Annotated in this window: 44 protein-coding genes (2 of these 44 cut by a window edge); 27 read left to right on the forward strand and 17 right to left on the reverse strand. The window is 56.5% G+C overall.

What is annotated here, in order from left to right; all coding sequences use genetic code 11:
• The 7 genes from hscA to AACV31_RS21795 all read left to right on the forward strand — a co-directional run.
• On the forward strand, positions 1 to 1,074 hold the 3' portion of the coding sequence (gene hscA / locus AACV31_RS21765) for a Fe-S protein assembly chaperone HscA (RefSeq protein ID WP_165156019.1). The gene continues 777 nt to the left of window position 1, outside the view; 1,074 of the gene's 1,851 nt are visible here — the last part of the coding sequence; its start codon lies off the left edge, out of view; the stop codon is at positions 1,072 to 1,074.
• A gap of 2 nt (positions 1,075 to 1,076) precedes the next feature.
• Entirely contained in the window at positions 1,077 to 1,412 is a 336-nt protein-coding gene (fdx, locus tag AACV31_RS21770; RefSeq protein ID WP_004385928.1) for an ISC system 2Fe-2S type ferredoxin, read from the forward strand.
• A 1-nt stretch (position 1,413) separates the two neighbouring features.
• On the forward strand, positions 1,414 to 1,614 hold the full coding sequence (gene iscX / locus AACV31_RS21775; RefSeq protein ID WP_075199707.1) for a Fe-S cluster assembly protein IscX: 201 nt from the start codon (positions 1,414 to 1,416) through the stop codon (positions 1,612 to 1,614).
• A 63-nt stretch (positions 1,615 to 1,677) separates the two neighbouring features.
• Entirely contained in the window at positions 1,678 to 2,964 is a 1,287-nt protein-coding gene (gene pepB / locus AACV31_RS21780) for an aminopeptidase PepB (RefSeq protein WP_165156021.1), read from the forward strand.
• Between the two features lie 235 nt (positions 2,965 to 3,199).
• Positions 3,200 to 3,997, forward strand: coding sequence for an enhanced serine sensitivity protein SseB (sseB, locus tag AACV31_RS21785; RefSeq protein WP_165156023.1), 798 nt, complete (start codon positions 3,200 to 3,202; stop codon positions 3,995 to 3,997).
• A gap of 213 nt (positions 3,998 to 4,210) precedes the next feature.
• Positions 4,211 to 6,313, forward strand: coding sequence for a M48 family metallopeptidase (locus AACV31_RS21790; protein WP_165156025.1), 2,103 nt, complete (start codon positions 4,211 to 4,213; stop codon positions 6,311 to 6,313).
• Between the two features lie 111 nt (positions 6,314 to 6,424).
• On the forward strand, positions 6,425 to 8,551 hold the full coding sequence (locus tag AACV31_RS21795; RefSeq protein ID WP_165156027.1) for a M48 family metallopeptidase: 2,127 nt from the start codon (positions 6,425 to 6,427) through the stop codon (positions 8,549 to 8,551).
• A 30-nt stretch (positions 8,552 to 8,581) separates the two neighbouring features.
• Here the strand turns inward: AACV31_RS21795 and AACV31_RS21800 are convergent, their stop codons facing one another.
• The 4 genes from AACV31_RS21800 to AACV31_RS21815 form a co-directional block, all read right to left on the reverse strand.
• Positions 8,582 to 9,355 carry a MurR/RpiR family transcriptional regulator gene (locus AACV31_RS21800; RefSeq protein ID WP_165156029.1) on the reverse strand — a complete coding sequence of 258 codons (774 nt, stop codon included), beginning with the start codon at positions 9,353 to 9,355 and terminating at the stop codon, positions 8,582 to 8,584.
• Complete coding sequence (sseA, locus tag AACV31_RS21805) at positions 9,355 to 10,203, reverse strand: 3-mercaptopyruvate sulfurtransferase (protein WP_165156031.1); 849 nt, start codon at positions 10,201 to 10,203, stop codon at positions 9,355 to 9,357. Before sseA ends, AACV31_RS21800 begins: the two co-directional genes overlap by 1 nt.
• A 92-nt stretch (positions 10,204 to 10,295) precedes the next feature.
• Positions 10,296 to 11,660, reverse strand: coding sequence for a 6-phospho-alpha-glucosidase (locus AACV31_RS21810; RefSeq protein ID WP_165156118.1), 1,365 nt, complete (start codon positions 11,658 to 11,660; stop codon positions 10,296 to 10,298).
• A gap of 12 nt (positions 11,661 to 11,672) precedes the next feature.
• Positions 11,673 to 13,217 carry a PTS transporter subunit EIIC gene (locus AACV31_RS21815; RefSeq protein ID WP_165156033.1) on the reverse strand — a complete coding sequence of 515 codons (1,545 nt, stop codon included), beginning with the start codon at positions 13,215 to 13,217 and terminating at the stop codon, positions 11,673 to 11,675.
• Between the two features lie 323 nt (positions 13,218 to 13,540).
• Here AACV31_RS21815 and AACV31_RS21820 point away from each other — a divergent pair, with 323 nt between their 5' ends.
• The 11 genes from AACV31_RS21820 (at position 13,541) to AACV31_RS21870 (ending at position 30,468) form a co-directional block, all read left to right on the forward strand.
• Positions 13,541 to 18,490, forward strand: a complete 4,950-nt coding sequence (locus AACV31_RS21820) for an alpha-2-macroglobulin family protein (protein ID WP_165156035.1) — start codon at positions 13,541 to 13,543, stop codon at positions 18,488 to 18,490.
• A 13-nt stretch (positions 18,491 to 18,503) separates the two neighbouring features.
• A complete protein-coding gene (pbpC, locus tag AACV31_RS21825) occupies positions 18,504 to 20,834 on the forward strand; it encodes a peptidoglycan glycosyltransferase PbpC (RefSeq protein ID WP_165156120.1) in 2,331 nt (776 codons plus the stop codon).
• A gap of 166 nt (positions 20,835 to 21,000) precedes the next feature.
• Entirely contained in the window at positions 21,001 to 21,432 is a 432-nt protein-coding gene (gene ndk / locus AACV31_RS21830; RefSeq protein WP_007712751.1) for a nucleoside-diphosphate kinase, read from the forward strand.
• A 181-nt stretch (positions 21,433 to 21,613) separates the two neighbouring features.
• Positions 21,614 to 22,780 (forward strand): bifunctional tRNA (adenosine(37)-C2)-methyltransferase TrmG/ribosomal RNA large subunit methyltransferase RlmN, encoded by a 1,167-nt coding sequence (locus AACV31_RS21835; RefSeq protein ID WP_007763195.1) that lies wholly within the window; start codon positions 21,614 to 21,616, stop codon positions 22,778 to 22,780.
• A 418-nt stretch (positions 22,781 to 23,198) separates the two neighbouring features.
• Positions 23,199 to 24,215 (forward strand): cytoskeleton protein RodZ, encoded by a 1,017-nt coding sequence (rodZ, locus tag AACV31_RS21840; protein ID WP_075198235.1) that lies wholly within the window; start codon positions 23,199 to 23,201, stop codon positions 24,213 to 24,215.
• Positions 24,216 to 24,241: 26 nt separating this feature from the next.
• Positions 24,242 to 25,360 (forward strand): flavodoxin-dependent (E)-4-hydroxy-3-methylbut-2-enyl-diphosphate synthase, encoded by a 1,119-nt coding sequence (gene ispG, locus AACV31_RS21845; RefSeq protein ID WP_015742101.1) that lies wholly within the window; start codon positions 24,242 to 24,244, stop codon positions 25,358 to 25,360.
• Positions 25,361 to 25,474: 114 nt separating this feature from the next.
• On the forward strand, positions 25,475 to 26,749 hold the full coding sequence (gene hisS / locus AACV31_RS21850) for a histidine--tRNA ligase (RefSeq protein ID WP_015742100.1): 1,275 nt from the start codon (positions 25,475 to 25,477) through the stop codon (positions 26,747 to 26,749).
• Between the two features lie 35 nt (positions 26,750 to 26,784).
• Positions 26,785 to 27,405, forward strand: a complete 621-nt coding sequence (locus AACV31_RS21855; RefSeq protein WP_105537958.1) for a YfgM family protein — start codon at positions 26,785 to 26,787, stop codon at positions 27,403 to 27,405.
• A gap of 10 nt (positions 27,406 to 27,415) precedes the next feature.
• Positions 27,416 to 28,597 (forward strand): outer membrane protein assembly factor BamB, encoded by a 1,182-nt coding sequence (bamB, locus tag AACV31_RS21860; RefSeq protein ID WP_165156037.1) that lies wholly within the window; start codon positions 27,416 to 27,418, stop codon positions 28,595 to 28,597.
• 120 nt (positions 28,598 to 28,717) lie between these two features.
• Positions 28,718 to 30,196 (forward strand): ribosome biogenesis GTPase Der, encoded by a 1,479-nt coding sequence (der, locus tag AACV31_RS21865; RefSeq protein WP_007763176.1) that lies wholly within the window; start codon positions 28,718 to 28,720, stop codon positions 30,194 to 30,196.
• A gap of 50 nt (positions 30,197 to 30,246) precedes the next feature.
• A complete protein-coding gene (locus AACV31_RS21870; RefSeq protein WP_165156039.1) occupies positions 30,247 to 30,468 on the forward strand; it encodes a zinc ribbon domain-containing protein in 222 nt (73 codons plus the stop codon).
• Here the strand turns inward: AACV31_RS21870 and AACV31_RS21875 are convergent.
• From AACV31_RS21875 to xseA, 3 genes are all read right to left on the reverse strand, one after another.
• Positions 30,465 to 30,815 (reverse strand): protealysin inhibitor emfourin, encoded by a 351-nt coding sequence (locus AACV31_RS21875; RefSeq protein WP_038856527.1) that lies wholly within the window; start codon positions 30,813 to 30,815, stop codon positions 30,465 to 30,467. The genes AACV31_RS21870 and AACV31_RS21875 overlap by 4 nt on opposite strands.
• A complete protein-coding gene (locus AACV31_RS21880) occupies positions 30,815 to 31,840 on the reverse strand; it encodes a M4 family metallopeptidase (RefSeq protein WP_165156041.1) in 1,026 nt (341 codons plus the stop codon). The genes AACV31_RS21875 and AACV31_RS21880 overlap by 1 nt, the downstream gene beginning before the upstream one ends.
• An 81-nt stretch (positions 31,841 to 31,921) precedes the next feature.
• Positions 31,922 to 33,295 carry an exodeoxyribonuclease VII large subunit gene (xseA, locus tag AACV31_RS21885; RefSeq protein ID WP_105537956.1) on the reverse strand — a complete coding sequence of 458 codons (1,374 nt, stop codon included), beginning with the start codon at positions 33,293 to 33,295 and terminating at the stop codon, positions 31,922 to 31,924.
• 170 nt (positions 33,296 to 33,465) lie between these two features.
• Here xseA and guaB point away from each other — a divergent pair, with 170 nt between their 5' ends.
• The 3 genes from guaB to AACV31_RS21900 all read left to right on the forward strand — a co-directional run bounded on the left by guaB (position 33,466) and on the right by AACV31_RS21900 (position 39,495).
• On the forward strand, positions 33,466 to 34,932 hold the full coding sequence (gene guaB / locus AACV31_RS21890) for an IMP dehydrogenase (protein ID WP_007763164.1): 1,467 nt from the start codon (positions 33,466 to 33,468) through the stop codon (positions 34,930 to 34,932).
• A 66-nt stretch (positions 34,933 to 34,998) separates the two neighbouring features.
• A complete protein-coding gene (gene guaA, locus AACV31_RS21895; protein WP_075198239.1) occupies positions 34,999 to 36,576 on the forward strand; it encodes a glutamine-hydrolyzing GMP synthase in 1,578 nt (525 codons plus the stop codon).
• 612 nt (positions 36,577 to 37,188) lie between these two features.
• Entirely contained in the window at positions 37,189 to 39,495 is a 2,307-nt protein-coding gene (locus AACV31_RS21900) for a polysaccharide lyase 8 family protein (protein WP_165156043.1), read from the forward strand.
• Between the two features lie 154 nt (positions 39,496 to 39,649).
• On the opposite strand, the gene AACV31_RS21905 is transcribed toward AACV31_RS21900, so the two are convergent.
• The 5 genes from AACV31_RS21905 to AACV31_RS21925 all read right to left on the reverse strand — a co-directional run bounded on the left by AACV31_RS21905 (position 39,650) and on the right by AACV31_RS21925 (position 45,122).
• Entirely contained in the window at positions 39,650 to 41,185 is a 1,536-nt protein-coding gene (locus AACV31_RS21905; protein ID WP_165156045.1) for a right-handed parallel beta-helix repeat-containing protein, read from the reverse strand.
• 25 nt (positions 41,186 to 41,210) lie between these two features.
• A complete protein-coding gene (locus AACV31_RS21910; protein WP_165156047.1) occupies positions 41,211 to 41,996 on the reverse strand; it encodes an oligogalacturonate-specific porin KdgM family protein in 786 nt (261 codons plus the stop codon).
• Between the two features lie 91 nt (positions 41,997 to 42,087).
• Entirely contained in the window at positions 42,088 to 43,278 is a 1,191-nt protein-coding gene (locus tag AACV31_RS21915; RefSeq protein ID WP_165156049.1) for a glycoside hydrolase family 88 protein, read from the reverse strand.
• 19 nt (positions 43,279 to 43,297) lie between these two features.
• Positions 43,298 to 44,560, reverse strand: a complete 1,263-nt coding sequence (locus tag AACV31_RS21920) for an oligosaccharide MFS transporter (RefSeq protein ID WP_165156051.1) — start codon at positions 44,558 to 44,560, stop codon at positions 43,298 to 43,300.
• Positions 44,561 to 44,789: 229 nt separating this feature from the next.
• On the reverse strand, positions 44,790 to 45,122 hold the full coding sequence (locus AACV31_RS21925) for a hypothetical protein (RefSeq protein WP_165156052.1): 333 nt from the start codon (positions 45,120 to 45,122) through the stop codon (positions 44,790 to 44,792).
• 174 nt (positions 45,123 to 45,296) lie between these two features.
• On the opposite strand from AACV31_RS21925, the gene AACV31_RS21930 reads away from it, so the two are divergent.
• The 3 genes from AACV31_RS21930 to AACV31_RS21940 all read left to right on the forward strand — a co-directional run bounded on the left by AACV31_RS21930 (position 45,297) and on the right by AACV31_RS21940 (position 46,943).
• Complete coding sequence (locus AACV31_RS21930) at positions 45,297 to 46,154, forward strand: AraC family transcriptional regulator (protein WP_165156054.1); 858 nt, start codon at positions 45,297 to 45,299, stop codon at positions 46,152 to 46,154.
• Between the two features lie 192 nt (positions 46,155 to 46,346).
• Entirely contained in the window at positions 46,347 to 46,601 is a 255-nt protein-coding gene (locus tag AACV31_RS21935; protein WP_165156056.1) for a type II toxin-antitoxin system Phd/YefM family antitoxin, read from the forward strand.
• Between the two features lie 9 nt (positions 46,602 to 46,610).
• Positions 46,611 to 46,943: a type II toxin-antitoxin system RelE/ParE family toxin gene (locus AACV31_RS21940; protein WP_165156058.1), complete on the forward strand. Its 333-nt coding sequence runs from the start codon at positions 46,611 to 46,613 to the stop codon at positions 46,941 to 46,943.
• A 340-nt stretch (positions 46,944 to 47,283) separates the two neighbouring features.
• Here AACV31_RS21940 and AACV31_RS21945 read toward each other — a convergent pair whose 3' ends face one another.
• The gene (locus tag AACV31_RS21945; RefSeq protein ID WP_071989752.1) at positions 47,284 to 47,487 is read right to left on the reverse strand and encodes a YfgG family protein; all 204 of its coding nucleotides are present in this window, start codon (positions 47,485 to 47,487) and stop codon (positions 47,284 to 47,286) included.
• Positions 47,488 to 47,842: 355 nt separating this feature from the next.
• Between AACV31_RS21945 and AACV31_RS21950 the strand changes: the two genes are divergently transcribed.
• Positions 47,843 to 50,083 (forward strand): sensor domain-containing phosphodiesterase, encoded by a 2,241-nt coding sequence (locus AACV31_RS21950; protein ID WP_165156060.1) that lies wholly within the window; start codon positions 47,843 to 47,845, stop codon positions 50,081 to 50,083.
• 37 nt (positions 50,084 to 50,120) lie between these two features.
• Here AACV31_RS21950 and ppx read toward each other — a convergent pair whose 3' ends face one another.
• From ppx to purM, 4 genes are all read right to left on the reverse strand, one after another.
• The gene (gene ppx / locus AACV31_RS21955; protein ID WP_075198241.1) at positions 50,121 to 51,662 is read right to left on the reverse strand and encodes an exopolyphosphatase; all 1,542 of its coding nucleotides are present in this window, start codon (positions 51,660 to 51,662) and stop codon (positions 50,121 to 50,123) included.
• A gap of 3 nt (positions 51,663 to 51,665) precedes the next feature.
• Positions 51,666 to 53,726 (reverse strand): polyphosphate kinase 1, encoded by a 2,061-nt coding sequence (ppk1, locus tag AACV31_RS21960; protein ID WP_165156062.1) that lies wholly within the window; start codon positions 53,724 to 53,726, stop codon positions 51,666 to 51,668.
• 238 nt (positions 53,727 to 53,964) lie between these two features.
• Complete coding sequence (purN, locus tag AACV31_RS21965) at positions 53,965 to 54,606, reverse strand: phosphoribosylglycinamide formyltransferase (RefSeq protein ID WP_075198243.1); 642 nt, start codon at positions 54,604 to 54,606, stop codon at positions 53,965 to 53,967.
• Positions 54,606 to 55,643 carry a phosphoribosylformylglycinamidine cyclo-ligase gene (gene purM, locus AACV31_RS21970; RefSeq protein ID WP_165156064.1) on the reverse strand — a complete coding sequence of 346 codons (1,038 nt, stop codon included), beginning with the start codon at positions 55,641 to 55,643 and terminating at the stop codon, positions 54,606 to 54,608. Before purM ends, purN begins: the two co-directional genes overlap by 1 nt.
• A 232-nt stretch (positions 55,644 to 55,875) precedes the next feature.
• Between purM and upp the strand changes: the two genes are divergently transcribed.
• A complete protein-coding gene (gene upp / locus AACV31_RS21975) occupies positions 55,876 to 56,502 on the forward strand; it encodes a uracil phosphoribosyltransferase (RefSeq protein WP_015742074.1) in 627 nt (208 codons plus the stop codon).
• A gap of 80 nt (positions 56,503 to 56,582) precedes the next feature.
• On the forward strand, positions 56,583 to 57,671 hold the 5' portion of the coding sequence (uraA, locus tag AACV31_RS21980; RefSeq protein WP_165156066.1) for a uracil permease. It continues 201 nt past the right edge of the window; only the first 1,089 of its 1,290 coding nucleotides appear in the window; it begins with the start codon at positions 56,583 to 56,585; the stop codon falls past the right edge of the window.

The following is a 57,671-nucleotide window of genomic DNA, read 5'->3' on the forward strand; positions in this document are numbered from 1 at the left end:
GACAACCGCCTTCAGCGCCAGCTGCTCGATGCCGCCACCCAGGCGAAAATCGAACTCAGCGACGCCGATGTCGCGCACGTCAACGTGGCGGGCTGGCAGGGCGCTGTCACCCGCGAGCAGTTCAATGAACTCATCGCGCCGCTGGTTAAGCGCACGCTGCTCTCATGCCGTCGCGCGCTGAAAGATGCGGGCGTGGAAGCGGGCGACGTGCTGGAAGTAGTTATGGTCGGCGGTTCGACCCGCGTGCCGCTGGTGCGCGAGCGCGTCGGCGAATTTTTTGGCCGCACGCCGCTGACGTCTATAGACCCGGATCGCGTGGTCGCCATCGGCGCCGCTATCCAGGCTGATATTCTGGTGGGCAACAAGCCGGACAGCGAAATGCTGCTGCTGGACGTTATCCCGCTGTCGCTCGGTCTTGAAACCATGGGCGGCCTGGTGGAGAAAGTGATCCCGCGCAATACCACGATCCCCGTGGCGCGCGCGCAGGAATTCACCACCTTCAAAGATGGCCAGACCGCGATGGCGATTCACGTCATGCAGGGCGAGCGTGAACTGGTGCAGGATTGCCGATCGCTTGCGCGCTTTACGCTGCGCGGCATTCCGGCGATGCCAGCGGGCGGCGCCCATATCCGCGTCACCTTCCAGGTGGACGCCGACGGCCTGCTGAGCGTGACCGCGATGGAGAAATCCACCGGCGTGGAGGCGTCCATTCAGGTGAAACCGTCTTACGGACTGACCGACGGCGAAATCGCCAACATGATTCAGGAGTCCATGAGCTTTGCCGAGCAGGACGTGAAAGCGCGAATGCTCGCCGAGCAGAAAGTGGAAGCCGCGCGAGTGCTGGAAAGCCTCGACGGCGCGCTGAAAAGCGACGGCGCGCTGCTTAGCGCGACCGAACGCGCCGCCATTGATGACGCGATGGCGCAACTGCGCGCCGCCGCCGACGGCGACGACGCCAGCGCCATTGAAGACGCGATAAAAAATACAGATAAACAGACCCAGGAGTTTGCCGCTCGCCGCATGGATGAATCCATCCGTCAGGCGCTGAAAGGCCACTCCGTCGACGAGGTTTAATAATGCCTAAGATTGTTTTTTTGCCTCATCAGGACCTTTGCCCTGATGGCGCAGTACTGGAAGCGCAAAGCGGTGAAACCATTCTTGACGTTGCGCTGCGCAACGGCATTGAAATCGAACACGCCTGTGAAAAATCGTGCGCCTGCACCACCTGCCACTGCATCGTGCGTGAAGGTTTCGATTCGCTGCCGGAAAGCACCGAAGATGAAGACGACATGCTGGATAAAGCGTGGGGGCTGGAGCCGGAAAGCCGTCTGAGCTGCCAGGCGCGCGTCACTGACGAAGATCTGGTGGTGGAGATGCCGCGTTACACCATCAACCACGCCAGGGAGCATTAATATGGGACTGAAATGGACCGACAGCCGTGAAATCGGCGAGGCGCTGTATGACAGCCGCCCGGACGTGGACCCGAAAACCGTGCGCTTTACCGATATGCACGAGTGGATCTGCTCTCTCGAAGAGTTCGATGACGATCCACAGGCCTCTAACGAAAAGGTTTTAGAGGCTATACTGCTGGTCTGGTTAGACGAAGCAGAATAACGCAACGGGCTGCCATAAGGCGGCCCGTTTTCGTTGCGCATCAGGCGATATAAGGAAAATAAAATGACCGAAGCCATGAAGATTACCCTTTCCCACGAGCCTGCCGATGCTCGCTGGGGTGAAAAAGCACTGTACAGTTTTACGCAAGACGGTATCGCTCTGCACCTGACGGGCAAAGACGATCTCGGCATTGTCCAGCGCGCCGGGCGCAAAATCGACGGCCAGGGGCTCAAACACGTTGAGCTTGCCGGCGATGGCTGGGATGTGGAAAAAAGCTGGGCGTTCTGGATGGGCTATCGCGGTCCGAAAGGCAAGCGCGCCGTTACCTGGGCGCCGCTTGACGACGCGCAGCAGAAAGAGCTCAACAGCCGCCTGAAAGTCATCGACTGGGTGCGCGATGTTATTAACGCCCCGGCGGAAGAGATGGGCCCGGAGCATCTGGCGCAGCGCGCGGTGGATCTGCTGGCGGATGTCGGCGGCGAGCGCGTGAGCTATCGCATTACCAAAGGCGAAGATCTGCGCGAGCAGAACTACATGGGGCTGCATACCGTAGGCCGCGGCTCTGAACGCCCGCCGGTCTTGCTGGCGCTCGATTTCAACCCGACGGGCGATGCGAACGCGCCGGTGTATGCCTGCCTCGTCGGCAAAGGCATTACGTTTGACTCCGGCGGCTACAGCATTAAACAGACCGCGTTTATGGATTCGATGAAATCTGACATGGGCGGCGCGGCGCTGGTTACCGGCTCGCTGGCGTTCGCGATTACGCGCGGCCTGAACAAGCGCGTGAAGCTGATCCTCTGCTGCGCGGATAATATGATCAGCGGCAACGCCTTCCGTCTGGGCGATATCATTCGCTATCGCAACGGCAAAACCGTGGAAGTGATGAACACCGACGCCGAAGGGCGCCTGGTGCTGGCGGACGGGCTGATTGACGCCAGCGCCCAGAAGCCGGAGCTGATTATTGACGCCGCGACGCTGACCGGCGCCGCCAAGACGGCGCTCGGCAACGATTACCACGCGCTGTTTAGCTTTGACGACGCGCTGGCGAACCGTCTGCTGCAAAGCGCGCAGGCGGAAAACGAAGCCTTCTGGCGTCTGCCGCTGGCGGAGTTTCACCGCAACCAGCTGCCGTCTAACTTTGCCGAGCTGAACAACACGGCGGGCGGCGCCTATCCGGCGGGCGCCAGCACCGCGGCGGGTTTCCTGTCGCACTTTGTGGAGAACTACCAGCAGGGCTGGCTGCATATCGACTGCTCCGCGACTTACCGCAAAGCGGCGGTAGAGCAGTGGGCGGCTGGCGCGACCGGTATCGGCGTGCGTACCCTTGCGAATCTGTTGACCGACGAGTAACGGCGGGCAGGGCGGGTGCGCTTCGCTTACCCGCCCTGGAAACAAAGTCTTATTCCTGTAGGGTGGGTAAGCGAAGCGCACCCATCAACGCGATAATAATGTGACGCGATGATTGCGCTGCCTTTATCCGCCTTACATCACCATTAACGCGATGCCGCGGGTTTCCCCCTCTCCGACAGGGGAGGGCCGGGGTGAGAGGCTTTTCTCTTACTCATCACTGAAAAATACAAACGCTATGTCCGAAACGAAAAACGAAAACAACGCAGAAAACAACGAACTCGAAACCCTGCTGGAGAAAGCGGCCGCGGAGCCTGCGTTCCGTCCGGCGTTTTTCCGCACGCTGCTGGAATCCACCGTGTGGGTGCCAGGCGAGGCGGCGGATGGCGAAGCGGTGGTCGCTGAAAGCGCCGTGGATCTGCAGCACTGGGAAAAAGACGACGGTACCTCGGTGATCCCTTTCTTCAGCTCTCCGGCGGCCCTTGAAAAAGCGGTGGAAGGCGAACAGGCGTTCGTGGCGATGCCGGTGCGCACGCTGTTTGAGATGACCCTTGGCGAAACGCTGTTCCTCAACGCCAAACTGCCGACCGGCAAAGAGTTTACGCCCAATGAAATTCGCCATCTGATAAGCCCGGAAGTCTCGGCGCTCAGCCAGCAGGAAGTGCTGGAAGGCGGCGCCTCGCTGCTGCTCTCTGAGGTGGCCGAACCGCCCGCGCAGATGATCGAATCGCTGACCGTGCTGTTTAAAGAGATGAAAACCGTGAAGCGCGCCTGGCTGTGCCTGTTGAAAGAGCATGCCGACGAGCCCGCGAACTATCTTATCGGCATCGAGGCGGACGGCGACATCGACGCGGTGATTAACGCCGCTGGCAGTGTGGCGACCGACACCCTGCCGGGCGATGAGCCGGTGGATATCTGCCAGGTGGTGGAAGGCGAGAAGGGCATCAGCCACTTTATGATGGCGCACCTGACGCCGTTCTACGAACGTCGCTGGGGCAGCTTCCTGCGCGATTTCAAACAAAACCGCATTATTTAACCCTGCATCTTCCCGCGCGGCGCCCGACGCCGCGTTTTTCTGCCCTGTTAACACATTGTTTTCAGTAGCAAGCCAAATTCTGGTAGGCCCACCTGCGGGCTCGCTTTGTTAAGCTTCCGGCCTTCTGCGCCCCCGTTACGTTTATCCACGCTTTCGCTGCCTGAATCCATGGGCGGGCGCCGTTCCTGTTTCACATCGCACAAGGGCCATACCATGCATAAAAAGAGCGTCACCTACCTCTTTTTAATTCCGCTGATCCTGTTTTTCTATGCCGCCTGGCAGAACTGGCGCGTCAGTCACGTGCTGGAACGCGCGCAGTATGAAACGCAAATCGTCGCGGCCGCGAGCGAGTCGCCGCGCGCAACGCTGACTTACCGTCACGATGGGCAGGAGACAGAAATGCCCGCCATCGACGCGCAGGAGCGGGCGCAGCAGTATCTCGCAGAAAACCGGGAGTGGATTGGCGCGGCGGATGTTGAGCTGTTTCTGGCGCGCAGCGGTATGTTCTTCACGTTTATCAGTCTGCTGATTAACGCGGGCGCCGTGGCGCTGTGCCGCTTTTGCGTGGCGCAGGGGCAGCGTTCGCAGGGCGCGTTACTGAGGGCGTTCTGGCTGTGCCGTCTGCTGCTGCCTTTTATTATGGCCGCGCAACTATTGGTGGGGCCGTTTTACCAGCTCAGTATCGCGTTTTATGAAGTCGTCTGGGCGGCCATCGCGTTTAATCTCCACCTGGTGCCTGGCAAAGTCGTTCTCTTTCTCCTGATCGTCGCGGGCGTCGTGCTCTGGATGTTCTGGAAAATCCTGGTGACGGTCGTGAGATGCTTTGCGCTGTTTCGCCCGGTGCCGAAGCCGGTGATGGGGCATCGTCTCAGCCGTGGCGAGGCGCCTGCGCTCTGGCAGGCGGTAGACGCGCTGGCAGGCAAGGCGGTTGCCCCGGATAATATTGTGGTAGGGCTTACCGACAACTTCTACGTCACCGCAAACCCGTTGCTGCTGAATAATGGCGAAACGGTCGTCGGCAAGACGCTCTACTTTCCGCTGACCTGGGCGGCGCTGCTGAGCCCGGAGGAGATGACGGCGGTGATCGGCCATGAACTGGGGCACTTCTCCGGTAAAGATACCGAATTCAGCCAGCGCTTTCTGCCGCTCTATGATGGTTTCAGCCGCAGCCTTGACGCGCTGGAGCCGAAGGAAGGTCAAAAGACGTATTTCAGCGTGCTCGAATTACGCACTGCGTTGTATAGCGCGCATTACTTTCTCGAACAGTTCCACGGCATGGTAATGCTGTGGCGCAAGCGTCGTGAGCACGCTGCCGATGAGGCGGGCGCGCAGGCCAGCTCACCGCAGGCGCTCGCGTCAGCGCTGCTGCGTATCGTGGCGCTGAGCGGTCCGGTGAATGAATACCTGGAGGCCGTTTACGAGGCACGTGTTCAGACCGACAACGTGGTGGCCTCGCTGCTGGCGCACCTGAGCGGCCACCCCTTGCCGGACCCGCGCGAACATCTGGAGAACGAAACGTCGCACCCTTACGACTCCCACCCGCCATGCCGTTCACGCATCGAGGCCCTCGGCTGCTCGGTCGAGCTTTCGGCGATTCAGGCCTCGCGGCCGGTAAGCCCACAGAGCTACGCGCATCTGCAAACGCTGTTCGCGGATGTCGACGGGCTGGCCCGCGCGCTCACGGCAGCGCTTACCGGGCAGGTCGCTGAACATCGCAGCGCCTGGCGCAACGAATTGCAAACCGTGGTGGAAGCGGCCTCGGGCGAACAGGCGATCTACTCCCGTAGCCGTATTTCGCGCGGCGGCGTACTGACCATCGTGACGTTTGTGTCGATGATTGTGGCGTTTCATGCCGATCGCGAGTGGCAATTCCCGCCTGGTAAGCCTGAGCTGGTGGGCCTCATCATTACGCTGATATTCGCGTATTTCTGCTGGCTTGGGATCCGGAGCGTGCTGCGTTACTGGCGCATAAGCCAGCAGCCGCTGATGGTCTTAACGCCGCAAAGTCTGATTTTCCGCGAGCTGACGGAGCCGGTGCCGATTTCCGCGCTGACCGGCTATCTGTTCTTGCCGTCGAAAAGCGGGATGCTGATAGGGCTTGATTACAAAGAAGGCTACCAGCCTCCGCCGTTGGCTGGCGCGCGCTTTCGGGCATATCGCCACGTGGATAAAAAAGAGCGTCAGATGCTGCTGGATGTGAGCGGCAAACTGCGTGACGCCGACAACAAACCGGTTTCACAGGAAGGACTGATGGAGCTGGTGGAAGTGTACCTCCATGCGGCCGCCGCCCAGGCGGAGCTCCACAAGATGCAGTAAACCATCGGCCCCGTCAGAGGGCTGTGGGATGCGGCGCCTGTCCGTCGACAGGCGCTTTTAACCGCGGGGCGCGCCCCGCAGTCTATGGATAAACAAGGAAACGACGTAACGATGAACAGGAAGCATCTCGCTTATCTTTTTCTGGTGCCGCTGCTGGTGGCCTGCTATGCCGTCTGGCAGCACTGGCGTGTTAGCGACATTCTTGAGAGCGTCGACAGCTCCAACAGCCTGATTCAGACGGCGAGCGACGCGCTGCAACACGATCCGAAAGCGATCATTGAATTTACCAGCGACGGGAAAAACTACCGCGTTCCGGCGACAGAAGTGATTGAGAGCGAACGGAGTGTTCAGAACGAATACGCCGGCCAGATCATGCTGGCGCGCACCCAGAGCGGGCTGGCGTCCTTCGCCGTTGGGCTGGCGCTGCTGTGCATTGTGCTGAACGCCGGGGCGATCGCGCTGTGTCGGCGCAGCGTGACCCTCGCGAAGCAGTCGCAGGACGCGCTGGTGCAGGCGTTTGATAAGTGCCGCAAGCTGCTGCCGTGGCTCATGGTCGCGCAGATCGTCTGCTGCGGGCTGGCGCTGTTCGCGGTCGTCGGGTATGAGACGCTCTGGTTCGCCACGCATTACAAAATGAACGCTGGCGGCCTCAAAGTGATGCTGTTCGCGCTGGTGATCCTGTTCGGTATTCTGTGGGTGCTTTATAAAAGCCTCGGCAGCATTCGTCGCTGCTTCGCGCTGTTCCAGCCGGAACCGAATCATGTGGTGGGCCATAATCTGACCCGCGAACAGGCGCCCGCGCTCTGGAGCATGGTGGAAGCGCTGTCCCGGAAAACCGGGGCGATGATGCCGGATAACATTGTGGTCGGGATGCTGGAAGGCTTTTATGTCACCGCCAACAGCGTGCAGCTTGAAGACGGGCCGCTGCTGACCGGCCAGACGCTCTATTTCCCGCTCACGTGGGCGGCGCTGCTGGATAACGACGAAACCTGCGCGGTCATCGGCCACGAGCTAGGCCACTTCGCAGGCCAGGATACGCAGTACAGCCTGCGCTTCGCGCCGCTGTATGCGGGTATTACCAACAGCATCAACACGATGGCGCAAAACCAGCAGAGCGCGCCGTTTATCGATCACGTGGTGCTCTATCCGTCGCTCTATATGGGCGTCTACTTTATCGAACAGCTGCATGAGACGGTGAGCCACTGGAGCCGCATCCGCGAGCACGCCGCCGATGAGATGGGCGCGCGCGCCAGCTCACCGCAGGCGCTGGCGTCGTCGCTGCTGCGTATTTCCGCCGTCAGCGAGCCGCTGAACAACACGCTCGACGATTTCTTTAACGGTAAACCGGGCTTTGAGGATCTGGTGGCCGCGCTGGTGACCCGCTTGCGCGAAGAAGGTTTTGGCGATATCCAGCGTTATCTGGAGCACAAAGCCGCGCACCCGACCGACAGTCACCCGCCGTCACGCGCGCGTATTGAGGCGCTCGGCTGCGCTATCGATGACTCGCTGATTCACCACGCCACCCGCGCGGTGCCGCAGGATCCGTGGGAAAACCTGCGTCTGTGGTTCGCGCAGCCTGAGGCGCTGTCCGGCACGATGACCGGCGAGCTCGCCGGGAAAGCCGCCGAGCATCGCGAAGAGTTCCGCCGCGAGCTGGAAGAGGTTGTGCAGCAGTCCGGCGAGGCCGTCACGCTCTACTCCGGCAAAAAAGTCTTTTTCGTCGGCGGGATTCTGGCGGCGGTGCTGTTTGTCGCGACGGTCGCTATGCTGAAAATTGTTAATCCTTTTACTATTCAGGGCGTTGACGACGGTAAAATCGTCGCCATCGCGATTGGCACGGGGTTGCTGGGCTTACTGACCTGTTACGTGCTCTGGCAGCAGTGGCAGAAGCGTGAAATCCCGTTCCTGACGATGACGCCCGATTCGCTGCACTGCCGTCAGTTCACGGCGGGCATTCCGTTGAGCGCGATCGAAGATTTTTCGGTGCAAACCGCCAACGACACCACCACCGTGACGCTGATTTATCGCGAAGGGTTTGAGCCGCCGCGCGCCGTTGGCGGCCGCTGGAAAAACTACACCCGCGTGAAGCGCGGCAAGCGTAAGCTGGCGTTTGTGTTTATTGGCGGGCTTCGCGAAGGGGACAGCCGTAAGGCGTACTCCGCCGACATGCTGGTAGAGTTGCTGGTGCGTAACCTTAACGCCATCCACGCGCGCGACGCGCTGTCGCGTTTCTCGTAAGGGAAGCGGCGCGGCCTGCGGGCCGCGCTGTTAGGCCTGCGCCTGCAACAGCAGCAGGTCGATAAGCATCACCAGATTGGATTCAAACGAGGTGATCCCCGCCGCTTCGGCGGCGAAATGGATAGCCTCGTCATACAGTGGAAAATGCAGCCCGGAGAGCTCCGCCAGTGGATTTGGCGACGCGCGGGTAAACGCCACGACCTCCATGCCGACATTGCGGGCGATGCGCGCTTTATCGAGCACCTGTTCCGTTTCGCCGCTGCGCGAGACCGCAATAAACACCTCATAGCGCGCCGCGTTGCTGAGAAAAATATTACGGCTGTCGCCGGGGCCGGAGATAAAGGCCGTCTTGCCGAGCACCTGTAATTTCTTAGTGAGGTATTCCGCAAACAGATACGAAAACCCCGCCCCGTAGAGAAAAAACTGCTCCTTTTCGCGCAGCAACTGGCTGAAAGCGGTGATTTTCTCCGGCGTCACCCAGCGAAAGGTCTGCTGATAATTGTCGACAAAGCGGTTAAACAGAGCGGGCAGGGCGTCGGGCGCGGCATCGGGTTCAATGGCGAGATGGGGTGTGTCAGTAAGCAGTTGCTTACAGTGCCAGATCAGTTCGCTGTAACCGCTGAAGCCAAGCTTATGACACAACCGCATGATGGTGGCGGTGGAAACAAACGTCTCCTGCGCCAGCTCGCGCACCGTGATATTTCCCACCCGCAGCGGGTGCGCCGTCAGGTGGGAAAGTACGCGATACTCGGCGCGGGTCAGCGACTCGCCGCGCATCAGCAACGGCGTCAGGCGGTTATCCATTATGGCGCCGGTTCGATGGGCAGATCGTCGCGCGCGCCCCATTCACTCCAGGAGCCGTCATAGAGCTTCACGTCATGTGCCTCAAGGGTGGCGAGAGCGAGCATTACCACCGCCGCCGTCACGCCAGAACCACAGCTGGCGATAATCGGGCGCTGCAGATCCACGCCCTGGGCTGCGAATATTTCGCGCAGTTCGTCGGTGGTTTTGAGCTGGCCTTTGACCACCAGATCGGTCCACGGCACGTTCAGCGCGCCGGGAATATGGCCGCGCCTCAGGCCCGGCCGCGGCTCATCGGCTTCGGCGTTAAAGCGCGCCGCCGGACGGGCGTCGACGATCTGTGCGGTTTTCTCGTGGCTTGCCAGTAAGACATCGGTCAGGCGTTTGACCAGCCCGTCGTCAAATTTGGCTTCAAACTCGCCTTCCGGCGCGTCGACCACGCCCTCTTCCAGCGGCAAACCGTCGCGCTGCCATTCGGCAAGGCCGCCCGCCAGAATCGACACGTTTTGTACGCCGAAGGCGCGCAGCATCCACCAGGCGCGCGGCGCCGAGAAGAGGTTGCCTTCGTCATAAACAATCAGGTGTTTGTCGTGGCTGACGCCCAGCTCGCGCATCGCGACCGCGAACGCCTCCGGGCGCGGCATCATATGGGGCAGGGGGGTTGAATGATCGGACAGCGCTTCGATATCGAAAAAGCGCGCGCCGGGAAGATGGCCCGCGCGATATTCTTCCGCCATATTGCGCAGGTGTTCCTGGCCCGCAGGGGCCATACGGGCGTCGAGGATCTGAATTTCCGGGTCGTCGATATGCTCTGCAAGCCAGTGGCTCGCGACAAAATAGGATGTGGACATGGCGTTCTCCGTGTCATCGCTGAGGAACGGATTGTCAGCGCTTTTTCATCTCACCACAAGCCACCATTGCTGATGTCGCGAGCGGGCTCCGGTTATGACGCTGCTTCGCCGTTCACCCAGGCTTTTTGCAGCGCCGGCCAGTAGTCGCGGTTCGCCTCAATCATGTCATCGAGGATCGCTTTGGCGTGCTGCATCGTGGGGACAGTACGGTTAAGTGTAAACGCCTGCAGCGCTTTTTCGTAGCTGCCTTCAAGCGTCGCCTCGACCAGCAACTGCTCGGAGGCGAGCTGCTGCATCAGCAGCGTCTGGTGGAACAGCGGCACCGCGCCCATGCGCACCGGCTCCGGCCCGGCGGCGGTGATATACGCCGGCACTTCTACCATCGCGTCGTAAGGCAGGTTGGCGATAGCGCCTTTGTTTTCGACAATCACCAGATGCCGCTGGCGTAAATCAAACGCCAGCGAGCAGGCGACATCGACAATAAACGCGCCGTGGACGCCCACATGGAACGCATCCGGCAGAATGCCGGTACGCTTATACTCTTCCGCCGCCGCGAACAGTTTTTTCTCACGCCCGTCCATCACTTCATTGGCGCGGGTGTAATCCGGGTTCTGGTGCTCCACTATCTCGTTTGGCATCAGGTAATACTGTAAGTACGGGTTCGGCAGATAATCCGGGAAGTTATCCATAATCGGCTTAATGTTGCGCCAGGTTTTCACCCATGACGGATCGGAGTGCTGCGGATCCGTCTGCGCCGCGTCTTCGGTCAGCAGGCCGAATTTCGCGATATGGCGGCGCAGCGCGGGCAGTTGATCTTCGCCATCCACCAGCACGCGGGTAAACCAGCCGAAGTGGTTCAGGCCGAAATAATCCACTTCAAGCTTGTGGCGGTCGACGCCGAGGATAGCGCCCATATTGCGCATCGCCGCCACCGGCATGTCGCAGATATTTAGCACGCGGGCGGTCGGGCGCAGGCGACGCACGCCTTCCGCCACAATCGCCGCCGGGTTGGAGTAGTTCACAATCCAGGCCTTGCTGTCGGCGTACCGCTCCACCATGTCGATAAGCTCCACCATCGGCAGAATGGTGCGCAGGCCATAGGCGAGACCGCCAGGGCCGCAGGTTTCCTGGCCCACCACGCCGTGGCGCAGCGGAATTTTTTCATCCTGCTCGCGCATTTTGTACTGGCCGACGCGCATCTGGGCGAACACAACATGCGCGCCGCTGAACGCCACTTCCGGGTCGCTGGTGGTGGTAAATTTGATGGACTGGCTGTGGTCGCGGATCACTTTCTCCACCACCGGCGCGATCGTCTCCTGACGCGCGCTGTCGATGTCATAGAGACGAATTTCGGCGAGCGGGAAATCGTTTAAGCGCACCATCAGGCTTTTCACAATACCCGGCGTATAGGTGCTGCCGCCGCCGGCGATAGCAAGAATAAAGGGAGGTTTCAACATCATCAGCTCCTGTCAGAGAAACATTTCGACTGCTTCACGCATTTTTTTCACATGCAGTCCGTAGACCACCTGAACGTTATTGCCTTGTTTAATCACCGCTTTCGCACCCGTCGCTTTCAGACGCGGTTCATCGATAACGGCCACGTCGCGCACCGTAACGCGCAGACGGGTGTAACAGTTATCCACCACTTCGATATTGGCCCGGCCGCCCAGCCCTTCGATAATCGCTTCGCCGAGACCGTCGTTCGTGCCCTTCGCCTGGTATTCCTGTTTGCTGTAGAGGCGCGTCTCCTGGTCGTCATCCTCGCGCCCGGGCGTTTTCATGTTGAAGCGCAGGATCAGGAAGCGGAACACGGTGAAATAGAGCGTCGCCATAATCAGCCCGACCAGCAGATACATCGGCCAGTTCGATTTCGTCGTGCCAAGCGGCAGGTTGTAGAGAATAAAATCGATAATGCCGTTGGCGCCGATGGCGTGAACGTCCAGCAGATAGAACAGCATCATGCCGATGCCGGTCAGCGCCGCGTGCACCACGAACAGCAGCGGGGCGATAAACAGAAATGAAAATTCGATAGGCTCGGTGACGCCCACCAAAAGGGACGTCAGCGCCGCCGGGATCAGAATCGCTTTGGCGGCGGCTCTGCGCTCTGGTTTGGCCGTCATATACATCGCCAGCGCCGCTGCGGGCAGGCCAAACATCTTGCTAATGCCGCGGGCGTCCCACACCACGGTCGGACTTAACTGCGTGACGGAAGGGCAGGCCATTTCCGCGAAATAGATGTTGCGCGCGCCCTGGTAGACCGTGCCGCAGACGTCCTGGGTGCCGCCAAGTTCGGTATAGAGAAACGGCGTATAGACCAGATGATGCAGGCCGGTCGGCACCAGAATGCGTTCCAGAAAGCCATATATCGCCACGCCGAACGCGCCTGCGCCTTTGATCGCCAGCGCCATCGCGCTGATGCCGTGCTGGGCGAAGGGCCACAGTTCGCTCATCACCACGCCTAATACCATCGAAACCGGCAGCATAATGATGGCGACAAAACAGTGGCCGGAGTAAATCGCCATCGCGCCCGAGAACTGCACGCCGGAGTAGCGGTTATAGAGCCAGCCGGAGAGCGCGCCCGTCAGAATGCCCGCGAACACGCCCATCTCCAGCACCTGCACACCAAGCACCATGCTTTGCCCGGCCGCGCGCATTTGAGCGGCGGGCGCCAGCGCGCCCTGCAACTGTAACGTCACGTTCATGGCGTTAATAAACACGATAAACGTCACCAGCCCTGTCAGCGCCGCGTAGCCTTTATCGCGCGCCGCAAGACCAATAGGGATGCCGACGGCGAAGACCAGCGCCAGGTTCGCCAGCACCGAGACCGCCGATTTGGCGATAAGCTGCCCGGTGTGTTGAAGGGCCGGGTGGCCGAGAAACGGCAGATAACCCGCAAGGCTGCCATTCCCCAGTACGTTGCCGAAGGCGATAAACAGGCCGACAATCGGCAGAATCAATACCGGTCCGTAAAGGGACTTGCCAAAATTTTGTAGGGCGTTTACGGCGTATCTCATTTAGCTCTCTCTTTTTTATCGTCTGGCTAAACCACCTGATGTGCAGAGGCACCGCTCAAAGGTAGCAACTCGCCGCATAAAGAAGCCAGTTATCTGATTGTTTTAAAAACAAATAACTCTGAAGGTAACATGTAACGTTACGCACTGTGATCGCGGTAACATCCGGGGGGAAGTGAGGAGAAAGGCAGCGTTTTGCAGGCCGTTGCAGAGAATTTGCAAAGCATCCTCCGCTATTTATTTTTGGTGGTTTTTTTTTGTCATCGCTTTTAAGCATAATAGCCGCCGTTACCGGAAACCGACGGCCACTACGGCCAGGGAAAACTATGAAATCATTGCGTCTGGCTGTCATCGCGACAGCATTACTGGCGTCTTTCACTCTCGGCGGGTGCGACGACAAGGAGAGTGCTTCCGCCGACTCCGCCGCGCCGGCGGCTCAAAGCAGCGCCCCGGCGTCGCAGGCCAGGCCGCAGGCGGCCGATCTGCAAAAGCTGGCGCAGCAAAGCGCCGGTAAGCCGCTCAAATTACTGGACGCCTCAGAGGTTCAGCTTGATGGCGCCAGTACGCTGGTGCTTACCTTCTCGGTGCCGCTTGATCCCAACCAGGATTTCGGCCGCGTGGTGCATCTTGTCGATAAGAAAGAGGGCAAGGTGGACGGCGCGTGGGAGCTTGCGCCGAACTTAAAAGAGCTGCGCCTGCGCCACCTTGAGCCGAACCGCGAACTGGTGCTGAGCGTCGATCGCGAACTGCTGGCGCTCAATAAAGCCACCTTTGGCATGGCGTATGAGAAAGCCCTGACCACGCGCGATATCGCGCCGAGCGTCGGGTTTGCGAGCCGCGGCTCGCTGCTGCCGACCAAAGTCGTACAGGGGCTGCCGGTGATGGCGCTCAATATCTCAAGCGTCGACGTTAACTTCTACCGCGTGAAACCGGAATCGCTGGCGGCGATGGTCAGCCAGTGGGAGTACCGGAATTCACTCAGCAACTGGGAATCTGACCAACTGCTGAAAATGGCGGATCTGGTCTATACCGGGCGTTTTGATCTCAATCCGGCCCGCAACACGCGCGAAAAACTGCTGCTGCCGTTAAGCGACATCAAGCCGCTGCAACAGCCGGGCGTCTATCTGGCGGTGATGAACCAGGCGGGGCATTACAACTACAGTAACGCCGCGACGCTCTTTACGCTTAGCGACGTCGGTCTTTCGCTGCACCGCTATCATGACCGCATGGATATTTTCACCCAGAGCCTGGAGAACGGCGCGGCGCAAAGCGGCGTCGAAGTGCGTCTGCTGAACGATAAAGGACAGACGCTGGCGGAAGCGACCAGCGACAGCACTGGTCACGTGCGTCTGGATAACCCGAAAGAGGCGGCGCTGGTGCTGGCCCGTATGGGCGAGCAGACCACGATGCTCGATCTCAACCTCCCGGCGCTGGATCTGGCGGAGTTTGATACCGGCGGCGATCGCGGCTACAGCAAGCAATTCTTTATGTTTGGCCCGCGCGATCTTTACCGTCCTGGCGAAACGGTGATCGTCAATGGTCTGCTGCGCGACAGCGACGGCAAACCGCTGGCGGCGCAACCGGTGAAATTCGAAGTGGTGCGCCCGGATGGCCAGGTGGCGCGTACGCAGGTGGTGGAGCCGAATAACGGGCTTTATCAACTGACCTGGACGCTTGATGCTCAGGCCGCGACCGGCCAGTGGGTGATCCGCGCTAATACCGGCGACAACCAGAACCGCAACTGGCTCTTCCATGTAGAAGACTTTATGCCGGAGCGTATGGCGCTCAACCTCAACGTGCAGAAAACGCCGCTGGCGCCTTCGGATACAGTCAATTTCGGTATTGAAGGCCATTACCTCTACGGCGCGCCTGCGGCAGGCAATAGCCTGCAGGGCCAGCTCTATCTGCGTCCGCTGCGTGACGCGGTGCCGCAACTGCCGGGCTTCCAGTTCGGTAACATCGCGGAAGAAAACCTCTCCCGTAGCCTCGATGAAGTGCAGTTGAATCTTGACGACGCGGGTGTCGCGCAGGTCGCTACCGAAAGCCAGTGGCAGGATGTGCGCTCTCCGCTGCGCCTGATTTTGCAGGCGAGCCTGCTGGAATCGGGCGGTCGCCCGGTCACCCGTCGCGTCGAACAAGCCATCTGGCCTGCCGATGCGCTGGTGGGCATTCGCCCGCAGTTTGGTGAGAAAGCGGTCTACGACTACCGTACCGACGATACCGTCAATCAGCCGATGGTCGATGAAAACGGCAATGCCGGTTTCGATATCGTCTATGCCAACGCGCAGGGCGAAAAAGTCGCCGTGAAAGGCCTGAAAGTGCGTCTGGTGCGCGAACGTCGCGACTACTACTGGAACTGGTCAGATTCTGAAGGCTGGCTGTCGCAGTTCGACCAGAAAGATCTGGTGGAAGCCGAGCAGACTATCGATCTCGCTGCGGGCGAAACCGGCAAAGTGAGCTTCCCTGTGGAGTGGGGTTCGTATCGCCTTGAAGTGGTCTCGCCTGACGATCTGGTCAGCAGCATGCGCTTCTGGGCCGGTTACAGCTGGCAGGATAACAGCGACGGCGCCAGCGCGCCGCGCCCGGATCGCGTCACGCTGAAAATCGACAAACCGTTCTATCAGCCTGGCGACACCATCAAGCTGCACATCGCCGCGCCAGCCGCAGGCAAAGGCTACGCGATGGTGGAATCCTCTGAAGGCCCGCTGTGGTGGCAGGAAATCGACGTGCCGGAGAAAGGGCTCGATCTGGACATTCCGGTCGACAAAGCCTGGAAACGCCACGATCTCTATCTCAGCACGCTGGTGGTCCGCCCTGGCGATAAATCCCGTTCCGCGACCCAAAAACGCGCGGTCGGCCTGCTGCATCTGCCGATGGGCGATGAAAACCGTCGCCTGAACCTGACGCTGGAAACGCCGGCGAAAATGCGCCCGGACAGCACGCTGTCGGTGAAAGTGAAAGCCAGCGTGAAAAACGGCGAACTGCCGAAGCAGATTAACGTTCTGGTTTCGGCTGTAGACAGCGGGGTGCTTAACATCACCGACTACGTCACGCCGGATCCGTGGCGCGGCTTCTTTGGCAAGAAACGCTATGGCGCGGATATCTATGATATCTACGGCCAGGTGATTGAAGGCCAGGGCCGTCTGGCGGCGCTGCGCTTTGGTGGCGACGGCGACGAACTAAACCGCGGCGGCAAACCGCCGGTCAACCACGTCACTATCATCGCTGAACAGGCGGTGCCGGTGCAGTTGAACGACCAGGGCGAAGGCACGATTACGCTGCCGGTCGGCGACTTTAACGGCGAACTGCGCGTGATGGCGCAGGCCTGGAGCGACGACCGCTTCGGCAATGGCGAAAGCAAAGTGATTGTGGCGGCTCCCGTGATTGCCGAGATGAGCACGCCGCGCTTCCTTGCGGGCGGCGATACCTCGCGCCTGGCGCTGGATGTCACAAACCTGACCGAACAGCCGCAGCAGCTTAACGTCACCTTTAGCGCCAGCGGCCTGGTGCGCCTGGATGCGCAGTCGACCCAGCAGGTGAACCTGAAAGCGGGCGGGCGCACGACGCTGTTCGTGCCGGTCGCCGCCAGCAACGGGTTTGGCGACGGCGCGGTACAGGCGCAGATCACGGGGCTTTCGCTGCCGGGCGAGCGTTTCGCGCCGATTATGCGTGAGTGGAAAATCGGCGTGCGTCCGGCGTATCCGGCGCAGACCGTCAACAGCGGCGCGATGCTGCGTGCGGGTGAAATCTGGACCGTGCCAGCCTCGCATCTGCAGGGGCTTAACGCTTCCACGCTGGAAGGCCGGTTGTTGTTGAGCGGTCGTCCGCCGCTCAATATCGCCCGCTACATTGAAGAGCTGCGCGCTTATCCGTACGGCTGCCTTGAGCAGACCACCAGCGGTCTGTTCCCGTCGCTGTACACGAACGCCGCGCAGCTCAAAGCGCTTGGCATCAAAGGCGACACCGATGAACAGCGCCGCGCGGCGGTGGATATCGGCATTGCGCGCCTGCTTGAGATGCAACGCGAAGAGGGCGGATTTGGTCTGTGGGATAAAGAAAGTCCGGAAGAGTACTGGGCGACGGCCTATGTGACCGATTTCCTGGTGCGCGCCGGCGAGCAGGGCTACAGCGTGCCGGCCGAGGCGCTGAATAACGCCAACGCGCGCCTGCTGCGTTATCTCCAGGATCCGGCCACCATCGCGCTGCGTTACAGCGAAAACAACGCGGCCTCGCGCTTTGCGGTGCAGTCCTATGCCGGACTGGTGCTGGCTCGTCAGCAGAAAGCGCCGCTCGGCGCGCTGCGCGACCTCTGGGAGCATCGCGCGCAAGCGGGCGGCGGTCTGCCGCTGGTGCAGCTTGGCGTGGCGCTGAAACTGATGGGCGATGCGCCGCGCAGTAAAGCCGCGCTGGATCTCGGGCTCAAAACCGAGCGGCCGCATAATGATGTCTGGCTTGGGGACTACGGCAGCGATCTGCGTGACGATGCGCTGAAGCTGAGCCTGTTGCAGGAATATAATCTGCAGGCTGACACACAAAGTACGCTGCTTAACGCGCTTTCTGATGAAGCATATGGTCAGCGCTGGCTCTCCACCCAGGAAAGCAATGCGCTGTTCCTTGCGGGCCGCAATCTGGTAAACCAGCCGGGGAACTGGCAGGCGCAGACCACGCTGGCAGGCCAGTTCATGAGCGGCGACAAAGCGCAGAGCGTCGCGCTTAACGCCGATCAGCTTGGCGCGTTGCAGGTCACTAACACGGCACAGACCCCGCTCTGGCTGCGTCTTGACAGCCAGGGTTACCCGGATGTCGCGCCGCAGCCGTCAAGCAACGTGCTGCATATTGAGCGGCACTACCTCAACAGCAAAGGCGAGTCGATTTCGCTCTCCAACCTGAAGAGCGGCGAGCTGGTGCTGGTATGGCTTGAAGTTTCGGCCAGCAAAACGGTGCCTGACGCGCTGGTGGTCGATCTTCTCCCGGCCGGGCTTGAGCTGGAAAACCAGAACCTGGCGAACGCCAGCGCCAGCCTGAGCAGCGCGGGTGAGGCAAGCGATCTTATCAACCGCATGCAGCAGATGGACATTCAGCATATGGAGTTCCGTGACGATCGCTTCGTCGCGGCGCTGCCGGTGAACGAAGGCGTTAACGCCACGCTGGTCTACATGGCGCGCGCCGTGACGCCGGGCACCTATAAAGTGCCGGCGCCCCAGGTCGAGTCGATGTATGTGCCGCAATGGCGTTCGACGGGTGCGACTATTCCTGCGTTGACCATCAACCCCTGACAGGTGAGCTGTGATTAAAAGCCTGTTTAAAAGGCGCCGCCGCTGGATAACTCTGGCGGCGGCGCCGCTTTTATTGTGCGTTGCGCTGTGGCTTGCCGATAAGTGCTGGCCGCTGCCGTTGTATGAGGTGCAGCCCGCGCGCGTGGTGGTGGCCCAGGACGGCACGCCGCTCTGGCGCTTCGCCGACAAAAACGGTATCTGGCGCTACCCGGTCACCCTTAACGATGTCTCGCCGCGCTATCTTGAGGCGTTGCTGAACTATGAAGATCGCTGGTTCTGGCGTCATCCTGGCATTAACCCGCTCGCTATCGCGCGCGCGGCCTGGCAGGATCTGCGCTCCGGCTCGGTCGTCTCCGGCGGTAGTACGCTTACCATGCAGGTGGCGCGACTGCTGGATCCTCATCCGCGTACGTTCGGCGGCAAGCTGCGCCAGGTATGGCGGGCGATGCAGCTCGAATGGCATCTCTCCAAAGCGGAAATCCTCACGCTCTACCTGAACCGCGCGCCGTTTGGCGGCACGTTGCAGGGAATTGGCGCCGCCAGCTGGGTGTATCTCGGCAAGCCGCCATCAAGACTAAGCTATTCCGACGCCGCGCTGCTGGCGGTACTCCCGCAGGCGCCAAGCAGGCTCAGGCCCGACCGCTGGCCGGATCGCGCGCAGGCGGCGCGCGACAAAGTGTTGCGCCGGATGGCGACGCAGGGCGTCTGGAGTGAAAAACAGGTACGGGAGTCGCTGGAAGAGCCCGTATGGCTGGCGCCTCGTCAGATGCCGCAGCTCGCGCCGCTGCTCTCACGGCGGCTGGTGACGCAGCGTCGCGACACCAAAATCACCACCACGCTGGATGCCGCTTTACAGCGCCAGCTTGAAGATCTGGCGCTGAACTGGAAAGGCCGTCTCCCGGCGCGTACCTCGCTGGCGATCCTGGTGGTCGATCACACCACCATGGAAGTGCGCGGCTGGGTCGGTTCGGCAGACATCAAGGACGACGCCCGTTTTGGCCATGTCGATATGGTGACGGCGATTCGTTCACCCGGTTCGGTGCTCAAGCCTTTTGTCTACGGACTGGCGTTGGATGAAGGGCTTATCCATCCGGCTTCGCTGTTACAGGATGTGCCGCGTCGCTTCGGCGACTACCGGCCTGGCAATTTCGACAGCGGTTTTAACGGGCCGGTGAGCATGAGCGAGGCGCTGGTGCGGTCGCTGAACCTGCCCGCCGTCCAGGTGCTGGAAGCCTACGGGCCGAAGCGCTTTACGGCGCGGCTGCGTAATGTCGGGCTGGCGCTGCGCTTTCCGCCGACGGCGCAGCCAAGCCTTGCGGTGATCCTGGGCGGCGCGGGCGCCAGGCTTGATGAGATTGTGGCGGCCTACAGCGCCTTCGCCCGCCACGGCCAGGCGGCGCGTCTGCGTGTGGTGAAAGGCGATCCGCTGGTGGAGCGCCCGCTGATGTCGCCGGGTGCGGCATGGATTATCCGCCGTATCCTTGCGAACGAGGCGCAGCCGCTGCCGGACGGCTCGCTGCCGCAGGTGGTGCCGCTCGCCTGGAAAACCGGGACCAGCTACGGCTATCGCGACGCCTGGGCCGTGGGGGTGACGTCGCGCTATCTGATTGGCGTCTGGACCGGCCGCCCGGATGCGACGCCGGTCGCCGGACAGTTTGGTTTCGCAAGCGCCGTGCCGGTGCTCAACCAGGTCAATAATCTGTTGCAGGCGGGCGCCGCCTCGGCGGTTCAGCAGGCGAGACAGCCGGTCGACCCGCGTCCGGCGTCGGTGTCGGCGGGAACCATCTGCTGGCCAGGCGGGCAGCACCTACCGGCGGGCGACAGTAACTGCCGCCGCCGGTTGTCGACGTGGCTTCTTGATAACAGCGAACCGCCGACGCTGCTGGCCGAAGGGCAGGAGGGGAGCCGCGGCATTCAGTTCCCGCTGTGGCTTAACGCGAAAGGCGAGCGGGTGGCGGCGGATTGTCCGCACGTTTCTGAAAGCCGCGTGTTGCTCTGGCCGCTGCCGCTTGAACCGTGGCTGCCGCCCGGCGAGCGGCGAGCGGCACGTCTGCCGCCGGTCTCGCCGCAGTGTCCGCCGGTGCATCAGCAGGATCTGGTGCCGCTGCTGCTGACCGGCGTGCGCGAGGGCGCTGTCCTGAAACGGCTACCGGGGCAGGCGGCGTTGTCGCTGCCGCTGCGCAGTCAGGGCGGCGGCGGACGTCACTGGTGGTTTTTAAACGGCGAGCCGCTCGATAAAGAAGGCGACAGCGTGACGCTGACCTTTGATAAAAGCGGCGATTATCAGGTCTTGTTGATGGATGAAGCCGGGCAGATTGCGGCCGCGCAATTCAGGGTAGAGTAAACAAAAAGCCCAAAAAGCGCGCTTTCGACATTAAGTGTTGCCAAAGGTAATATTATTTTAAAAAAATGTTACCCCAAACCGTAGGCAAGGATAGCGTTGCTCATTATAATCGGCGCCAATTCTAAACTTGCCTGTCGGGCAAACAGAACAACTTACAGAGGTTATCATGGCAATTGAGCGTACTTTTTCCATCATCAAGCCGAACGCAGTCGCTAAAAACGTTATCGGCAGCATTTTCGCGCGTTTTGAATCCGCTGGCTTCAAAATCATCGGCACCAAAATGCTGCACCTGTCTGTTGAGCAGGCGCGTGGTTTCTACGCTGAGCACGAAGGCAAACCGTTCTTTGACGGCCTGGTGGAATTCATGACCTCTGGCCCGATCGTGGTTTCCGTACTGGAAAGCGAAAACGCGGTACAGCGTCACCGCGATCTGCTGGGCGCCACCAACCCGGCGAACGCGCTGGCAGGCACCCTGCGCGCTGACTACGCAGACAGCTTCACCGAAAACGGCACCCACGGTTCCGATTCCGTTGAATCCGCTAACCGCGAAATCGCTTACTTCTTCGGCGAAGGCGAAATCTGCCCGCGTACTCGCTAATTAGCGAAACGGCAAAGCGACATTTACATTTTATTTTCATGATGTCGCTTTAAGCCATGGCGTCACTGCCATAGAATTTGTACAATGCTGCGCCCCGGATGAGCCTGCTCTTACCGGGGCGTCTTCTTTTTTATCAACCCTCCAGAGGCCGTAACGTGTAACAACGAGGCCAGGATCGAATATGTCTGAACACATTGTCACGCCTGAGGATGCCTCAGCGGCGCCTGCTATTAAATCTGAAAAAATTAACCTCCTCGATCTGAACCGCCAGGAGATGCGCGAGTTCTTCAAAACGCTGGGTGAAAAGCCGTTTCGCGCCGATCAGGTGATGAAGTGGATGTATCACTACTGCAGCGATGATTTCGATGAGATGACCGACATTAACAAAGTGCTGCGCGGCAAGCTCAAGGAAGTGGCGGAAATCCGGGCGCCGGAAGTGGTCGAAGAACAGCGTTCTTCCGACGGCACCATTAAGTGGGCGATTGCGGTCGGCGATCAGCGCGTTGAGACGGTCTATATTCCGGAAGACGATCGCGCCACGCTGTGCGTTTCATCCCAGGTGGGCTGCGCGCTGGAGTGCAAATTCTGTTCGACTGCGCAGCAGGGCTTTAACCGCAACCTGCGCGTGTCGGAAATTATCGGCCAGGTATGGCGCGCGGCGAAAATCATCGGCGCGGCGAAAGTAACCGGCCAGCGTCCTATCACCAACGTGGTGATGATGGGCATGGGCGAGCCCCTGCTGAACCTGACCAACGTCGTCCCGGCGATGGAAATCATGCTCGACGATTTCGGCTTTGGGCTGTCCAAACGCCGCGTCACGCTCTCTACCTCCGGCGTTGTGCCGGCGCTGGATAAGCTTGGCGATATGATTGACGTCGCGCTGGCTATCTCTCTGCATGCGCCGAACGATGAAATTCGCGATGAAATTGTACCGATCAACAAAAAGTACAACATCGAAACGTTCCTGGCGGCCGTGCGTCGTTATCTCGACAAATCCAACGCCAACCAGGGCCGCGTGACTATCGAATACGTCATGCTGGATCATGTGAATGACGGCACCGAACACGCGCATCAGCTGGCGGAGCTTCTGAAAGATACGCCGTGCAAGATTAACCTGATTCCGTGGAACCCCTTCCCGGGCGCGCCGTATGGCCGCAGCTCCAACAGCCGTATCGATCGCTTCTCTAAAGTGCTGATGAGCTATGGTTTCACCACGATTGTGCGTAAAACGCGCGGTGACGATATCGACGCGGCCTGCGGACAGCTGGCGGGCGACGTTATCGACCGTACTAAACGCACCATGCGCAAGCGTATGCAGGGTGAACCGATCGCCGTTAAAGCCGTCTGACAGGCAGCGAAAAGCCGGTTAGGTCACGCGAGCAGGCTATCGCGTGACCACTTTCAGCGCAGGCGCAGCGATTGCTGCGTAAAGAAGCGCACACGGTAAATAATTACGGTGCGTTTCTCTGTGCTTTGAGGCAGTATGTAGCGTCGCAACAACATGTTAGCTGGGGCTTTCTGGCTTATCTGGCGTCACTTAACAGACACAGGATAAAAAGCTGGCTATGGTTAACTAACGTTTCTGATTATCGCCTGCGGTGTTATGCCGTTTGCGGCGTTAAAATACGGAAACGGGTAACGGATGACGCGCAGTGCGTGTGTCCGATGAGAATGATTTCGCGGTATGGGCAGACAGGACAGCGAAACGTTGTCTTATTCCTGCCGGTGCCAGTTCCTAATGAAAACAGTACCAGCAGTTGTAGCTAATGAATACTGAAGCCACTCACGAAGAAAATGCATCACATACCACGGGTGAGCGTCTGCGCCTGGCCCGTGAACAACTGGGACTCAGCCAACAGGTTGTGGCGGAACGTTTATGCCTGAAGGTATCCACCGTTCGCGCCATCGAAGAGGACAACGCGCCTGCCGATCTGGCTTCGACGTTCCTGCGCGGTTATATCCGTTCCTATGCGCGTCTGGTGCATGTTCCGGAAGACGAACTGCTTCCGATGCTCGCCAAACAGGCGCCGGTGAGAACCGCACAGGTCGCGCCGATGCAAACCTACGCGCTTGGCAAAAGCCGTAAAAAACGCGACGGCTGGCTGATGAGCTTTACCTGGCTTGTGCTTTTTGTCGTTGTCGGCCTGACGGGCGCCTGGTGGTGGCAAAACCACAAAGCGCAGCAGGAAGAGATCAGCACCATGGCTGACCAGTCCAGCGCCGAGCTGAGCCAGAACGCGGCCAACAGCCCACAATCCGTTCCCCTGAATAACGATACCACCGCTGACGCGCCGCAGGATCAGGCGACGCCGCCTGCGGATCTGCCGTCAGGCGATACCCAGAACACCGCGTCCAACAGCCCGCAGCCGACGCCGATGCCGTCGCCGAATACGGCGAGCCAGCAGCCTGTGGTGGTGCCGCCAAGCCAGGCGAACACCGATACCGCGGCGCAGCAAAATACGACACAGCCGACACAAAGCCAGCTGCCGGTAGGCCAGGCCTCTACGGCGCCTGCGGCGGATGGCAACGCGCTGGTGATGAATTTTACCGCCGATTGCTGGCTTGAAGTGACTGACGCGACCGGTAAGAAATTGTTCAGCGGTCTGCAACGTAAAGATACTAATCTGAATCTGTCCGGTGAGGCCCCGTACCGCCTTAAAATCGGCGCGCCGTCGGCCGTGCAGATTCAGTACCAGGGCAAACCGGTGGATTTGAGCCGTTTTATCAGAACTAACCAGGTTGCGCGTCTGACCCTCAATGCCGAACAATCAGTAACGCAGTAACAGACGGGCAATGAGGGAGATTTGTCATGCATAACGAAGCGCCCATTCAGCGTAGAAAATCTAAACGGATATACGTCGGTAACGTCCCTATCGGCGATGGCGCACCCATCGCCGTGCAGTCTATGACCAATACCCGCACGACGGATGTCGAGGCGACGGTAAACCAAATCAAAGCGCTGGAACGCGTGGGCGCGGATATCGTTCGCGTCTCGGTGCCGACGATGGATGCCGCCGAGGCGTTTCGTCTCATCAAGCAGCAGGTCAATGTTCCGCTGGTTGCGGATATTCACTTCGACTACCGCATTGCGCTCAAAGTGGCGGAGTACGGCGTCGACTGTCTGCGCATCAACCCTGGCAATATCGGCAACGAAGAGCGCATCCGCTCTGTCGTGGATTGCGCGCGCGATAAAAACATTCCGATCCGCATCGGCGTGAACGCCGGATCGCTTGAGAAAGATCTTCAGGAAAAATACGGCGAGCCGACGCCGCAGGCGCTGCTGGAATCCGCCATGCGGCATGTCGATCATCTCGACAGGCTGAATTTCGATCAGTTTAAAGTAAGCGTGAAAGCCTCCGACGTTTTCCTGGCGGTCGAGTCTTATCGCCTGCTGGCGAAGCAGATCGATCAGCCGCTGCATCTCGGGATCACCGAAGCGGGCGGCGCCCGTGCTGGCGCGGTGAAATCTGCGATCGGGCTGGGGCTGCTCTTGTCTGAAGGGATCGGCGACACGCTGCGTATTTCGCTCGCGGCCGATCCGGTGGAAGAGATCAAAGTCGGTTTCGATATCCTGAAATCACTGCGTATTCGTTCGCGCGGCATTAACTTTATCGCCTGCCCGACCTGTTCGCGTCAGGAATTCGATGTGATAGGCACCGTAAACGCGCTGGAGCAGCGCCTGGAAGATATCATCACGCCGATGGATGTTTCGATTATCGGCTGCGTGGTGAATGGTCCGGGCGAAGCGCTGGTCTCGACGCTCGGCGTCACCGGCGGCAACAAGAAAAGCGGCTTCTATGAAGAAGGCGTGCGCAAAGATCGTCTCGATAACGACGACATGATCACGCAGCTGGAAGCGCGCATCCGCGCCAAGGCCTCGATGCTCGACGAGACCCGTCGTATCAGCGTGCAGCAGCTGGAAAAATAACGCAAACGTGGGAAGCGGCGTGCTTCCCGTGTATGATTGAACCCGCGAACCGCCCCAGCCACACCGGAGCGGTCTGTTTCGGGTTCATTTTTTGTATAGAAAAAGAGAATAAACGTGGCAAAAAACATTCAAGCCATCCGCGGCATGAACGATTACCTGCCGGGCGATACCGCCATCTGGCAGCGCATTGAAGGCACACTCAAGCAGGTGCTCGGCAGCTACGGTTACAGCGAAATCCGTTTGCCGATTGTAGAGCAGACCCCGTTGTTCAAACGCGCTATCGGTGAAGTGACCGACGTGGTTGAAAAAGAGATGTATACCTTTGAGGACCGCAACGGCGACAGCCTGACGCTGCGTCCTGAAGGCACCGCGGGCTGCGTGCGCGCCGGCATCGAACATGGTCTGCTGTACAATCAGGAACAGCGCTTATGGTACATCGGCCCGATGTTCCGTCACGAACGTCCGCAGAAAGGGCGCTACCGCCAATTCCATCAGCTGGGTGTCGAAGTGTTTGGCCTGCAGGGCCCGGATATCGATGCCGAACTTATCATGCTGACTGCGCGCTGGTGGCGTGCGCTTGGCATCGCGGAGCACGTTTCGCTGGAGTTGAACTCTATCGGTTCTCTGGAAGCGCGCGCGAACTACCGCGATGCGCTGGTCGCGTTCCTTGAGCAGCATGTCGATAAGCTTGATGAAGACTGCAAACGCCGCATGTATTCGAACCCGCTGCGCGTACTCGACTCTAAAAACCCGGACGTACAGGCGCTGTTAAACGACGCGCCGATGCTGGGCGATTATCTGGATGAAGAATCCCGCGAACATTTCGCCGGTCTGTGCGCTTTCCTGGATGACGCCGGTATCGCTTATACCGTCAACCAGCGCCTGGTGCGCGGTCTCGACTACTACAACCGCACCGTCTTTGAGTGGGTCACTACGAGCCTCGGCTCGCAGGGCACCGTGTGCGCGGGCGGCCGTTACGATGGTCTGGTTGAGCAATTAGGCGGCCGCGCGGCTCCGGCGGTGGGCTTCGCGATGGGCCTTGAGCGCCTCGTTTTACTCGTTCAGGCGGTCAATCCGGAATTTACGGCGGATCCTGTTGTCGATATATACCTGATTGCGTCCGGCAACGGCACGCAGTCGGCGGCAATGCAACTGGCCGAGCGGGTTCGCGACGCGCTGCCGGGCTGCAAGCTGATGACCAACTATGGCGGCGGCAACTTCAAGAAGCAGTTCGCCCGCGCAGACAAATGGGGCGCACGCATCGCGCTGGTGCTGGGCGAGGACGAAGTCGCCAACCGTCAGGTTGTGGTGAAAGATTTGCGCTCAGGTGAGCAGCAGGCGCTTGCGCAAAGCGAACTGGCCGCGCATCTGCAGACGCTGCTGGGCTGATTTCCCGGCGACATATCGTTAAGGAGAAGGACTGCGTGGAAATTTACGAGAACGAAAACGAGCAACTCGACGCGGTAAAGCGTTTCTTTGCTGAAAACGGCAAAGCGCTGGCGGTGGGTGTGGTATTAGGGATTGGCGCGCTGGTTGGCTGGCGTTTCTGGAACGGTTCGCAGGTGGATTCCGCTCGCGAATCGTCGCTGCATTATCAGAATGTGATGACCGATGTGCGCGCAGACGATCCGAAAACCCTGAGCGCGGCGCAGCAGTTTGTCGCTCAGAATCAAAACAGCTACGGTGCGCTGGCCGCGCTGGAACTCGCGCAGCGTTACGTGGATAAAAACGATCTCGCTCAAGCCGCGCAGCAGTTACAGCAGGGCATTGAGAATACGAAGGACGAGAATCTGCGCTCGCTGATTAATCTGCGCCTGGCGCGCATTCAGATCCAGCAGAAACAGGCTGACGCCGCGCTGAAAACCCTGGAAAACGTAAAAGGCGAAAACTGGTCGGCGATGGTTGCCGATCTGCGCGGTGATGCGCTGCTGAGCAAAGGCGATAAGCAGGGCGCGCGCGATGCCTGGAGCAAAGGGGCGGATGATAAAAATTCTCCGGCGCTTGGCGATATGATGCAGATGAAAATCAATAACTTGTCCATCTGAGAGGGACCCGATGCAATTGCGTAAATTAGTTCTGCCAGCGATGCTTTCCGTCACGCTGTTAAGCGGTTGCTCACTGTTTAGCGGTGAAGAAGACGTGGTGAAAATGTCGCCGCTGCCGACCGTCGAAAACCAGTTCGCACCGGAAGTCGCCTGGGACACCTCTGTAGGTAGCGGGATTGGCGATTTTTACTCTAACCTGCACCCGGCGTTCCTTGATAGCAACGTCTACGCGGCCGATCGTCGCGGTACGGTGAAAGCCGTCAACGCGCAGGACGGTAAAGAAATCTGGAGCATCGATCTCTCTGAGAAAACCGGCTTCTTCTCTCGTAACCGTCCGGCGCTGCTCTCTGGCGGCCTGACCGCCGTCGGCGCACATGTTTACGTGGGCAGCGAAAAGGCGCAGGTTTACGCGCTGAATACCTCTGACGGCTCTATTGCCTGGCAGACTAAAGTGGCGGGTGAAGCGCTTTCCCGTCCGGTCGTCAGCGATGGTCTGGTGCTGGTTCATACCAGCAACGGTATGCTGCAGGCGCTGAACGAAAGCGATGGCGCGATTAAGTGGACCGTTAACCTGGATATGCCGTCGCTCTCGCTGCGCGGTGAATCCGCACCGGCGTCCGCGTTTGGCGCGGCGATTGTCGGCGGCGATAACGGCCGCGTCAGCGCGGTGCTGATGCAGCGCGGCCAGTTGATCTGGCAGCAGCGCATCTCGCAGGCGACCGGCGCGACCGAAATCGATCGTCTGAGCGACGTCGACACGACGCCGGTTGTCGTCAACGGCGTGGTTTACGCGCTGGCGTATAACGGCAACCTGACCGCGCTGGATCTGCGCTCCGGTCAGATTATGTGGAAACGCGAGCTGGGCTCGGTGAATGATTTCATCGTTGACGGTGGACGTATCTACCTGGTAGACCAGAACGATAACGTGCTGGCGCTGAATGTGGAAGGCGGCGTTACGCTCTGGACACAGACGCAGCTGCTGCACCGTAATCTGACCGCGCCGGTGCTCTATAATGGATCGCTGGTGGTAGGCGACAGCGAAGGTTACCTGCACTGGATGGATACCGATAACGGGCGTTTCGTGGCTCAGCAAAAAGTGGATAGCTCTGGCTTCCAGACCGAGCCGGTCGTGGCGGATAACAAGATCCTTATCCAGGCCAAAGACGGTACGCTCTACGCGATTACGCGTTAACAGACAGGCGTAGCACAGCTAAAACGGCTCCTGATTATTGCAGGGGCCGTTTCCTGTTTTCTGAAGCCCGTGGATTTTCTGCGGGTTTAACAATGATTTATCAGTAATGAGGCTTTAAGAATGATACCTGTGGTCGCGCTGGTCGGGCGCCCTAACGTCGGAAAATCCACGTTGTTCAACCGTTTAACCCGCACCCGGGATGCGCTGGTAGCGGATTTCCCGGGGCTGACGCGTGACCGCAAATATGGTCGTGCCGAAGTGGAAGGACGTGAATTTATCTGCATCGATACCGGTGGTATCGACGGTGCGGAAGAGGGCGTGGAAACCCGCATGGCGGAACAGTCGCTGCTGGCGATTGAAGAAGCCGATGTGGTGCTTTTCATGGTGGACGCCCGCGCTGGCCTGATGCCTGCGGATGAGGCTATCGCTAAACATCTGCGCAGCCGCCAGAAACCGACGTTCCTGGTCGCCAACAAAACCGACGGTCTCGATCCGGATCAGGCCGTCGCGGATTTCTATTCGCTTGGTCTCGGTGAAATTCACCCGATCGCGGCCTCTCATGGCCGTGGCGTGACGTCGCTGCTGGAGCACGTACTGGTGCCGTGGATGGACGATGTCGATCCGCCGGAAGAAGTGGATGAAGAAGCCGAATATTGGGCGCAGTTTGAAGCCGAGCAGAACGGTGAAGTCGTCGAAGAAGAAGAAGACGACTTCAACCCGCAGGATCTGCCGATCAAACTGGCTATCGTCGGCCGCCCGAACGTTGGTAAGTCAACCCTTACTAACCGTATTCTTGGCGAAGACCGCGTCGTGGTCTTTGACATGCCGGGCACCACGCGCGACAGCATCTACATTCCGATGGAGCGTGACGGGCGCGAGTTCGTCCTTATCGATACGGCGGGCGTGCGTAAACGCGGCAAAATAACCGATGTGGTTGAGAAGTTCTCGGTTATCAAAACGCTGCAGGCAATTGAAGACGCGAACGTCGTGCTGCTGGTCATTGACGCCCGTGAAGGCATCTCCGATCAGGATCTCTCGCTGCTGGGCTTTATCCTTAACAGCGGTCGTTCGCTGGTTATCGTCGTCAACAAGTGGGACGGCCTGAGCCAGGAAGTGAAAGATGAAGTGAAAGAGACGCTGGATTACCGTCTCGGCTTTATCGATTTCGCTCGCGTACACTTTATCTCCGCGCTGCACGGCAGCGGCGTAGGCAACCTGTTTGAATCGGTACGCGAAGCCTACGACAGCTCCACGCGCCGCGTCAGTACAGCGCTGCTGACCCGCATCATGAAAATGGCGGAAGAAGACCATCAGCCGCCGATGGTGCGCGGTCGTCGCGTGAAGCTGAAATATGCGCATGCGGGCGGTTATAACCCGCCGATTGTGGTTATCCACGGCAGCCAGGTAAAAGACCTGCCGGATTCCTACAAGCGTTATCTGATGAACTACTTCCGCAAATCGCTGGATGTGATGGGCACGCCTATCCGCATTCAGTTCAAGGAAGGGGCGAACCCGTTCGCCAACAAGCGCAACACCCTGACGCCAAACCAGCTGCGTAAGCGTAAGCGCCTGATTAAGCACATCAAGAAAAGTAAATAACCGGAGCGGGAGTCATTATGACTCCCGCTGTGTTTTTAAGGAGGTATCGCGTGGAATTACGTTGTCCGAACTGTCAGCACGAGCTTGAACAAAGCGTGCGCGGCGCGCATTGCTCTGTGTGTCATCAGGATTATCGGGTTGAGGCGCGTTGTCCCGAATGCCACCAGCCGCTGGAGGTGCTCAAAGCATGCGGCGCGGTGGACTATTTCTGCCGTAACGGCCACGGGCTGATTTCCAGCAAACGCGTGGAATTTACGCTACAGGCGCATTAGTCGCAGATGCAGTCTTCGCCGCGCTTCCAGAGCTCGCGCAGCCCTTCCGGCGCGGCGTTTTCCGGCACCAGCAGAACGATGTCGGCGTAGCCCGCCTGATTATGCTGCGTCCAGAGGATCTGGATGCGGAAGTAGCGCTGATCGCCGCGCCCTGGCGAATCGGGCTGGCCTGGCGGGGACGCCTCTGGCAGCGCCTGATGCAGAATATCGATAAGCCGCTGACGCTGCTGGGCGTTTAACTCAGCGACGGCGATGCGCCGCTGTCCGGCCAGGCGTGGCATATACGCCACGCCGCCTTCACGCGCCAGCTCCACGACGGCGTCATCCGTCAGATCTGGCAAATCCATTACAACACTCCTGTGGTTTTCCACGCTTGTTCAATGGCCTGCGCCACGCTGTCGCCGGAGCGTTTACGGCCATGCTCGATAGTCAGCTTCGCGAAGCTTGCAAAATCCGCATTTTGCGAGAGTGAGCGGTCACAAACTGTGTCATACCATGCATAACCGGCTTTTTCCCAGGCGTAACCGCCAATGGCCGTCGCCGCCAGATAAAACGCGCGGTTCGGAATGCCGGAGTTGATATGCACGCCGCCGTTATCTTCACGGGTTTTCACATAGTCTTTCATGTGGCCGGGTTGCGGATCCTTGCCGAGCAGCGGGTCGTCGTACGCGGTGCCGGGCTCTGACATTGAGCGCAGCCCTTTGCCGTTAATACCTTCCGCCAGCAGTCCTTCGCCGATGATCCAGTCCGCCTGATCTGCCGTCTGCTGGCGTTGATACTGTTTCACCAGCGAGCCGAAGACGTCAGAAAGCGATTCGTTGAGCGCGCCCGCCTGCTCGAAATAAATCAGCCCGGCTTCGGTTTCCGTCACGCCATGGCTGAGCTCATGGCCCACCACGTCAATGGCGATAGTAAAACGGTTGAAAATTTCGCCATCACCGTCGCCGAAGACCATCTGCTGCCCGTTCCAGAAGGCGTTCTGGTATTCGCGTCCATAATGGACAGTGCCGCTCAGCACCAGCCCTTTGTTGTCCAGCGAATCGCGCTTATAAGCTTTCCAGAAAAATTCGTGCGTGACGCCGAGATAGTCGTAGGCTTCATCCACGGCGACGTCGCCATTCGAAGGCTCGCCTTCGCGGCGCACAATCTGGCCAGGTAGTTCTTCGCGGTTCTGCGCGTCATAGATATCGCGCTCCAGCTCGCCCTTCGCGGAAACGTGCGCGACGGCGGCTTTCGCATGGTGATGCGCCATCAGGGTCTGGACGTGGGTGAGGGTCTGGCGCGCTTTCTGCTGCTGGGGCTCTGAGCCATGATCGATAATGCGGCGCAGAATGTACGGGGGAATGACGGTTGGATAACGTGACTGGTTCATAGGGTCTCCTTACACGGCAAGTGCCGTTGAAAAAACCAACACTTGCAGTATAGTTCGCGACCAGACAGGTGCCCCTGAGGTTTATCCTGTTTTCTTTTTGCGCGTCTTTTTAGCGGGCGTAATCTGGCGCACTTCGCTTTCCACCCAGCCGTCCGCGAGCCGCGTGGTCAGCGTATCGCCGGGCTGCACCTGCTTCGTCGCTTTAAGCACGTTGCCATCCTGCGCCGTGGTGACGCTGTAGCCGCGCGCCAGCGTCGCGAGCGGGCTGACGGCTTCCAGATGTGTGATGGCGTTGCCGAAGCGCTCACGCGTGTGGCTCAGGCGTGCGGTGACGAGCTGTGCAAGGCGATACTCCAGCTGCTGAATACGCGCCGAGGCGCGGTGCAGACGCGGCAGCGGCTGCTGCTGGTTCAGGCGTTGCGTCAGGCGAGCCTGACGCTGCGTGGCCTGGCGCATCCGGCTGTCCAGCGCGTTGTCCATACGCTGGCGCAGGCGCATCAGCAGCGTCTGCTGGCGGGCAAGGCGCAACTGCGGGTGTTGCTGCTCAAGACGGTGATGCAGGCGCGTAAAACGCTGCTGGCGGTTAGCCAGCGAGTAGTCCATCGCCATTTCCAGACGCTGCTGTAACCCCTGCACCTGGCGCAGCAGCTCCAGCTGGTTGCGGCTGACGATTTCGGCCGCGGCGGACGGCGTCGGCGCGCGTAAATCCGCGACGAAATCGGCAATGGTAACGTCGGTCTCATGGCCGACAGCGCTGACGACGGGAATGCGGCTTGCGAAAATCGCCCGCGCGACGCGCTCGTCGTTGAAGCTCCACAAATCTTCCAGCGAGCCGCCGCCGCGCCCGACGATTAACACGTCGCATTCGTCGCGCAGGTTGGCAAGCTCAATGGCGCGCACGATTTGCGCGGGCGCGTCGTCGCCCTGTACCGCGGTGGGGTAGATAACCACCGGCAGCGACGGATCGCGACGGCGTAACACATTCAGCACATCATGCAGCGCCGCGCCGGTTTTCGACGTAATCACGCCGACCTGGCGCGCCGGAGAGGGCAGTGGTTTTTTCAGCGCCGGATCGAACAACCCTTCGGCGGCGAGCTGCTGCTTGAGCTGTTCATAACGCTGTTGCAGCAGGCCTTCACCGGCGGGCTGCATGCTTTCGACGATGATTTGATAGTCGCCGCGCGGCTCGTAGAGCGTGATATTAGCGCGCACCAGCACCTGCTGGCCGTGTTGGGGACGAAAGGTAACGCGGCGGTTGCTGTTGCGGAACATCGCACAGCGTACCTGGGCGGTGTCGTCTTTGAGCGTAAAGTACCAGTGGCCGGACGCGGGCTGGGTGAAATTCGAGATTTCGCCGCTGATCCAGACCTGGCCCATCTCCTGTTCAAGCAGCAGACGCACGCTCTGGTTAAGGCGGCTGACGGTAAAAATTGAGGGTGTCTGAGTAAGCGGCATGTGAGCTGGATCAAATTTTAAATCAGCGGGTTATTCAATCGATAGTAACCTGCGCGCTAACTATCGCAACCTTTTTTCGCAAAAAAATGTAGAAGCAATCGGTTACGCTCTGTATAATGCCGCGGCAATATTTTATCTGTTCTCATTCACCCCAGGTTGAGATATTGCCCATGCTACGTATCGCTAAAGAAGCACTGACGTTTGACGACGTTCTCCTCGTTCCCGCCCATTCTACCGTTCTGCCGAATACCGCGGATCTCAGCACTCAGCTGACCAAAACCATCCGCCTGAACATCCCGATGCTTTCAGCGGCGATGGACACCGTAACGGAAGCGCGTCTGGCGATTGCCCTGGCGCAGGAAGGCGGCATCGGCTTTATCCACAAAAACATGTCTATCGAGCGTCAGGCTGAAGAAGTCCGTCGCGTGAAAAAACATGAATCCGGCGTGGTGACCGACCCGCAGACCGTACTGCCGACCACGACCCTGCGCGAAGTGAAAGAACTGACTGAGCGCAATGGTTTCGCCGGCTACCCGGTTGTGACCGAAGAGAACGAACTGGTCGGTATCATTACCGGCCGCGACGTGCGCTTCGTGACCGACCTGAACCAGCCCGTCAGCGTTTACATGACGCCGAAAGCGCGCCTGGTGACCGTTCGCGAAGGCGAGTCTCGCGACGTCGTACTGACGAAAATGCACGAAAAACGCGTTGAGAAAGCGCTGGTCGTGGACGATAGTTTCCACCTGCGCGGCATGATCACCGTGAAAGATTTCCAGAAAGCCGAACGTAAACCGAACGCCTGTAAAGACGAGCAGGGCCGTCTGCGCGTAGGGGCGGCGGTAGGCGCAGGCGCCGGTAACGAAGAGCGTGTTGACGCGCTGGTTGCCGCAGGCGTTGACGTTCTGCTGATTGACTCCTCCCATGGCCACTCTGAAGGCGTGCTGCAACGCATTCGCGAAACCCGCGCGAAATACCCGGATCTGCAAATCATCGGCGGTAACGTGGCGACGGCCGCTGGTGCGAAAGCCCTGGCGGACGCGGGCGTCAGCGCGGTGAAAGTGGGCATCGGCCCGGGCTCCATCTGCACCACCCGTATCGTGACCGGCGTGGGCGTACCGCAGATCACCGCGGTGGCGGACGCGGTTGAAGCGCTGGAAGGCACCGGCATTCCGGTTATCGCCGATGGCGGCATTCGTTTCTCCGGCGATATCGCCAAAGCGATCGCCGCTGGCGCAAGCGTCGTGATGGTCGGCTCCATGCTGGCCGGTACGGACGAATCCCCGGGCGAAATCGAACTCTACCAGGGCCGCGCTTACAAATCCTATCGCGGCATGGGCTCGCTCGGCGCGATGTCCAAAGGCTCTTCCGACCGCTACTTCCAGACCGATAACGCCGCTGACAAGCTGGTGCCGGAAGGCATCGAAGGCCGCGTGGCGTATAAAGGCCGTCTGAAAGAGATAATCCACCAGCAGATGGGCGGCCTTCGCTCCTGCATGGGCCTGACCGGCTGCGCCACGATCGATGAGCTGCGCACTAAAGCCGAATTCGTACGCATCAGCGGCGCGGGTATTCAGGAAAGCCACGTACACGACGTGACCATCACCAAAGAGTCTCCGAACTACCGTATGGGTTCTTAATTTTCCCCGCCCGGCGTTCGCGCCGGGCGTTTACTTTGTATCAGCTACTTTCTGGAAAACGCGTCAATGACGGACAACATTCATAAGCATCGTATCCTTATCCTCGACTTCGGTTCTCAGTACACCCAACTGGTGGCTCGCCGCGTGCGCGAGCTGGGCGTTTACTGCGAGCTGTGGGCCTGGGACGTGACGGAAGAGCAAATCCGCGGCTTTAATCCGAACGGGATTATCCTGTCCGGCGGCCCGGAGAGCACTACAGAAGAAAACAGCCCGCGCGCGCCAGAATATGTCTTTAACGCCGGTGTGCCGGTACTGGGCGTCTGCTACGGCATGCAGACCATGGCGATGCAGCTCGGCGGCCACGTGGAAGGCTCTAACGAGCGTGAATTCGGCTATGCGCAGGTTGAAGTCAAAACCGACAGCGCGCTGGTGCGCGACATTCAGGACGCGCTGAGCGCCGACGGCAACCCGCTGCTGGATGTCTGGATGAGCCACGGCGATAAAGTGACGGCCATTCCGTCTGATTTCGTGACCGTCGCCAGCACCGAAACCTGTCCGTTCGCGATTATGGCGAACGAAGAGAAGCGTTTCTACGGCGTGCAGTTCCACCCGGAAGTGACCCACACCCGTCAGGGCCTGCGTATGCTGGAGCGCTTCGTGCGTGACATCTGCGAGTGCGAAGCGCTGTGGACGCCGGCGAAAATCATCGACGACGCGGTTGAGCGCATTCGTCAGCAGGTGGGCAACGATCGCGTTATCCTGGGCTTGTCCGGCGGCGTGGATTCCTCTGTGACCGCGATGCTGCTGCACCGCGCGATTGGCGACCGCCTGACCTGCGTCTTCGTCGATAACGGCCTGCTGCGCCTGAACGAAGCTGAGCAGGTCATGGACATGTTTGGCGACCACTTTGGCCTGAACATTGTTCACGTTCCGGCGGAAGCGCGTTTCCTTGACGCGCTGGCGGGTATCGACGAGCCGGAAGCCAAGCGTAAAACCATCGGCCGCGTATTCGTGGAAGTGTTCGATGAAGAAGCGCTGAAGCTGGAAGACGTGAAATGGCTGGCTCAGGGCACCATCTACCCGGATGTAATTGAATCCGCGGCGTCTGCCACCGGTAAAGCACACGTGATCAAATCTCACCACAACGTGGGCGGCCTGCCGAAAGAGATGAAAATGGGCCTTGTCGAGCCGCTCAAAGAGCTGTTTAAAGACGAAGTGCGCAAGATTGGTCTGGAGCTGGGCCTGCCGTACGACATGCTGTACCGCCACCCGTTCCCGGGTCCGGGCTTGGGTGTTCGCGTACTGGGCGAAGTCAAAAAAGAGTTCTGCGACCTGCTGCGCCGCGCCGACGCTATCTTTATCGAAGAGCTGCGCCGTGCGGATCTGTACGACAAAGTGAGCCAGGCATTCACAGTATTCCTGCCGGTGCGCTCCGTTGGCGTAATGGGCGACGGTCGTAAATATGACTGGGTGGTCTCACTGCGTGCGGTAGAAACCATCGACTTCATGACCGCCCACTGGGCGCACCTGCCGTATGACTTCCTGGGCCGCGTCTCAAACCGCATCATCAACGAAGTCAACGGCATCTCCCGCGTGGTGTATGACATCAGCGGTAAGCCACCGGCTACGATTGAGTGGGAATGATTAACTGCTTCCGGACATCTCTATAAGCGGTTAAACGTGAAAAAACCCTCTGTTTTTACAGAGGGTTTTTTATGCGTTTCACAGGTTTTATATGTAATGCAGTTCCTGACGGTAAATCTAATTTCTACTGCTGTAAAACAAAGTATAAATGTGAATGCAGGTATAGTGCAGGATTATAACGATAGTGAATTTTGCATTTTAAATGATGCATTGAAAGTCATACTCATCAAGCTATAAGCCTTGGCCTGCTCCTTTCTGATTAATGTAGTGCGGATTTAGCCAGGTCGGCTTCTGGTATTAAGCGGGAGTTTTAGATCTTAATCAGCTCGCTACATCCCAGCACAGGCAGCCACTTTCTACGCGGCCTCCCCATCCCCATCTTCAACACCTTATCTACTCAACTTTCCTATGAAATTGGGTAAATGTGGCGCTTTATTTCAGCCTGAAAAAAGATGTGGAATATATAAATTTATGACATTTATATTTTTCATGTCTGAAAAATTAAATAACAGCCAAAGAACCTGGATCTCATTATGGTTCTTATATTTCGGGAGATAATACCCATTTGCTAATGGTTGTACGTTCTGTTATCTCTTAAAGGAGTATATAAATATGCAAAATGATTTTGAAACAAGCCAGGTGAACTGGCGTACCAATCTGACTGGTGAACCCGTATCATCAGATGATGCTGAACTGATGGCTCAGGTAAGTCAGATGGATGCTGCGGTGTCTAACACATCCGGTACGGGCATATGGGATACGATGAATACAGATCCTTCCGTTCCCTGGCTATGGCAAGATGCTAAAAACTGGTCCTCAAGCTCAGCTGCAATTACGCTGATGTGGCAAAATATTCGAAAAATGGCAGTACAGGAGCAAACCACTGCCTCTGATTTTTATCTCTCAGCTCAGCTTCAGACTGCTATCATTTATGCTATCGACTGGGTAAATCTGCATTGCTACAACACTACTATTGCGCAGGAATATGATAACTGGTGGGACTGGGAAATAGGTTCACCTGAAGCGTTGAACGATGTTCTGTGCCTGTCGTCTGCATACCTCCCATCTGCATTAAATGCGGCATGTATTGCAGCAATTAATTATTTTGTTCCCGATCCGACTGTGCGTAAGGCCAGTGGTGTGGTGGAAACTGGCGCAAACCTGCTTGATAAATGCTTCATTGCGATGTTGAGTGGTGTTTTGTCACAGGATAACAACAGGGTGCAACAGGGCCTGACCGACGCTGGAAGCGTATATGAGTACGTCACCGATGGGGATGGATATTATCATGATGGATCATTTATTCAGCATACTAACGTGCCGTATACCGGTGGTTATGGTGAGGTCTTGCTGAGCAGAACCTGTGATATTTTCATTCTTTTAACGAATACATCCTGGATTGGTTCTCTGGTAAATCTTGAAAATATTTATACGCTTATCCCTGAGACTTATGCTCCTACATTGTACAGCGACATTGATTTTGATATGACCCGTGGCCGGGGGATCAGCCGCGAAACATCACCGGCACATAGCGTGGCTCGGGTACTTTTATATGATATTTATTTTATTTCCGGGAGGAATTCCTCAACAGATTATCAGTACACATGGGCAACATTTGTCAAAAGTGCCATCAGTTCTGACAAATTTTACGAAGATTATTACCGCGGGTTGTCGCTCTCCCAAATCCAGACGTTGAGAGAACTGATGAATAACCCGGATATCCCTGTTGAAAATGACTACCGAAATGAAAATAAAATGCTGGCTGCCATGTGCCAGATGATTCATCAGAAAGGGACTTTTGCCTGCGGACTTAGTTTGTTCTCTCATAAAATTACTGCATTTGAATATGGGAATGGTGAGAATAAGCAGGGCTGGTATACGGGTACAGGAATGTTATATATTTATAACGCTGACAGTACTCAGTTCGATGAAAATTACTGGCCGACGGTTAATATGTTACGGCTTCCGGGCACGTTAACCGATGGGATGAACGGTGTCCTCTCCGACTGGCAACTTTATCCCAATGCTGATGAACGTAACTGGTGTGGGGGTGTCAGTAATGGGATAACAGGACATGCCAGTCTTATTTATAACCTTGAGGGCGTAACAGGAAGCTCACTGTCAGCTGTAAAATCATGGTTCATGCTGGACGATCAGATTATTGCTCTGGTGGCCGGAATTAGCAGCTCAGACGCTGCCCCGGTTGAGTCAATTATTGAAAACAGGCAGCTCAACGCTGCTGAAACACAGGTTCTTCAGGTAAACGGCATAACTGTTCCTGCGTCAACAATGCAGCAATTTGAAAATGTTACCTTTGCTACTTTGACCGATGAGGCGAATCAGGCCCCCCTCGGATATGTTTTTTTTGCGCCTGTGTCCCTCATAGCTGAAAATGTGTCCAGAAGTGGAGCATGGCAATGTGTCAATAATGGAGGAAGTGAGACACTTGTCACACAACAGTACGCCACGCTCAGCGTTCCTCATGGAGAGCATCCCACGGGACAGAGGATAGCTTACGCTATTTTGCCCAATTACTCGCCTGAACAGACGCGGAGTTATCAGGCCAATTCACCAGTCCGCATTATTAATAATGATGAACGCCAACAGGCGATTGCTTTGACAGATAATTCTGTATGGGGAGGGAATTTTTATCAGCCTGGGAGTCTTGAGTTTGTTCAGGCTAATACAGCGGGATCCATACTCATTCAGCAGGTCGGTGAAGAATGTATTATGGCCTTTTCTGACCCAACGCGAAGCCTGTCAGAAATACAATTTATTCTAAACGCTCTGCCTGTCAGCAGCGTCGTCAGCAAATCGCCAGAAATTCAGATTGTATTTGATGAAGGTGCTCAAACATTAAGTGTAACTGTGGATACCTCGTCACTGAATGGGGCATCAGGTCAACTTGTTATGCGCTAACATGGTTCGATATCGAGGGCTTGTGTCAGTTATTTTATTGGGGCCACAACCGCTTTATGCAGGCCCCTGTTATCTTAGCCACCGGATATTAACCGGATTTTTCACACTCTCATGACATTTTCAACATCTGTTTTGCTATTCGACGGGCTGAGGTTCAGATACCGTTACCTTCATAAGCGCCCATATTGGGGGCTTTATCTGGATCAACAGGATCGCCGTAATAATCGTAACCACCATTATCTGGAATTAGAATGCCCTGTGCGATAACGGGGGAATCCGATCGGAGTTTAAAGCCGTTTACATCGGACTCAACCACTCCAGCGAACAACGGGTCGGATGACATTCCACCGGGATGGATGACACCATCAGGATTTGGAGGTAGCGGCGCTACGCCGAGAAAGTCATTATTGAAGAAACTTAGCGTCTGGTTTCCACCTTTAGCAATGGACATTTCAGGCCCGTTATTTTGCACAATATTGTTTCGCCAGGTAATACTGATATTAGTTGTGCCATCGTTCTGGAAAAAAATGACCGAATCAGACCCGTCATGCCAGATGCTGTTATTGTAAATCTGAGCACCATTAATGCTGCCGGCACACATCTGAAACAGGCGTGCTTTGTCATTATAACTCAGGTTATAGCGCATTACTGTACCGTTCGTTACCGCGCCTGAATACGGACAAATAAGTAAAAATCCTCCATTATTGTTATGACTGTAGTTATACTCGAAGACCGTATTTATTGAGCCGCCATCAGCATCAAATGACATTCCATCGTGAGCGCTACCGCCGCCGGAGACATCATTATATTCGACACGGGAGTTGTTGGTGTTGAAAGTCCAGATACCAGCATTATTTTCCTTCGAACGAAGCTGAAAGCCGGCTAAAAGATTGTGGCTTATTAGCGCGCCTTCGGTAGTGTCGATTTTTATACCATCCCCGGCAATTGATTTTAGCGTATTTCCTTTTATCAGTACGGCTGTACTGGGAGTCCACGGGCCGATGCCTGATGTATCCTGCGTACCGACTTCCGGGCGTTTGTTCCACAGTGATTTAAAATAGATGCCCTCTCTGTCCACATCATAAATCGTGTTGTTCAGGATTTGCAGGTTGTCATACCAGGAAGGTCGTTGCTCACCGCTGATTGAGATTAATATTCCGGCTGAACCGGTCAGTGATTTGGTATCACCGCCCCGTACATTGTGGATCGTAAGGTTGCGCAAGGTGATATTTCCGGCTTCCCCGATGTTACTGAGATTAATTTGAACCCCGTTACGTTCACTACCTGGTTGACTGGCATTGACTATTTCCAGTCCTTCCAGTGTTACACCCGGAAAATTGGTTAACAGTACTGTATCATGGCTGCCGTTACCATCAATCACGGGTTGTGGAAGTGATTCATCCCCCCAGATGCCTATTGTTACACGTGCATTGTCATCACCGTGGCCTGACGGATGTAATTGTCCTGAACATGTCTTCCCTCGCTGGAACAGAAGACTGTCGCCGGGGACCAGAGCGACAGCGTTGGCCTGAGCCAGAGAAGTCCAGGGAGAAATTTGCGTTCCTTTGCCTGAGGGAACGCCTGATGTATTACAGGAAATATAATAATCAGTAGCTTGTACCGTGCCAGAGCAGATCACCGCAATGGCACTCAGACATAACCTACATAGAATATATTGTGTTATTTTCATTGGCTACGCTCTTTTATGTGCTTTTTTAATTTAAATTGTATTTGAATCCAACACGAATTTGGTATTCGTTTTTCGTGTCATCTCCGTCCTGGTATTTATCGAGATAACCTAATTCGAAGAAAGGATAAAATCGAGGCGTGGTGTGAAAATTAAAGATAAAATTATGCTGGAGGGTATGATTTTTGCCATTCGCATAGCTAAATTCATCACTATGCACTTTGCTGTAATAGGTAGGGTTATATTGCACATAAAAATCAGGTGTAAAGTATTTGGTAATATATAAATCCACGCGATGCTCTGAAGAGTCGTCCCAGTCCCCATTCAGGGTCTGGGAGTCATGATTTTGATGGTTATAACGGTAACGCAGGACACCCGTGAACGTTGGGTCGAAATGATAACCTAGTCCTAGATAAGGATCGATACGTGAGCCTGCTGACTCCCAGTGAAACACGGTGCCGGGTTCAAGAAAAAATTGGCTACGGCCCAGTGGAAAAGGTTTATTCAGCTCAACTTCCTGATAGCTGTCTTTCCACTGATCCACGTGCTTTCCGAGATCGGAATCCGTTTCAAAACTCCAGTACATATTTTTCAGTATGCTGTCTGGATCCTGTACCACGCCTGTCAGCATCAGCCGCTGAAGAAAACCTTCACTGGCGGTATGGTATTGTGTGCGAGGCGCGAAATAGACGGTCGTAAAAGGCGTATATTTTACTGATTGACCCGGTGCCGTCACTGTTGTATCCGCATAGCTATATGCTGATACGCTACCTAATACAATAGACAGAATAATAACATTATTACAGATTTTCATTTTATATTCCTTCCATAAGACACAGAGAAACATGCTCACTGCCAAAAATGGCAGGGAGGCATAAACGTTAAGTTTCAATATTGAGATATAATTACCAGTACAGCTTCCAGTTTTTAATAATACGGGTGATGCTTTCCATAAAAAAATAATCGCCCCATGAACAGCACTCATCCACACCAATATTTCCATTAAAGTGATAGACTGAGTGTTTAAGCAACCCTGCACCGGGAATATGCTTCCGATTATAATAGTGGTCGATCATATTTCCGACCATACGCAAGGCAATGCTCTCATAGCTTGCGCGATTGGGATGAGAAATCGGCAAATGTTTTATCATTTCCAGCAAACCACAGGCTACAATTGCTGTAGATGAACTGTCCCGACAGCTTGTTGGGTCGGTCAGCGCCAGATCCCAGTAGCACACCAGATCATCCGGAAGCCGATTAATGAAATAATTTGCCAGCTTCTGGCTGAGAGTCAGTAAATCTTCATTACGGGTATAACGGTAATTCAGCAGAAATCCATACACGCCCCACGCCTGGCCGCGAGACCAGCAGGAATCATCCGCATAGCCCTGGTGCGTATTGCCGTAACGAGGCTCTCCGGTATGCACGTCCATAAAGAACGTGTGCCAGGTCGAACTGTCCGGGCGTACTATATAGCGGCTGGCCTGGATGATGTGCGTGGTGGCCGCTTGGGCATAACGTTGATCTCCTGTAATAAGACTGGCCTGGTATAACAGCGGTAAATTCATATTACAGTCGATGATCATGCGTCCCTGCTGTTCCGGGTTATCAAGTTCGCCCCATGCCTGAATAATGCCGCAGCGAGGGTGATAACGTTCCATCAAAGCATCTGCTGCCAGCAGGGCAATATAGCGTGCCCGTGCATTATTAGTAATCGTGTCGGCACTGAGGCAGGACAGGCTGTAAAGAAAACCGAGGTCATGATGATTAGTGTTGTTTCGGTGAATAATACGCTCGCCGAAAGACTGAACGTGTTTTTCTGCCAGAGTTCGGTATTTTTGATCACCGCTCCATTCCCATGCCAGCCAGAGTTGCCCGCTCCAGAAGCTGGTGGTCCATTCAACATTATCAATAACCGGGTAAAGACCATTCTGACACGCGGCATCCGGGAATCGTTCCTGCCAGCAGGTCATATTACGGTCAACGGCCTGTAAAATATCGGGCACGATCTGCTTAACTTTCTCCAGGATAACATCGCGCTCACCTGGTGCCAGTTTTACCTGGGAAATCGCTTCGTTATTAATATTCTGCAACATAGTTTTCTCGTATTGTTTCTTAATTTAATGCTTGATCTGTATGGGAGGCGGAGGTGATTTTTTTATGCCTTTGACAATCAGAAAGTGTGAAAGCTGACACAATCGTAAACAGTAGTGAAATGGTGCCCATAATCAGATAGGTATGTTCAAAACCTATGGTGTCATAGGCATAGCCAGCAGGAGGGGCAACCACGATGGAGCCCACATAAATCATGGCCTGATAGCCAAGCAGATACATGGTCGCGTTAATCCTTTTGTCGAAGTGCTCAGCAATGTACTTGAAGACGGAGACCAGAATCAGCGCGATTTCAATCCCGTAAAGCGGTTTTACAAGACAGATGATGAGAGGGTCGGTTGTCAGACCCGAGATGATTAGGCGCAAACTGATAATCAGGCCGGTGAGCAGCATTCCCTGCTTTGCACCAATCCGGTTGACCAGTGCAGGAACCAGCATCATGCCAAAGAATTCGGTACACGACTGGGTCGTGCTCATATAGCCAAACATGGCATTACCCTGTTCTTTGGTGTTAAAAAAAGTGACGAAATAGCGGGAGAACTGCTGTTCGGCAATAAACATCATCCAGGCTACCCCTGCAATATACAGGGCGAACATCCAGAATTTCCGATTCCTGAACAGATGAAAAACATCCGCGATAACAATTTTCTCTTTGGACAGAACGCTGTTTTCTTCCTGCCCGAAATGATCAACTTTGAGTGAAATTAGCACCAGTAACATACACACTGCAGATATGCTGCCGATGGTAAAGTTGATTATTGGGGAAATATTATAAACGTAGCCAGAAAACGATGCAGCAACCGCCCATCCCAGCGCGGCCCACATTCTGATACGACCAAACTCCATGTTATACAGGCGGCTAAAACGATCCACATAAGACTCTTCAGCAGCCACACCCGCGTACCAGCCGAAGCTGAAAAATAATGCGCCAATGATCATGCCTGCCAGAAAGTGGCTTTTTAGTAAGGGCAAGTAGCACCACAGATAAAAAGGGGCCATCAGTGCGGAAATAAGGCAGACGAAATAGAGCAAATGCTTTTTCATGCCGGTTTTGTCCATGATAAAGCCATATACAGGTTTAACCAGGACGGCAAACACACCGTTGACGGCAAAAACCGTACCGATATCAATTGCACTCAGTCCCGCTTTATCACCAAGCCAGATAGCATACATACCGAAACCGGCAGACCAGGTGAAAGTAAATAAAAAGACAAACAAGCTGAGCTTTATATACGCTGAGCGCGTGGATTGTAGGACTTCAGACATAATGTACTCCATTTAAAAATCACGGTGATGGGTTGCTATGTAATGGAAATGGCCCTGCCAGAAAGCGTGACTTTCGGGTATAGGTCATCGAATGTGATATTTGTCGGTACAGGTAGCTGCTTCTGCGGGGAGATTAACGGAAAACCCGTCTTCACCGCTTTCATTCGTCGTGGGGTAGATACTCGGTGAATGCGGATATGTCCCCAGAGGAATGGCAGCAGCCAGGTAATCACTCCTGCATCCGGCCAGGGAAACCTTCACTGCGCAGCCACGCATCGGCCATCACCACGTTCCGGCACTCACGACGACCGCTAAAGTAGCTGTCATCGGTACTGAGTATCAGCATCCAGGCATGCTCCTGATGAGTGTCATCAATGATGAACTGACTCGCTTCAGGAATAACCTGGGTCGGTTCCAGCAGCCCAGCGATGTCGGCCGGGTACGGTGTCGAGGTTTCACCCATTTTGATTCGCGGATGGCCAGGCGAAAACTGTCGTGCCGCATTCGCTATCCAGCACGATGCGATCTGATTGTAATTTTGCTTGCCGTGCATTCTATTCACTCTCTCTTTCCGGGCTGGAATGGCGCACAGTAAAAAACTAAAACAGGATTTTAATTGTGATTTCTGTCGAATTTTAGAGTGGTAGAGGGAAGATAAAATGAAATTTTCTGGCGAAAAGCAGGAAAATTTCACGATATTAACGAAAGTTTAATTTTACTAACAATGGAGGATGGCATGGAAAAAGAAAAACTGAAGGAAGAAGCATGCTGCCTGGAACGGATTTCTCTCAAGGAGAACTCCATTTATTTTAATCGAATGCTAGAAGATGTTCCTGCCAATTATTATCACTGGCATCAGTGTATAGAGATCCTTTTTGTCTCCCGTGGAGTAGGGATTGTATTAGTAGATCATCGAAAATATACGATCCGGCCCGGAAGGCTATTTATTTTTCCTCCGGGTAAATTACACAAGGTGTTTGTTGAACAGAGTCCCCGGAATAATTATCACCGTACAACCCTTCATTTTAACGCTTTGACCGTTAGCCATTATCTCCGGGATTTCCCACGGCAACAGTCAGTGCTGCGTCAGATAAGTGAACGGAGTGTACCTGCTCGGGTATTTGATATCAGTGATATACAGGATTATGTGGAATTGTTGTTGGCACGTTTTGAAAAACAGATGACAGATGATTCTTTTTCGGTTAGCGACAATGTATTTCTGATCATGCAGCTACTGAGTCTGTTGCCACAGGCTGAAACCGAATCCGGACAGAAGACATTTTCCACACGGCTTATTCGCTGGATTGACGAGCATTATCATGAAAGCTGTTCACTGGAAGAAATTGCGGCAGTAGCAGGATGCTCTCTGGGCCATACGTGTCGTCGTTTCAATGATGAAACGGGAGGAACGCTTCAGGAATACCTGACAATGCGGCGTTTACGGCAGGCTTGTGAACTTCTGATTCATACACAACTCAGTATCAGAGAAATTGCGGGGAAAGTGGGATATTTGGGTTATGCCTGGTTTATCACCAGCTTCCGTAAACATATAGGGAAGTCTCCTCTTCAGTACAGAAAAGCTTACCGTCAGTAACTTAGATAAGGGCTGATGGCGTCATGCAGGATCCGGTAATTCTCCTGATGTTCATTCGGCAGGGCATTTGCATGGTGGAAGGCCGCAAGGCCGGGGGTGATTTCCAGGAAGAGTAGGGTTGCATGGGGTCTTGTTGATGGTCTAAATATGGTCTATATTAAAACCGAGACATGACCAACAGGCTAATGAACAATGAAAGTAGAGACCATCAGCTACGTTAAAAAGAACGCAGCAACGCTTGATCTGTCAGAACCCATCCTGGTCACACAAAATGGTGTGCCTGCTTATGTTATAGAATCCTATGACCAGCAGCAGGAACGGGAGAACGCCATTGCTTTGCTGAAGCTGCTTACCCTGTCAGAGAAAGATAAAGCGAAAGGGCGAGTGTTCTCGAAAGACCAGTTGCTGGATGGACTTGCGGATTTAACGCCGCGCGCTCAACGTTAAGAGATTTCCATGGAACAGCCGGTGACCTTTGAGTACACGCTTACGGTAAAGCACTGCATCGACACAATTACGGGTTTCCTGAAGCGCGTTGATGTTGAGCCGCGTCCGGTTATCGCAGATATTCTCACACAGTTTGAGAATACCGTTGGCCAGTTCCCGCTGGCCTGCCAGATTTGCCCTGAACTCCTGAAACTCGGCTGCGCAAAATACCGGGAGTTTAACCACGCTGAAGGCTACCGGGTTTTGTATTCCGTAGACGGAACCTTAGTGACCGCGCATGCGATTCTGGCGCATCGGCAGGACGTCCAACAGTTGCTGTTTAAGCGTCTGATCATGGCCTAATGGCATTAAGAAAGGTAAAAATTATCATTTACCTATATTTTTCAACGCCCTCCAGCCTGATAAGAATGGCGTCATAAATCGCTCTGCTCCATCCCCGACAAACTCAGAGTGCCAGATCGCCAGCAGGCGCGTTACTGTCCTTACGCTTTTGTAATAGCCACATATCAGTGTTCGAAATTAACGTATTCGCTAATCAGTGCCTTGCTGAATACATATCCTATTTATGCTGCCCCGGCTTTGCTTTGCATCCAGGCTTACAATTCTGGAAGGAATGAAACAAAAACGCCCGCTCATAATCGATTGCGGGCGTTTTCTGGCGTCGCAAGGGGAGCTTAAGACACTAGCGCGGCTGCTGTTGCTGCGAGGAGGCGTCGAGAGACATGCTGATTTGCTGGGCCTGGACTTTATCCTGGTGGTGATACCACGCGCCGACGGCGGAGTAGATAAAGCGACCAAAGAAGAAAAGAAAACTGATAAGCAGTACAATACGGGTCATCCGACCGTTGAATCGATGCCGTCTTCGTATGCTGGTGGCCTGTGACACGCCTTTACCCTTCAGGTTTACCCGTCAACTGCGGGCGACGTAAATATTAAGGCACAGCGAGACGAAGAGGTCAATTATTCATCATGTAAAATTCCGTACGGATCCGCCGAATCTGTTTTTTCTTAATGGATTTAAATAGTTGATGAATAAAGTGATAAAGGTCTTTTTCTGCAAATGCCGGTTCCCGTCTGGTGCGGCTGCATTAGTTGATGTATATCAATGGAAAGCGGTTTCCTCTGGCTAAGATTGGCTAACCGCGCCGCGTCCGGCTCCGGTCTGTCGCGCTTATCAACAGCCAGGTCGGATGCCTGCCTGAAATTCTTACCCGGGAACGGGATTCTGGTATCGAGCATCTATGTTATCGGTTGAAACACTAAAGAAAAATAAAGACAAATGGTGGGCCCTGCCGCTGGTATTACCGCTGCTGTTATTACCGCTCGCCCGCGCCGGGAATACCTACGTCCATATTGAAGGCGGTCTGGTGGTGCTTTATTACCTGCCGCTGTCGCTGCTTAGCGCTTTCATTATGATTTATGGCCGTCGCGCGCTGCCCGGCATCGCCCTTGGCGTCGTGGTCTATTATCACCGCAATGTGGGGCTGTTAGATCTCTCTGTCACGCTGCTGAATTTTTTCGTGCCGACCATGCTGAGCTGGGCAGGCTACCGCATTTTCGCGCCGGGTCAGCATGCCGTTTCCTGGTGGCACGCTCGCAGCGGTTCGCAGCGCATGTTCTGGCTGGTGTTTTTCAATGCTTCGGTGTTTATGCTCTTTTATCAGATAGCCGCGTTTCTCGGGCTGTATGAGCGGCCGACATCGCTGACGGGCGATAACCCTTTTACCGTGCTGACGCTTATCAGCTACCAGGCCGTGCTGGTCGGGTGTCTCACGGGCATGCCATTTTTCTATCTGCTTATCCGCGTGCTGCGCCATCCACGCTATCTGAAAAGCTTTCTCTCCCAGGCGCGGGCGCAGCGCGATAAGAAAGTCAGCAAAGCGGAAGTGGTTATCTGGCTTGGCATTATTCTGTTCCTGCTCGGCTGTCTGGTGCAGCCGACGAGCGATAACAGTTCGCTGTTCAGCACCACGTATACGCTCTCGCTGCTGCTGCCCGTCATGCTGTGGGGCGCGATGCGTTTCGGCTATTTCTTTATTACCACCGCCTGGACGCCGGTGCTGGCGCTGCTGTGCCACTACTACTATCTCTATTTCCCGTCGGTGCCCGGCTACGAAACCCAGATGGTGATAAATACTTCCAGCTACGGCGTGTTTTCACTGGTCATCGTATTCATGGCGCTGACCGCCACTCGCCAGCGCGCGATGCATTTGCGCGGCCGCCGTCTGGCGCTGATCGACCCGTTAAGCCACATGCCGAATCTGCGGGCGCTGAACCGGGATCTCGGCAAAGCGCCCTGGTCGGTGCTGTGCTTTATGCGTATTCCTGAGCTTGAGCTGCTCGGGCGTAACTACGGGGTGATGCTGCGCATTCTCTACAAACAACAAATGGCGGCGTGGTTGCGCCAGATCCTGCTGCCGGATGAGCTGGCGTATCAGCTTTCCGGACACGATCTGGTCTTGCGTATTCATACGGAATCCTATCTTGAACGCATCGACGCGCTGGATAAACGCGTGCGGCAGTTCCGCTTTATGTGGGACGGAATGCCGTTACAGCCGCAGGTCGGCATCAGCTACAGCTTTGTGCGCTCGCCGGTCACGCATCTGCATCTGCTGCTTGGCGAAATGAGCACGATGGCGGATCTGTCGCTTGCCACCAATCAGCCTGAAAGTTTGCAGTGTCGCGGTGCCAACCACGTGCAAAAAGCCGTGAAGCTGAAAGTGGATATGCTCAACCGCTTGCAGCAGGCGCTGGATAACCATCACTTCCGGCTGATGGCGCAGCGGATAGAAGGGATGCGCGGCGACAGTTATTACGAAATCCTGCTGCGTATGCGCGGCGATGACGGCGAGCTTATCGCGCCGGAGATTTTCCTGCCGGTGGCGCATGAGTTCGGTCTCTCGTCGCGCATCGACCTGATGGTGCTGGAAAGCACGCTGAAATTCATGGACGAGTGGCGCGAACAGCTGCCCGCCAGCCGTTTCTCTATCAACCTGACGCCTGCCACCGTCTGCCGCGTGCCGTTTCCGGGCGAGGTCCAGCGGCTGCTGGCGCGTTATCACGTCGAGCCCTGGCAGCTGATTTTCGAAATCACCGAAAGCCAGTCGTTCACCAATGTGGAACAGACGCAGGTCACGCTCTCAAGGCTGCGCGCAATGGGGTGTCGCATCGCGATTGACGATTTCGGCACCGGCTACGCCAGCTATGCGCGGCTGAAAAGCATTAACGCCGATATTTTAAAAATCGACGGCAGCTTTATTCGCAATATCGTCACCAGCAGTCTGGATTATCAAATTGTCGAATCGATGTGCCATCTGGCGCGGATGAAGAACATGCAGGTGGTGGCGGAGTATGTTGAAAGCGAAGAGATTAAAAACGTCGCCTGTTCGCTCGGTATCGATTATCTGCAAGGGTATGTGATTGGCAAACCGCAGCCGCTGGAGTCGCTCATTGTGGCGAAACCGGAAACGGCGACGCGATAGTTAAAAAAACGGTGAGCCAGGCTCACCGTTTTGCGTTTCAGGCGGCCACTTCCGGGCTCGCTTCTTCTTCGATATTCAGCTTCCAGCCGGTGACGCCTTCCCAGTACTGCTGTTCGCGTTCGAGATCCAGCAGCACCAGCGCGTTCTGGCTGAACCAGTCGTGCGGGAAACGCAGCGTCCAGTGATTCTCATCGGTGTTCAGCACCAGCGTCGGCGGCGTCGTGGTCGCCTGGCGCTGATTATTCAGCAGCACGCCGAGGCGCAGCAGCTGGATCAGCGGCAGGAACTGCTTTTTCTTATACAGCGTAAAGCGCGGCAGCTCATCGAGCTTAATCGCCTTGCGGTGATAGCGCACCATCGTCGCCATCATCATCTGCTGCTCCTGGTTAAAGCCCGGCAGATCGCTGTTCTGAAGAATATAGGCCGAATGGCGGTGCAGCCCGCTGTGATTGATGCCAAGCCCGACTTCATGCAGCATCGCCGCCCACTTCAGCAGCGCCGCCAGCGACGGGTTCGCAAGCTTCGCGTTCTGCTGTTCCCACTGCTCATACATCAGCATGGTGGTATCCAGCACCCGGTGCGCCTGTTCCCTGTCGATATGGTACTGGTTGGCGAGGCTCTGGGCGGTGCGAATGCGGATATCCTGATGGCGGAAACGGCCTTCCATCTCATAGAGCACGCCTTCGCGCAGCGCGCCGTCTGACAGGCGCAGCTCACGAATGGCCAACGCGTCGAACACGCCGCAGAGGATGGCCAGGCCCGGCACGAAGACCACTTTACGCTCTTCCGAAAGACCCGGCAGGGTGAGTGCGGAGAAGTGGCCGAATTTCAGCACCTCGTCACGCAGCAAATCGAGGCGATCCGGCGTGATAAAACCGTCTTTTTCGCCCATCTCCACCAGCACTTCATGTGCGGCTTTAATGGTGCCGGAAGCGCCAAGCGCCACGGTCCAGCCTTTAAGACGATACTGCCAGGCGAGGCTTTCGAGCTTTTGCACGGCGGCGAGCCGCGCGCGGCGGAAATTATCCGGCGTGATTTCGCCGTTCGGGAAGAAATGCTGCCCGAAGCTGACGCAGCCCATACGGCGGCTTTCCACCAGTTGCGGTTCGAAATCTTCGCCGATGACCAGCTCCGTCGAGCCGCCGCCGATGTCGATAACCAGCTTGCGTCCGCGCTCCGGCTGGGTATGTTCCACACCCATGAAAATCAGACGCGCTTCTTCATTGCCGGAAATAATTTCAATCGGGTAGGGGATGACCTTTTCCGCGCGACGCAGAAAATCCGTGGCGTTCGACGCCTGGCGCAGCGTGTGGGTACCCACGATGCAGACGTTAGCGGCGGAAAAGCCCTGCAGGCGCTCGGCGAACAGAGAGAGGCAGGCGAGGCCGCGTTCCATCGCCTCTTCGGTCAGCATATTATTTTCATCCAGCCCATCGGCCAGATGTACGCGCTGTTTCAGACGACCAATGATTTGCATGGCGCCATCCACCACACGGGCAATCACCATATGGAAGCTGTTAGAGCCGAGATCGACCGCAGCAAATTCCTCCGGTCGTGGAGCATCAGAAGTTATCGGCATAGATTATTCAGGCTGTTCCAGAGATTTTATGTAATCGTAAATCGCCAATTGTGCGCGAACTTTGCGGCGATTGCCACGCGGCACATAGCGATTACTCAGTTCTTTATCCACATAACGGGCTTTCACCGTATCACTGAACAGAATATCAATGATATCCAGAATGCGCTGTTTAAGGCGCGGGTCCAGCAGCGGCGTAGCGACCTCGATGCGGTAGTCGATATTACGCGTCATCCAGTCGGCAGACGACAGATAAACGCGTTTATCGCCGCCATTTTCAAAAATATAGACCCGGTCATGCTCAAGATAGCGGTCTACGATGCTGATGACCTGAATATTATCGCTCAGGCCTTCAAGCTGCGGGATAAGCGAACACATGCCGCGGATCAGCAGGTTAACCGGCACGCCGGAGCCGGAGGCCGCATAGAGGCGGTCCACCAGGCCTTTATCGACGAGGTTATTCAGCTTCAGGGTAATCCCCGACGGCAGCCCCTGCTGCGCGTTGGCGATCTCCTGATCGATCATCTCGTACATCAGGCGGCGTGAGTTTTGCGGCGACACCAGCAGGTAGTCGAAGCTCACCGGCCGGTAGGGATTTTCGATAAAGTTAAACACCCGGCGCACTTCATTGGTGATGCGCGCATCGGCGGTCAGCAGCGAGTAGTCGGTATAGAGGCGCGCGGTTTTCTCGTTAAAGTTGCCGGTGCCGATATGCGCGTAGCGCACCACGTCGTCACCCTCTTTACGCGAGATAAGAAACAGCTTGGCGTGGATCTTAAGGCCCGGCGCCGAGAAGATCACATGCACGCCCGCCTCGGTGAGCCGTTTCGCCCAGTGGATGTTCGCCTCTTCATCAAAGCGCGCCTGCAACTCCACCACGACGGTCACTTTTTTGCCGTTGTGCGCGGCGTGGATCATCGAGTCGATAATGCGCGAGTCTTTCGCCACGCGATAGATGTTGATTTTTATCGCCAGCACGCTCGGATCGAACGACGCCTGACGCAGCAGCTCCAGCACATGCTCGAACGTGTGATACGGGTAGTAGAGCAGCACGTCGCGCTCGCGGATGGCGTCAAAGCCGTTGCGGAATTGATCGAACCAGATGTGGCGCAGGCGCGGCAGTGGCTTGTTGATCAGATTGGCTTTGCCGACATTCGGGAAGCTAATGAAATCTTTAAAATTATGGTAACGGCCGCCCGGTACGATGGAGTCATAGCGCGAGATAGAGAGCTTTTCGCGCAGCATCTGGACCATGGCGTCCGGCATATCGCGCTGGTAGACGAAACGCACCGGTTCGGCGGTGAGGCGCTGCTTGAGGCTTGAGGACATCAGCTCCAGCAGGCTCGATTCCATCTCATGCACCAGATCGTATTCCGCGTCGCGCGTCATCTTCATGGAATAGGCGTTCAGCGCGTCGTAATCGAAAAAGCCTTTGAAAATGTCATCCAGGCAGAAGCGCAGAATGTTATCCAGCAGGATCATGGGCTTGCGGCGGCGCGGGGTTTCCGGCGGGAGATTCACAAAGCGCGGCACTTTATCGGCCGGGATCTCCAGCAGCGCATAGCGAATGGATTCGCCGCGAATAATTTCGACCGCCAGATAGGTGTAATCGTCTTTCAGAAACTGCACCAGATCGGTATCCCGATTTATCAGCGTCGGGGTGACGTGCTGGCGCAGGTAGTGTTTGAAGTAGTGACGCAGCCACACCTGCTGGTTTTCAGAAAGCTGGCGTTCGTTAATCAGGAAGATCTGGTTGCGCGCCATCTCCAGCAGCAGATCGTTATACAGGCCGTCGAACTCCTGATCCGCCTTCAGCACCCGCGACTGGATCTTGCCCAGCAGGTGGCGAGAGTGGGAGTTAGATCCCTGCTCTTCGCTGATGATAATGCGCCGCTTAAGCTCGGCAAACCGGACCTTATAAAATTCATCAAGGTTATTGGAGTAGATGCCCAGAAAGCGCATGCGCTCGATAAGCGGGTTGGTTTTATCCGCCGCCTCCTGCAATACGCGTTCGTTGAACGATAACCAGCTCAGTTCTTTTTCGATATAAAGCTTTTCCTGACCCATTACTACTCACACTCCGGTTGATTAACTCGGGACGTGGCAAATCCGTCTCGGGGTTATTATGGCGAGCTTTGTCATGCTCTGTCCAACTGTGCCAGAAAAGTATGACAGTTATCCGCAGGCTTTCGAGAAACCGACAAAAAAGCCTGTGAAACCGTGACGTTGCCGGGCAAGTTTTCAGTGCCGATGACTGAATTAACGGCAGAGGACAGAAAAAATAAAGGGCCTCGCGGCCCTTTAATCACTCTTCAGAAGCGTAACCCTGCGGCGGGAGCGGATGCCCGTCCAGCCAGGCGCGGCCCTCGCGCATCGCGAGACGACCGTCGATAAACCAGCTCACCACCAGGGGGTAGATGGCATGCTCTTGCGCCTGAACGCGCGCGGTGACGTCTTCTTCGCTGTCGCCGGGGAAGACCGGGACGCGGGCCTGTAAAATCACCGGGCCGCCGTCCAGCTCGTCAGTCACAAAATGCACCGACGTGCCGTGCTCTTCATCGCCGTTGGCAAGCGCCTGGCGATGCGTATGCAGGCCCGGGTATTTGGGCAGCAGGGAAGGGTGAACGTTCAGCAGCCGTCCTTCATAGTGCGCCACGAAGGCCGGGCTCAGAATGCGCATGTAACCCGCCAGCACCACCAGATCTGGCGCGTAAGCGTCTATCTCCTGCATCAGTTCGCGGTCAAACGCCTCGCGGCTCGCAAAATCGGCTGCGCTTAACGCATGGGCGGGAATATCGGCCTCGCGCGCGCGTTCAAGGCCGAACGCGTCGGCCTTGTTGCTGAAGACGGCGCTAATCACGCCGTTGATTTTCTTCTGCGCGCAGGCGTCGATAATGGCCTGTAAATTACTGCCGCTGCCGGAAATCAGCACTACGATGCGCTTCATTACGCGATAACCACGCGTTCCTGGGCATCGGAGGCGTTAATCGCGCCGATTTTCCACGCGGTTTCGCCAAGGCTGTTAAGCAGTTCTACGGCTTTATCTGCCTCAGCGGCTGGCAGGGCGATGACCATACCAACGCCGCAGTTAAAGGTGCGGTACATCTCATGACGGCTGACGTTGCCCGCCTGCTGCAGCCAGTTGAAGACGGCGGGCCAATGCCAGGAGGCTTCATCAATCACCGCCTGGGTGTTGTCCGGCAGCACGCGCGGAATGTTTTCCCAGAAGCCGCCGCCGGTCAGGTGGGCGATGGCGTGAACCTCAAGCTTCTCAATCAGCTCCAGCACCGGCTTCACATAGATGCGGGTCGGCGCCAGCAGGTGATCGGCGAGCGGTTTGCCGTCAAGCTCGGTGGCTTGCGGGTCCGCGCCGCTCACTTCAAGAATTTTACGCACCAGCGAATAGCCGTTGGAGTGCGGGCCGCTGGAGGCCAGCGCCACCAGCACGTCGCCGTCGGCGACTTTCGAGCCGTCGATAATCTCTGATTTTTCCACCACGCCGACGCAGAAACCGGCCACGTCATAGTCGTCGCCGTGATACATGCCCGGCATTTCCGCCGTTTCGCCGCCGACCAGCGCGCAGCCTGATTGCAGGCAACCTTCCGCGATGCCGTTAATCACGCTCGCCGCGGTATCCACATCCAGCTTGCCGGTCGCGTAGTAATCGAGGAAGAACAGCGGCTCGGCGCCCTGTACCACCAGATCGTTAACGCACATCGCCACCAGGTCGATGCCGATAGTGTCGTGACGCTTCAGATCCATCGCCAGACGCAGCTTGGTGCCGACGCCATCCGTCCCGGAGACCAGTACCGGCTCGCGGTATTTCTGCGGCAGCGCGCAAAGGGCGCCGAAGCCGCCCAGGCCGCCCATCACTTCCGGACGACGGGTTTTTTTCACGACGCCTTTGATACGGTCGACCAGAGCGTTACCAGCATCAATATCAACACCGGCATCTTTATAGCTGAGAGAGGTTTTGTCGGTCACTGCTAAAGTCCCCACGCGGTTGCGGTTGGTGGTAGTAGAGAAATCGCGGCAATTCTAACAGTCCAGGCAAACGTTTGCGAGCCCTTGTTGCGCTGAATAAAACACACTTATAAGATGACTGACTTCTGTTCGGTTGAGCCCGATCAAGCCCATTACGTATGGCGCAGCCTGCAAAAAGCGGTATAATCCGGCGATTTTTTTTGTGGTTGCCATCTTGCTGGGGAGAAAGAGAATGAAGATCGTTGAAGTGAAACACCCGCTGGTTAAACACAAGCTGGGCCTGATGCGCGAGCATGACATCAGCACCAAGCGTTTTCGTGAACTCGCCTCTGAAGTGGGCAGCCTGCTGACCTACGAAGCTACGGCCGATCTGCTGACCGAAAAAGTGACCATCGAAGGTTGGAACGGCCCGGTGGAAATCGAGCAAATCAAAGGCAAGAAAATTACCGTTGTGCCTATCCTGCGCGCCGGTCTTGGCATGATGGAAGGGGTGCTGGAGAACGTCCCGAGCGCGCGCATCAGCGTGGTCGGCGTTTACCGTGATGAAGAAACTCTGGAGCCGGTGCCGTATTTCCAGAAGCTGGTCTCTAACATCGACGAGCGCATGGCGCTGGTTGTCGACCCGATGCTGGCGACAGGCGGTTCGATGATCGCTACCATCGACTTGCTGAAAAAAGCGGGCTGCACCAGCATTAAGGTGCTGGTTCTGGTTGCCGCGCCGGAAGGCATCAAGGCGCTGGAGAATGCGCATCCGGATATCGAACTCTATACCGCGTCCATCGACAAGGGGCTTAACGAGCACGGGTACATCATTCCGGGCCTCGGCGATGCGGGCGATAAAATATTTGGTACGAAATAAACATTAAGCCGACTTTTTAGTCGGCTTTTTTTTGGTCCCACCCTTAAACATCACACATCAACACTCTTGAGGAAAACGCTATGACGCGCCGTGCTATCGGGGTAAGTGAACGTCCGCCGCTCTTACAGACTATCCCGCTTAGTTTGCAGCACCTGTTCGCCATGTTTGGCGCAACCGTGCTGGTGCCCATCCTGTTTCATATCAACCCGGCCACCGTGCTGCTGTTTAACGGCATCGGTACGCTGCTGTATCTCTTTATCTGCAAAGGCAAAATCCCGGCGTATCTGGGCTCAAGCTTCGCCTTTATCTCCCCGGTGCTGCTGCTGTTGCCGCTCGGCTACGAGATGGCGCTTGGCGGGTTTATCGTCTGCGGCGTGTTGTTCTGTATCGTGGCGCTGATTGTGAAAAAAGCGGGCACCGGCTGGCTGGACGTCATGTTCCCGCCTGCCGCGATGGGCGCGATTGTCGCGGTTATCGGTCTTGAGCTTGCGGGTGTCGCCGCCAATATGGCAGGGCTGTTGCCAGCGGAAGGCCAGACGGCGGATTCCACTACCATTACTATTTCGCTGGTCACGCTGGCGGTCACGGTATTCGGCTCAGTGCTGTTTCGCGGCTTCCTTGCGATCATCCCAATTCTCATCGGCGTGCTGGCGGGCTATGCGCTCTCCTTCGTAATGGGCGTCGTGGATACCACGCCGATTGCCAATGCTCACTGGTTCGCGCTGCCGACGTTCTACACGCCGCGCTTTGAATGGTTTGCCATCTTCACCATTCTGCCTGCGGCGCTGGTGGTGATCGCCGAACACGTCGGGCACCTGGTGGTGACGGCGAATATCGTGAAAAAAGATCTTATTCGCGATCCGGGCCTGCACCGCTCGATGTTTGCTAACGGTTTCTCGACGATCATCTCGGGCTTCTTCGGCTCCACGCCGAACACGACGTATGGCGAGAATATCGGCGTTATGGCGATCACCCGCGTCTACAGCACCTGGGTTATCGGCGGCGCCGCGATTATCGCGATTTTGCTCTCCTGCGTCGGCAAACTGGCAGCGGCGATCCAGATTATCCCGGTGCCGGTGATGGGCGGTGTTTCACTGCTGCTTTACGGCGTGATCGGCGCTTCCGGTATTCGCGTACTGATTGAATCTAAAGTGGATTACAGCAAGGCG

The organism is Cronobacter sp. EKM101R, assembly GCF_963888145.1.
GTDB classification, from domain to species: Bacteria; Pseudomonadota; Gammaproteobacteria; order Enterobacterales; family Enterobacteriaceae; genus Cronobacter; species Cronobacter turicensis.

Excerpts from the sequence above, each read along its gene's own strand:
- sseA (WP_165156031.1), bottom strand. The coding sequence starts at position 10,203 with ATGTCCACATCCTATTTTGTCGCGAGCCACTGGCTTGCAGAGCATATC.
- xseA (WP_105537956.1), bottom strand. The coding sequence starts at position 33,295 with ATGCCGCTTACTCAGACACCCTCAATTTTTACCGTCAGCCGCCTTAAC.
- AACV31_RS21910 (WP_165156047.1), bottom strand. The coding sequence starts at position 41,996 with ATGAAAATCTGTAATAATGTTATTATTCTGTCTATTGTATTAGGTAGC.
- pepB (WP_165156021.1), top strand. The coding sequence starts at position 1,678 with ATGACCGAAGCCATGAAGATTACCCTTTCCCACGAGCCTGCCGATGCT.
- AACV31_RS21815 (WP_165156033.1), bottom strand. The coding sequence starts at position 13,217 with ATGAGATACGCCGTAAACGCCCTACAAAATTTTGGCAAGTCCCTTTAC.
- iscX (WP_075199707.1), top strand. The coding sequence starts at position 1,414 with ATGGGACTGAAATGGACCGACAGCCGTGAAATCGGCGAGGCGCTGTAT.
- purN (WP_075198243.1), bottom strand. The coding sequence starts at position 54,606 with ATGAAGCGCATCGTAGTGCTGATTTCCGGCAGCGGCAGTAATTTACAG.
- fdx (WP_004385928.1), top strand. The coding sequence starts at position 1,077 with ATGCCTAAGATTGTTTTTTTGCCTCATCAGGACCTTTGCCCTGATGGC.
- AACV31_RS21810 (WP_165156118.1), bottom strand. The coding sequence starts at position 11,660 with ATGTTGAAACCTCCCTTTATTCTTGCTATCGCCGGCGGCGGCAGCACC.
- bamB (WP_165156037.1), top strand. The coding sequence starts at position 27,416 with ATGCAATTGCGTAAATTAGTTCTGCCAGCGATGCTTTCCGTCACGCTG.
- AACV31_RS21900 (WP_165156043.1), top strand. The coding sequence starts at position 37,189 with ATGCAAAATGATTTTGAAACAAGCCAGGTGAACTGGCGTACCAATCTG.
- ppk1 (WP_165156062.1), bottom strand. The coding sequence starts at position 53,726 with ATGGGTCAGGAAAAGCTTTATATCGAAAAAGAACTGAGCTGGTTATCG.
- AACV31_RS21950 (WP_165156060.1), top strand. The coding sequence starts at position 47,843 with ATGTTATCGGTTGAAACACTAAAGAAAAATAAAGACAAATGGTGGGCC.
- der (WP_007763176.1), top strand. The coding sequence starts at position 28,718 with ATGATACCTGTGGTCGCGCTGGTCGGGCGCCCTAACGTCGGAAAATCC.
- AACV31_RS21835 (WP_007763195.1), top strand. The coding sequence starts at position 21,614 with ATGTCTGAACACATTGTCACGCCTGAGGATGCCTCAGCGGCGCCTGCT.
- AACV31_RS21880 (WP_165156041.1), bottom strand. The coding sequence starts at position 31,840 with ATGAACCAGTCACGTTATCCAACCGTCATTCCCCCGTACATTCTGCGC.
- AACV31_RS21820 (WP_165156035.1), top strand. The coding sequence starts at position 13,541 with ATGAAATCATTGCGTCTGGCTGTCATCGCGACAGCATTACTGGCGTCT.
- AACV31_RS21875 (WP_038856527.1), bottom strand. The coding sequence starts at position 30,815 with ATGGATTTGCCAGATCTGACGGATGACGCCGTCGTGGAGCTGGCGCGT.
- AACV31_RS21905 (WP_165156045.1), bottom strand. The coding sequence starts at position 41,185 with ATGAAAATAACACAATATATTCTATGTAGGTTATGTCTGAGTGCCATT.
- AACV31_RS21790 (WP_165156025.1), top strand. The coding sequence starts at position 4,211 with ATGCATAAAAAGAGCGTCACCTACCTCTTTTTAATTCCGCTGATCCTG.
- AACV31_RS21795 (WP_165156027.1), top strand. The coding sequence starts at position 6,425 with ATGAACAGGAAGCATCTCGCTTATCTTTTTCTGGTGCCGCTGCTGGTG.
- rodZ (WP_075198235.1), top strand. The coding sequence starts at position 23,199 with ATGAATACTGAAGCCACTCACGAAGAAAATGCATCACATACCACGGGT.
- ndk (WP_007712751.1), top strand. The coding sequence starts at position 21,001 with ATGGCAATTGAGCGTACTTTTTCCATCATCAAGCCGAACGCAGTCGCT.
- AACV31_RS21920 (WP_165156051.1), bottom strand. The coding sequence starts at position 44,560 with ATGTCTGAAGTCCTACAATCCACGCGCTCAGCGTATATAAAGCTCAGC.
- AACV31_RS21930 (WP_165156054.1), top strand. The coding sequence starts at position 45,297 with ATGGAAAAAGAAAAACTGAAGGAAGAAGCATGCTGCCTGGAACGGATT.
- AACV31_RS21935 (WP_165156056.1), top strand. The coding sequence starts at position 46,347 with ATGAAAGTAGAGACCATCAGCTACGTTAAAAAGAACGCAGCAACGCTT.
- sseB (WP_165156023.1), top strand. The coding sequence starts at position 3,200 with ATGTCCGAAACGAAAAACGAAAACAACGCAGAAAACAACGAACTCGAA.
- AACV31_RS21800 (WP_165156029.1), bottom strand. The coding sequence starts at position 9,355 with ATGGATAACCGCCTGACGCCGTTGCTGATGCGCGGCGAGTCGCTGACC.
- upp (WP_015742074.1), top strand. The coding sequence starts at position 55,876 with ATGAAGATCGTTGAAGTGAAACACCCGCTGGTTAAACACAAGCTGGGC.
- AACV31_RS21940 (WP_165156058.1), top strand. The coding sequence starts at position 46,611 with ATGGAACAGCCGGTGACCTTTGAGTACACGCTTACGGTAAAGCACTGC.
- guaA (WP_075198239.1), top strand. The coding sequence starts at position 34,999 with ATGACGGACAACATTCATAAGCATCGTATCCTTATCCTCGACTTCGGT.
- AACV31_RS21915 (WP_165156049.1), bottom strand. The coding sequence starts at position 43,278 with ATGTTGCAGAATATTAATAACGAAGCGATTTCCCAGGTAAAACTGGCA.
- ispG (WP_015742101.1), top strand. The coding sequence starts at position 24,242 with ATGCATAACGAAGCGCCCATTCAGCGTAGAAAATCTAAACGGATATAC.
- guaB (WP_007763164.1), top strand. The coding sequence starts at position 33,466 with ATGCTACGTATCGCTAAAGAAGCACTGACGTTTGACGACGTTCTCCTC.
- ppx (WP_075198241.1), bottom strand. The coding sequence starts at position 51,662 with ATGCCGATAACTTCTGATGCTCCACGACCGGAGGAATTTGCTGCGGTC.